This is a genomic window from Mycolicibacterium vinylchloridicum (assembly GCF_013404075.1).
GTDB classification, from domain to species: Bacteria; Actinomycetota; Actinomycetes; order Mycobacteriales; family Mycobacteriaceae; genus Mycobacterium; species Mycobacterium vinylchloridicum.
The window spans coordinates 57,073-111,737 of record NZ_JACBJQ010000021.1 but is presented as its reverse complement, the minus strand read 5'-3'; the positions used below and the strand labels follow the sequence as shown (position 1 = coordinate 111,737).

At 67.4% G+C, this 54,665-nt stretch carries 58 protein-coding genes and 1 tRNA gene (2 of these 59 only partly in view); 31 read left to right on the top strand and 28 right to left on the bottom strand.

The genetic code is table 11. The annotated features are described in order from the left end of the window. Positions 1 to 1,795 carry the 5' portion of a glycoside hydrolase family 15 protein gene (locus HPC46_RS18850; RefSeq protein WP_233716497.1) on the bottom strand. Its footprint begins 221 nt before the window's first position, so 1,795 of the gene's 2,016 nt are visible here — the first part of the coding sequence; it begins with the start codon at positions 1,793 to 1,795; its stop codon lies beyond the left edge, outside the window. Positions 1,796 to 1,905: 110 nt separating this feature from the next. On the opposite strand from HPC46_RS18850, the gene HPC46_RS18845 reads away from it, so the two are divergent. The 6 genes from HPC46_RS18845 to HPC46_RS18825 all read left to right on the top strand — a co-directional run bounded on the left by HPC46_RS18845 (position 1,906) and on the right by HPC46_RS18825 (position 6,227). After that, positions 1,906 to 2,100, top strand: a complete 195-nt coding sequence (locus tag HPC46_RS18845; protein WP_036423417.1) for a hypothetical protein — start codon at positions 1,906 to 1,908, stop codon at positions 2,098 to 2,100. A 127-nt stretch (positions 2,101 to 2,227) separates the two neighbouring features. Next, complete coding sequence (locus HPC46_RS35965) at positions 2,228 to 2,320, top strand: Ms4533A family Cys-rich leader peptide (RefSeq protein WP_353619869.1); 93 nt, start codon at positions 2,228 to 2,230, stop codon at positions 2,318 to 2,320. 122 nt (positions 2,321 to 2,442) lie between these two features. Further along, positions 2,443 to 3,480, top strand: a complete 1,038-nt coding sequence (locus HPC46_RS18840) for a sulfate ABC transporter substrate-binding protein (protein WP_179472623.1) — start codon at positions 2,443 to 2,445, stop codon at positions 3,478 to 3,480. Continuing rightward, on the top strand, positions 3,477 to 4,358 hold the full coding sequence (gene cysT / locus HPC46_RS18835) for a sulfate ABC transporter permease subunit CysT (protein WP_179472621.1): 882 nt from the start codon (positions 3,477 to 3,479) through the stop codon (positions 4,356 to 4,358). Before HPC46_RS18840 ends, cysT begins: the two co-directional genes overlap by 4 nt. Then, positions 4,355 to 5,167, top strand: coding sequence for a sulfate ABC transporter permease subunit CysW (cysW, locus tag HPC46_RS18830; RefSeq protein ID WP_179472619.1), 813 nt, complete (start codon positions 4,355 to 4,357; stop codon positions 5,165 to 5,167). The genes cysT and cysW overlap by 4 nt, the downstream gene beginning before the upstream one ends. Before the next feature lie 22 nt (positions 5,168 to 5,189). Continuing rightward, entirely contained in the window at positions 5,190 to 6,227 is a 1,038-nt protein-coding gene (locus HPC46_RS18825; RefSeq protein ID WP_179472617.1) for a sulfate/molybdate ABC transporter ATP-binding protein, read from the top strand. Here HPC46_RS18825 and HPC46_RS18820 read toward each other — a convergent pair. The 4 genes from HPC46_RS18820 to HPC46_RS35555 all read right to left on the bottom strand — a co-directional run bounded on the left by HPC46_RS18820 (position 6,224) and on the right by HPC46_RS35555 (position 11,046). After that, a complete protein-coding gene (locus HPC46_RS18820; RefSeq protein WP_179472615.1) occupies positions 6,224 to 6,931 on the bottom strand; it encodes a sirohydrochlorin chelatase in 708 nt (235 codons plus the stop codon). The genes HPC46_RS18825 and HPC46_RS18820 overlap by 4 nt on opposite strands. After that, entirely contained in the window at positions 6,928 to 7,641 is a 714-nt protein-coding gene (locus HPC46_RS18815; protein WP_179472613.1) for a phosphoadenylyl-sulfate reductase, read from the bottom strand. Before HPC46_RS18815 ends, HPC46_RS18820 begins: the two co-directional genes overlap by 4 nt. Then, positions 7,638 to 9,305 carry a nitrite/sulfite reductase gene (locus HPC46_RS18810; protein ID WP_179472611.1) on the bottom strand — a complete coding sequence of 556 codons (1,668 nt, stop codon included), beginning with the start codon at positions 9,303 to 9,305 and terminating at the stop codon, positions 7,638 to 7,640. The genes HPC46_RS18815 and HPC46_RS18810 overlap by 4 nt, the downstream gene beginning before the upstream one ends. A gap of 298 nt (positions 9,306 to 9,603) precedes the next feature. Then, the gene (locus HPC46_RS35555; protein ID WP_179472609.1) at positions 9,604 to 11,046 is read right to left on the bottom strand and encodes a PGRS repeat-containing protein; all 1,443 of its coding nucleotides are present in this window, start codon (positions 11,044 to 11,046) and stop codon (positions 9,604 to 9,606) included. A 143-nt stretch (positions 11,047 to 11,189) separates the two neighbouring features. Between HPC46_RS35555 and hemW the strand changes: the two genes are divergently transcribed. Then, on the top strand, positions 11,190 to 12,362 hold the full coding sequence (hemW, locus tag HPC46_RS18800; RefSeq protein ID WP_179472607.1) for a radical SAM family heme chaperone HemW: 1,173 nt from the start codon (positions 11,190 to 11,192) through the stop codon (positions 12,360 to 12,362). A 35-nt stretch (positions 12,363 to 12,397) separates the two neighbouring features. On the opposite strand, the gene HPC46_RS18795 is transcribed toward hemW, so the two are convergent. Further along, positions 12,398 to 12,718: a type II toxin-antitoxin system VapB family antitoxin gene (locus HPC46_RS18795; RefSeq protein ID WP_005144877.1), complete on the bottom strand. Its 321-nt coding sequence runs from the start codon at positions 12,716 to 12,718 to the stop codon at positions 12,398 to 12,400. A gap of 188 nt (positions 12,719 to 12,906) precedes the next feature. Between HPC46_RS18795 and hrcA the strand changes: the two genes are divergently transcribed. The 3 genes from hrcA to HPC46_RS18780 are packed head-to-tail and all read left to right on the top strand — an operon-like array spanning position 12,907 to position 15,865. Beyond that, positions 12,907 to 13,944, top strand: coding sequence for a heat-inducible transcriptional repressor HrcA (gene hrcA / locus HPC46_RS18790; RefSeq protein ID WP_005144875.1), 1,038 nt, complete (start codon positions 12,907 to 12,909; stop codon positions 13,942 to 13,944). Between the two features lie 25 nt (positions 13,945 to 13,969). Then, complete coding sequence (gene dnaJ, locus HPC46_RS18785) at positions 13,970 to 15,109, top strand: molecular chaperone DnaJ (RefSeq protein WP_005144874.1); 1,140 nt, start codon at positions 13,970 to 13,972, stop codon at positions 15,107 to 15,109. 3 nt (positions 15,110 to 15,112) lie between these two features. Further along, positions 15,113 to 15,865 carry a 16S rRNA (uracil(1498)-N(3))-methyltransferase gene (locus tag HPC46_RS18780; RefSeq protein ID WP_179472605.1) on the top strand — a complete coding sequence of 251 codons (753 nt, stop codon included), beginning with the start codon at positions 15,113 to 15,115 and terminating at the stop codon, positions 15,863 to 15,865. A gap of 3 nt (positions 15,866 to 15,868) precedes the next feature. Here HPC46_RS18780 and HPC46_RS18775 read toward each other — a convergent pair whose 3' ends face one another. Next, entirely contained in the window at positions 15,869 to 17,053 is a 1,185-nt protein-coding gene (locus HPC46_RS18775; protein ID WP_179472603.1) for a LuxR C-terminal-related transcriptional regulator, read from the bottom strand. 118 nt (positions 17,054 to 17,171) lie between these two features. Between HPC46_RS18775 and HPC46_RS18770 the strand changes: the two genes are divergently transcribed. Both HPC46_RS18770 and HPC46_RS18765 read left to right on the top strand, forming a co-directional pair. Then, complete coding sequence (locus tag HPC46_RS18770; protein WP_179472601.1) at positions 17,172 to 18,410, top strand: cytochrome P450; 1,239 nt, start codon at positions 17,172 to 17,174, stop codon at positions 18,408 to 18,410. After that, positions 18,407 to 18,817, top strand: coding sequence for a nuclear transport factor 2 family protein (locus HPC46_RS18765; protein ID WP_179472599.1), 411 nt, complete (start codon positions 18,407 to 18,409; stop codon positions 18,815 to 18,817). Before HPC46_RS18770 ends, HPC46_RS18765 begins: the two co-directional genes overlap by 4 nt. 3 nt (positions 18,818 to 18,820) lie before the next feature. Here HPC46_RS18765 and HPC46_RS18760 read toward each other — a convergent pair whose 3' ends face one another. Together HPC46_RS18760 and HPC46_RS18755 are read right to left on the bottom strand one after the other, a co-directional pair. After that, complete coding sequence (locus tag HPC46_RS18760; RefSeq protein ID WP_179472596.1) at positions 18,821 to 19,453, bottom strand: maleylpyruvate isomerase family mycothiol-dependent enzyme; 633 nt, start codon at positions 19,451 to 19,453, stop codon at positions 18,821 to 18,823. Then, positions 19,437 to 20,339 carry an alpha/beta hydrolase gene (locus HPC46_RS18755; RefSeq protein WP_179472594.1) on the bottom strand — a complete coding sequence of 301 codons (903 nt, stop codon included), beginning with the start codon at positions 20,337 to 20,339 and terminating at the stop codon, positions 19,437 to 19,439. Before HPC46_RS18755 ends, HPC46_RS18760 begins: the two co-directional genes overlap by 17 nt. 76 nt (positions 20,340 to 20,415) lie before the next feature. Here HPC46_RS18755 and HPC46_RS18750 point away from each other — a divergent pair, with 76 nt between their 5' ends. The 6 genes from HPC46_RS18750 to era are packed head-to-tail and all read left to right on the top strand — an operon-like array spanning position 20,416 to position 25,212. Then, positions 20,416 to 21,090 carry a TetR/AcrR family transcriptional regulator gene (locus tag HPC46_RS18750; RefSeq protein WP_179472592.1) on the top strand — a complete coding sequence of 225 codons (675 nt, stop codon included), beginning with the start codon at positions 20,416 to 20,418 and terminating at the stop codon, positions 21,088 to 21,090. Positions 21,091 to 21,140: 50 nt separating this feature from the next. Beyond that, the gene (locus tag HPC46_RS18745; RefSeq protein ID WP_407665523.1) at positions 21,141 to 22,157 is read left to right on the top strand and encodes a PhoH family protein; all 1,017 of its coding nucleotides are present in this window, start codon (positions 21,141 to 21,143) and stop codon (positions 22,155 to 22,157) included. Positions 22,158 to 22,168: 11 nt separating this feature from the next. Continuing rightward, positions 22,169 to 22,705 (top strand): rRNA maturation RNase YbeY, encoded by a 537-nt coding sequence (gene ybeY, locus HPC46_RS18740; protein ID WP_005144868.1) that lies wholly within the window; start codon positions 22,169 to 22,171, stop codon positions 22,703 to 22,705. Then, positions 22,702 to 23,994 (top strand): hemolysin family protein, encoded by a 1,293-nt coding sequence (locus HPC46_RS18735; RefSeq protein WP_179472588.1) that lies wholly within the window; start codon positions 22,702 to 22,704, stop codon positions 23,992 to 23,994. Before ybeY ends, HPC46_RS18735 begins: the two co-directional genes overlap by 4 nt. Continuing rightward, entirely contained in the window at positions 23,987 to 24,304 is a 318-nt protein-coding gene (locus HPC46_RS18730) for a cytidine deaminase-like protein (protein ID WP_179472586.1), read from the top strand. Before HPC46_RS18735 ends, HPC46_RS18730 begins: the two co-directional genes overlap by 8 nt. Next, on the top strand, positions 24,301 to 25,212 hold the full coding sequence (gene era / locus HPC46_RS18725) for a GTPase Era (protein ID WP_179472584.1): 912 nt from the start codon (positions 24,301 to 24,303) through the stop codon (positions 25,210 to 25,212). The genes HPC46_RS18730 and era overlap by 4 nt, the downstream gene beginning before the upstream one ends. A gap of 4 nt (positions 25,213 to 25,216) precedes the next feature. Here the strand turns inward: era and HPC46_RS18720 are convergent, their stop codons facing one another. Continuing rightward, positions 25,217 to 25,609, bottom strand: coding sequence for a nuclear transport factor 2 family protein (locus HPC46_RS18720; RefSeq protein WP_005144862.1), 393 nt, complete (start codon positions 25,607 to 25,609; stop codon positions 25,217 to 25,219). A gap of 64 nt (positions 25,610 to 25,673) precedes the next feature. After that, positions 25,674 to 26,816: an FAD-dependent oxidoreductase gene (locus HPC46_RS18715; RefSeq protein ID WP_179472582.1), complete on the bottom strand. Its 1,143-nt coding sequence runs from the start codon at positions 26,814 to 26,816 to the stop codon at positions 25,674 to 25,676. A 108-nt stretch (positions 26,817 to 26,924) separates the two neighbouring features. Between HPC46_RS18715 and HPC46_RS18710 the strand changes: the two genes are divergently transcribed. Next, positions 26,925 to 27,479 (top strand): TetR/AcrR family transcriptional regulator, encoded by a 555-nt coding sequence (locus tag HPC46_RS18710; RefSeq protein WP_179472580.1) that lies wholly within the window; start codon positions 26,925 to 26,927, stop codon positions 27,477 to 27,479. Here the strand turns inward: HPC46_RS18710 and HPC46_RS18705 are convergent. Further along, on the bottom strand, positions 27,465 to 28,919 hold the full coding sequence (locus HPC46_RS18705) for an amidase (RefSeq protein WP_179472578.1): 1,455 nt from the start codon (positions 28,917 to 28,919) through the stop codon (positions 27,465 to 27,467). The genes HPC46_RS18710 and HPC46_RS18705 overlap by 15 nt on opposite strands. A gap of 64 nt (positions 28,920 to 28,983) precedes the next feature. On the opposite strand from HPC46_RS18705, the gene recO reads away from it, so the two are divergent. From recO to HPC46_RS18690, 3 genes are read left to right on the top strand one after another with little or no spacing between them, the layout of a single operon-like run. Beyond that, positions 28,984 to 29,805: a DNA repair protein RecO gene (gene recO, locus HPC46_RS18700; protein ID WP_179472576.1), complete on the top strand. Its 822-nt coding sequence runs from the start codon at positions 28,984 to 28,986 to the stop codon at positions 29,803 to 29,805. Beyond that, on the top strand, positions 29,771 to 30,679 hold the full coding sequence (locus HPC46_RS18695) for a decaprenyl diphosphate synthase (RefSeq protein ID WP_179472643.1): 909 nt from the start codon (positions 29,771 to 29,773) through the stop codon (positions 30,677 to 30,679). The genes recO and HPC46_RS18695 overlap by 35 nt, the downstream gene beginning before the upstream one ends. A 1-nt stretch (position 30,680) precedes the next feature. Next, the gene (locus HPC46_RS18690; protein WP_179472641.1) at positions 30,681 to 31,064 is read left to right on the top strand and encodes a hypothetical protein; all 384 of its coding nucleotides are present in this window, start codon (positions 30,681 to 30,683) and stop codon (positions 31,062 to 31,064) included. Positions 31,065 to 31,068: 4 nt separating this feature from the next. On the opposite strand, the gene HPC46_RS18685 is transcribed toward HPC46_RS18690, so the two are convergent. Together HPC46_RS18685 and HPC46_RS18680 are read right to left on the bottom strand one after the other, a co-directional pair. Continuing rightward, the gene (locus HPC46_RS18685) at positions 31,069 to 31,491 is read right to left on the bottom strand and encodes a Fur family transcriptional regulator (protein WP_179472574.1); all 423 of its coding nucleotides are present in this window, start codon (positions 31,489 to 31,491) and stop codon (positions 31,069 to 31,071) included. Next, positions 31,488 to 31,820, bottom strand: a complete 333-nt coding sequence (locus HPC46_RS18680) for an ArsR/SmtB family transcription factor (protein WP_179472572.1) — start codon at positions 31,818 to 31,820, stop codon at positions 31,488 to 31,490. Before HPC46_RS18680 ends, HPC46_RS18685 begins: the two co-directional genes overlap by 4 nt. Positions 31,821 to 31,966: 146 nt before the next feature. Here HPC46_RS18680 and HPC46_RS18675 point away from each other — a divergent pair, with 146 nt between their 5' ends. Further along, positions 31,967 to 33,349 carry a glycine--tRNA ligase gene (locus HPC46_RS18675; RefSeq protein WP_456320165.1) on the top strand — a complete coding sequence of 461 codons (1,383 nt, stop codon included), beginning with the start codon at positions 31,967 to 31,969 and terminating at the stop codon, positions 33,347 to 33,349. Positions 33,350 to 33,352: 3 nt separating this feature from the next. On the opposite strand, the gene HPC46_RS18670 is transcribed toward HPC46_RS18675, so the two are convergent. Beyond that, positions 33,353 to 35,356, bottom strand: a complete 2,004-nt coding sequence (locus HPC46_RS18670) for a TPM domain-containing protein (RefSeq protein ID WP_179472568.1) — start codon at positions 35,354 to 35,356, stop codon at positions 33,353 to 33,355. Here HPC46_RS18670 and HPC46_RS18665 point away from each other — a divergent pair. Genes HPC46_RS18665 through HPC46_RS18655 form a run of 3 tightly spaced genes read left to right on the top strand, consistent with a single transcriptional unit; the run spans position 35,355 to position 38,985 of the window. Beyond that, entirely contained in the window at positions 35,355 to 36,674 is a 1,320-nt protein-coding gene (locus tag HPC46_RS18665; RefSeq protein WP_218894359.1) for a deoxyguanosinetriphosphate triphosphohydrolase, read from the top strand. The two genes, HPC46_RS18670 and HPC46_RS18665, sit on opposite strands and share 2 nt — an antisense overlap. A gap of 9 nt (positions 36,675 to 36,683) precedes the next feature. Continuing rightward, positions 36,684 to 38,618: a DNA primase gene (gene dnaG, locus HPC46_RS18660; protein ID WP_179472564.1), complete on the top strand. Its 1,935-nt coding sequence runs from the start codon at positions 36,684 to 36,686 to the stop codon at positions 38,616 to 38,618. Between the two features lie 55 nt (positions 38,619 to 38,673). Further along, positions 38,674 to 38,985, top strand: coding sequence for a DUF7155 family protein (locus tag HPC46_RS18655; RefSeq protein WP_179472561.1), 312 nt, complete (start codon positions 38,674 to 38,676; stop codon positions 38,983 to 38,985). A gap of 81 nt (positions 38,986 to 39,066) precedes the next feature. Here HPC46_RS18655 and HPC46_RS18650 read toward each other — a convergent pair whose 3' ends face one another. After that, positions 39,067 to 39,315 (bottom strand): hypothetical protein, encoded by a 249-nt coding sequence (locus HPC46_RS18650; RefSeq protein ID WP_142389965.1) that lies wholly within the window; start codon positions 39,313 to 39,315, stop codon positions 39,067 to 39,069. 153 nt (positions 39,316 to 39,468) lie between these two features. On the opposite strand from HPC46_RS18650, the gene HPC46_RS18645 reads away from it, so the two are divergent. Next, positions 39,469 to 39,541 (top strand) — tRNA-Asn (locus HPC46_RS18645). 10 nt (positions 39,542 to 39,551) lie between these two features. Here HPC46_RS18645 and HPC46_RS18640 read toward each other — a convergent pair. The 6 genes from HPC46_RS18640 to HPC46_RS18615 form a co-directional block, all read right to left on the bottom strand. Continuing rightward, entirely contained in the window at positions 39,552 to 39,845 is a 294-nt protein-coding gene (locus HPC46_RS18640) for a HigA family addiction module antitoxin (protein WP_179472559.1), read from the bottom strand. A 13-nt stretch (positions 39,846 to 39,858) separates the two neighbouring features. Continuing rightward, positions 39,859 to 40,140, bottom strand: coding sequence for a type II toxin-antitoxin system RelE/ParE family toxin (locus HPC46_RS18635; RefSeq protein ID WP_179472557.1), 282 nt, complete (start codon positions 40,138 to 40,140; stop codon positions 39,859 to 39,861). A 59-nt stretch (positions 40,141 to 40,199) separates the two neighbouring features. Further along, positions 40,200 to 40,463: a cytochrome C oxidase subunit IV family protein gene (locus tag HPC46_RS18630; protein WP_179472555.1), complete on the bottom strand. Its 264-nt coding sequence runs from the start codon at positions 40,461 to 40,463 to the stop codon at positions 40,200 to 40,202. After that, positions 40,463 to 41,044 carry a cytochrome c oxidase subunit 3 gene (locus tag HPC46_RS18625; RefSeq protein WP_179472553.1) on the bottom strand — a complete coding sequence of 194 codons (582 nt, stop codon included), beginning with the start codon at positions 41,042 to 41,044 and terminating at the stop codon, positions 40,463 to 40,465. Before HPC46_RS18625 ends, HPC46_RS18630 begins: the two co-directional genes overlap by 1 nt. Continuing rightward, positions 41,041 to 41,697: a hypothetical protein gene (locus HPC46_RS18620; protein ID WP_179472639.1), complete on the bottom strand. Its 657-nt coding sequence runs from the start codon at positions 41,695 to 41,697 to the stop codon at positions 41,041 to 41,043. Before HPC46_RS18620 ends, HPC46_RS18625 begins: the two co-directional genes overlap by 4 nt. 98 nt (positions 41,698 to 41,795) lie before the next feature. Then, positions 41,796 to 43,709, bottom strand: a complete 1,914-nt coding sequence (locus tag HPC46_RS18615; RefSeq protein WP_179472550.1) for an acyl-CoA dehydrogenase family protein — start codon at positions 43,707 to 43,709, stop codon at positions 41,796 to 41,798. Between the two features lie 142 nt (positions 43,710 to 43,851). Between HPC46_RS18615 and HPC46_RS18610 the strand changes: the two genes are divergently transcribed. Next, complete coding sequence (locus HPC46_RS18610; RefSeq protein ID WP_179472548.1) at positions 43,852 to 44,739, top strand: bestrophin family protein; 888 nt, start codon at positions 43,852 to 43,854, stop codon at positions 44,737 to 44,739. A gap of 4 nt (positions 44,740 to 44,743) precedes the next feature. Here HPC46_RS18610 and HPC46_RS18605 read toward each other — a convergent pair whose 3' ends face one another. From HPC46_RS18605 to HPC46_RS18595, 3 genes are read right to left on the bottom strand one after another with little or no spacing between them, the layout of a single operon-like run. Continuing rightward, positions 44,744 to 45,616, bottom strand: a complete 873-nt coding sequence (locus HPC46_RS18605) for a TIGR03619 family F420-dependent LLM class oxidoreductase (protein WP_179472546.1) — start codon at positions 45,614 to 45,616, stop codon at positions 44,744 to 44,746. 27 nt (positions 45,617 to 45,643) lie between these two features. Next, on the bottom strand, positions 45,644 to 46,843 hold the full coding sequence (locus HPC46_RS18600; protein ID WP_179472544.1) for an MFS transporter: 1,200 nt from the start codon (positions 46,841 to 46,843) through the stop codon (positions 45,644 to 45,646). 17 nt (positions 46,844 to 46,860) lie between these two features. Further along, positions 46,861 to 47,325, bottom strand: a complete 465-nt coding sequence (locus tag HPC46_RS18595; protein ID WP_407665521.1) for a MarR family winged helix-turn-helix transcriptional regulator — start codon at positions 47,323 to 47,325, stop codon at positions 46,861 to 46,863. A 127-nt stretch (positions 47,326 to 47,452) separates the two neighbouring features. Here HPC46_RS18595 and HPC46_RS18590 point away from each other — a divergent pair, with 127 nt between their 5' ends. Further along, positions 47,453 to 49,504, top strand: a complete 2,052-nt coding sequence (locus HPC46_RS18590) for an ABC transporter ATP-binding protein (protein ID WP_179472540.1) — start codon at positions 47,453 to 47,455, stop codon at positions 49,502 to 49,504. Further along, positions 49,501 to 50,322: an energy-coupling factor transporter transmembrane component T family protein gene (locus HPC46_RS18585; protein WP_179472538.1), complete on the top strand. Its 822-nt coding sequence runs from the start codon at positions 49,501 to 49,503 to the stop codon at positions 50,320 to 50,322. Before HPC46_RS18590 ends, HPC46_RS18585 begins: the two co-directional genes overlap by 4 nt. On the opposite strand, the gene HPC46_RS18580 is transcribed toward HPC46_RS18585, so the two are convergent. The 3 genes from HPC46_RS18580 to HPC46_RS18570 are packed head-to-tail and all read right to left on the bottom strand — an operon-like array spanning position 50,319 to position 53,270. Then, positions 50,319 to 51,593, bottom strand: coding sequence for an ABC transporter substrate-binding protein (locus tag HPC46_RS18580; protein WP_179472536.1), 1,275 nt, complete (start codon positions 51,591 to 51,593; stop codon positions 50,319 to 50,321). The genes HPC46_RS18585 and HPC46_RS18580 overlap by 4 nt on opposite strands. Then, complete coding sequence (locus tag HPC46_RS18575; protein WP_179472534.1) at positions 51,590 to 52,402, bottom strand: carbohydrate ABC transporter permease; 813 nt, start codon at positions 52,400 to 52,402, stop codon at positions 51,590 to 51,592. Before HPC46_RS18575 ends, HPC46_RS18580 begins: the two co-directional genes overlap by 4 nt. Then, positions 52,389 to 53,270, bottom strand: coding sequence for a carbohydrate ABC transporter permease (locus tag HPC46_RS18570; RefSeq protein ID WP_179472532.1), 882 nt, complete (start codon positions 53,268 to 53,270; stop codon positions 52,389 to 52,391). Before HPC46_RS18570 ends, HPC46_RS18575 begins: the two co-directional genes overlap by 14 nt. A gap of 39 nt (positions 53,271 to 53,309) precedes the next feature. On the opposite strand from HPC46_RS18570, the gene HPC46_RS18565 reads away from it, so the two are divergent. Then, on the top strand, positions 53,310 to 54,665 hold the 5' portion of the coding sequence (locus tag HPC46_RS18565) for a TldD/PmbA family protein (RefSeq protein WP_179472530.1). 159 nt of this gene lie beyond the right edge of the window; 1,356 of the gene's 1,515 nt are visible here — the first part of the coding sequence; it begins with the start codon at positions 53,310 to 53,312; the stop codon falls past the right edge of the window.

Genomic DNA, 54,665 nt, shown 5'->3' with positions numbered 1-54,665 from the left:
CGCCGATCTCGACCAATGCCGACACCAGCCAGAACGAGCAGATCGTGAAGCTGCCCTCCTCGCCGGACAGGCCGTCGTCGGTCTCGTCGACCCGGTAGCGCAGGACCAAGCCGTCCTCGGTGAGCTCGTCGGCGATCGCGATCACGGTGGCCCGCACCCGAGGGTCGTCCGACGGCAGGAACCGCACCAGGGGGACCAGCAGCAGCGATGCGTCCAGCGCGTCGTCGCCGTAGCGCTGGGTGAGCACCCCGCGCTCGTCCACCCCGTGCGTCAGGATGTCGGCCTTGATCTCCTCGGCGATCGCCCGCCACTGCTGGGCGTAACTCTTCTCGCCGACCAGCTCGGCCAGCTTGGAGCCGCGATCCAGGGCGACCCAGCACATCACCTTCGACGAGGTGAAATGCTGCGGCTCACCGCGCACCTCCCAGATGCCGCGGTCGGGTTCCCGCCAGTGCTTGATCGCCTCTTCGACCTGCTCCTTGAGCACCGGCCACAGCTGATCGGAAATCTGCTCGCGTGATTTGGCATGCAGATAGACCGAGTCGAGCATCGTGCCCCAGATGTCGTGCTGCATCTGGTTATAGGCGCCGTTGCCGATCCGCACCGGCCGCGCGTTGTCGTAGCCGGATAGGTGGTGCAGCTCCTCCTCGACCAGCTCACGTTCCCCGCCGACGGCGTACATCACCTGCAGCGGGTGCCGTTCACCGTTGTTGGCGCCGGACACGTCGGCGATGAAGGCGAAGAAGTCGTCGGCCTCGCGGTCCAGACCGAGGGTATAGAGGCCCCATAACGCGAACGTCGAGTCACGCACCCAGGCATAGCGGTAGTCCCAGTTGCGTTCGCCCTGCGGGGTCTCGGGCAGCGATGTGGTGGAGGCGGCCAGCAGTGCGCCGGTCGGCGAATATGTCAGCCCCTTGAGCGTGAGCGCGCTGCGCTGCAGGTAGGACCGCCACGGGTGGTCGGGGAAGTCGCCGATGTTGATCCACTGCCGCCACGCCTCGCTGGTTTGCCACATCTTGTCGGCGGCTTCTTCGTAGGTCTGCGGCGACGGATGCTTCGACCACGACAGGGCGACGAAGACGTTGTCACCCTCTTTGAGGCGGGTGCGCGCGCGGGCTTCGCGGCCCTCCAGACCGATGCGCAGGTTGGTGGTCAGTCGCAGCGTGGGGTTGGCGTCAGGATCCTTTCGGGCCCGCGCGATCGCCTCGCCGTAGGCATTTGCCGAGTACTCCCAGGTGGCGTTGACCCGGCCGTAGTCGAAGGACGGCTCGCAGTTCATCACCACCTCGACGGTGCCGCTCACACAGCGCACGGTGCGCAGCAGGATGTGCTCGGCATCCCAGTCCATCGGGGTGCGCCGATGTGTCCTCGATCGGGTGTCGATATCGTGCCACGGGCCCATGACCAGGGCTTCGCGCACGATCAGCCAGCCGGTGTGGGTCTGCCACGTCGTCTCCAGAATGAGGCTGCCGGGCAGGTATCGGCGGGCCGCCGGCACCGAGACGCCGTAGGGGCCCAGCCGGAAATGCCCGGCGCCGCGGTCCAGAATCGCGCCGAAAACGCTGGGCGAATCCGGTCGCGGCACGCACAGCCACTCCACGGCGCCCGCTGACGAGATCAGGCAGGTGTTCTCGCAATCGGACAAGAAGCCGTAGTCCGCGATCGGCGGGAAGGGGTTGCGCAGCGCAGCGGGCGAGGCGTAGGGCACCGGGGCGGTTGCGGACAGCGGCGGCGGGGCTGGGGTGAATGCCACGCTCTCAGTGTCCTCGCCGGCCGGCTGGGCTTGCAGAACCATGGGGACATCATCGACCGCCCAGCCGCATGTCGTCTACTTATGCGCCGATCCGTGGCTTTGCTGTTACCGCCGGTGACAAGCCGGTGACGACCGCGGCATACGCTGGTGACGTGCAGGGACTGCTGAGTTGGTGGGACGGCGTCGAACTCTGGCTGTCGGGACTCGGATTCGTCCTGCAGACGGTGATCGTGATTCCCGTGGTTTTATTGCTCGCCTATGCGATCGCTCTCGTCATCGACCTGATCCTGGGCAACGGAATCCGGGTGGTGCGTCGTCTTCGTGGCGCTGACCGGCGGCTGCGGTGAGCGGAATGCCGCGATCACGCGTGACTTTGGCCCTGGTGGCGCTGCTGATCCTCGTCATCGTGGTGTGGCTGATCAACCGCTGAGACCCCGGCTCGTCGGCTGATGGATCTCTGTTAAGCTTCGCGCCATGCATTCGGCGACCGGTTACGGCGAGGGCCACATCTTGGCCCTCATTGCCGTCGGTACCTTGGCCGTTGCTGATGTTGCTTGTTGTCGCTGACACCCCTACCCGTCCGCGGTCTGGTGTCGGTGATGGTCGTTGGCATTCGGTTGTCCAGCATCGCCATTCCGTTGCGACGGGGCTCGATTCGCCCGTAACCCCCGCAATGAGAAAGGCCAGCAATGCCCAAGATTCACATCTCCGCTCGCCGGTGGAGCGCTGCAGTCGCGCTCGCGACGACCGCAACGGTGCTCGCCGCCTGTGGTGGTGGATCGAGCGATGTCGTTGGTGGCGGGGATCAGCCGAAGGCTGACACCACGCTCACCCTGGTTGCCTACGCGGTGCCCGAACCCGGGTGGAGCAAGATCATCCCGGCCTTCGCCGCCACCCCGGAGGGCAAGGGTGTCGCGGTGACCACGTCCTACGGCGCCTCCGGCGATCAGTCTCGCGGTGTGGTCGACGGCAAGCCGGCCGACATCGTCAATTTCTCGGTGGAGCCCGACGTCACCCGCCTGGTGAAGGCCAACAAGGTATCCGCCGATTGGAACAAGTCCACCACCAAGGGCATCCCGTTCGGCTCGGTGGTCTCACTGGTTGTTCGGCAGGGCAATCCGAAGAACATCAAGGACTGGGACGACCTGCTCCAACCGGGTATCGAGGTCGTCACCCCGAGCCCGCTGAGCTCGGGATCGGCCAAGTGGAACCTGTTGGCGCCCTACGCCGCCAAGAGCGACGGCGGCAAGGATGCCCAGGCCGGTCTGGACTACGTGAGCAAGCTGGTCAGCGAGCACGTCAAGACCCGTCCGGGCTCCGGCCGGGAGGCCACCGATGTTTTCCTGCAGGGCACCGGCGACGTTCTGATCAGCTACGAGAACGAGGCCATCAACACCGAGCGCCAGGGCAAGCCGGTTGAGCACATCAACCCGCCGCAGACGTTCAAGATCGAGAACCCGGTGGCGGTGGTGACCACCAGCGCCCATGTGGACAAGGCGACCGCGCTGAACAACTACCTGTTCACCCCGGAAGGCCAGAAGATCTGGGCACAGGCCGGATTCCGTCCGGTCGATCCCGCGGTGGCCGCGGACTTCGCGACGGATTTCCCGACCCCGCAGAAGTTGTGGACCATCGCCGATCTCGGTGGCTGGAGCACAGTGGATCCGGCCCTGTTCGACAAGGACAATGGTTCAATCACGAAGATCTACAAGCAGGCGACTGGATGACAGCAGCTATCGAACCGAACCCGCAGGCGGTCCGGCCCGAGCTCACCGGCGGTGACTCGGGCGGGCCGTCCGGCTTCCTGGCTCGTCGTCATGGCACCACCTCCCTTCGGGTGGGTGCCGCGTCGATCTGGCTGAGTGTCATCGTCCTGCTGCCGCTGGCCGCGATCGTGTGGCAGTCGGCCAAGGGTGGATGGCAGGCCTTCTGGGTGACGGTCACCTCCAATGCCGCGCTGGAGTCGTTCAAGGTGACGCTGACGATCTCGATCGGTGTCACGCTGGTGAACGCGGTATTCGGGCTGCTGGTCGCCTGGGTGCTCACGCGCGACGACTTCCCCGGCAAGCGGTTGGTCGACGCCGTGATCGATCTGCCGTTCGCGTTGCCCACCATCGTGGCGAGCCTGGTCATGCTGGCGCTGTACGGGCCCAACAGTCCGGTCGATCTGCATCTGCAGCACACCAAATGGGGTGTGGGCGTTGCACTCCTGTTCGTCACGCTGCCGTTCGTGGTGCGTTCGGTTCAGCCGGTGCTGCTCGAACTCGACCGTGAGGTCGAGGAGGCCGCCGCATCGCTGGGCGCGACCAACTTCGTGATCTTCACCAAGGTGATCCTGCCGGCGTTGCTGCCGTCGCTGCTGTCCGGTGCGGGACTGGCGTTCTCGCGGGCGATCGGCGAGTTCGGCTCGGTGGTCCTGATCGGTGGCGCGGTACCCGGGGAGACGGAGGTCTCCTCGCAGTGGATCCGCACCTTGATCGAGAACGACGACCGCACCGGTGCGGCCGCCATTTCGATTGTGCTGCTGGCGCTCTCGTTCATCGTCTTGTTCATCCTGCGGGCCATCGGGTCACGTGCGGCCAAACGAGAGGAGCTCGAGGCGTGATCCTGTCGCCGCTGGTGCGCTACCTCACCCGCTATGCCGCGCTGGCCTACATCCTCGTACTGGTGCTCGTGCCCGTCGGTCTGATCCTGTGGCGTACCTTCGAACCCGGATTCGGTGCGTTCGTCGATTCCATCACGACGCCCGCCGCGATCTCGGCGTTGCAGTTGTCGCTTCTCGTGGTGGCGATTGTTGTGCCGCTCAACGTGATCTTCGGGGTCCCGACCGCACTGGTGCTGGCGCGCAACAAATTCCGCGGCAAGTCCGCGCTGCAGGCGGTCATCGACCTGCCCTTCGCCGTGTCGCCGGTGGTCGTCGGTGTGGCGCTGATCCTGTTGTGGGGCAGTGGGGGTTTGTTCGGGTTCGTCGAGAACAGCCTCGGTGCGAAGATCATCTTCGGCTTACCCGGCATCGTGCTGGCGAGCATCTTCGTCACTGTCCCGTTTGTGATCCGTGAAGTCGAGCCCGTGCTGCACGAACTCGGCACCGATCAGGAGCAGGCAGCAGCCACCCTGGGATCCAGTTGGTGGCAGACCTTCTGGCGGATCACGTTGCCGTCGATCCGCTGGGGCCTGACCTACGGCATCGTGCTCACCGTAGCCCGTACCCTCGGCGAGTACGGCGCCGTGATCATGGTGTCCTCCAACCTGCCCGGCACGTCGCAGACGCTGACCTTGCTGGTGTCCGACCGCTACAGCCGTGGCGAACAGTACGGTGCCTATGCCCTCTCGACCTTGTTGATGGCCGTCGCGGTGCTGGTCTTGGTCGTCCAGGTGATCCTGGACGCCCGGCAGGCCAAGGCGAGCGAGTAAGTCCACTAGGAGAACGACTCTCATGACCAATGCCATCACCGTCTCCGGGGCGAACAAGCGCTACGGCGAATTCGCCGCACTCGACAACGTCGATTTCGTCGTGCCTGCGGGGTCGCTGACCGCATTGCTGGGCCCCAGCGGGTCGGGCAAGTCGACTCTGTTGCGCGCCATCGCCGGACTGGACCAGCCCGACACCGGCACCATCACCATCAACGGACGTGACGTCACCAATGTGCCCCCGCAGCGACGCGGCATCGGCTTCGTGTTCCAGCACTACGCCGCATTCAAGCACCTGACCGTGCGGGACAACGTCGCGTTCGGGCTGAAGATCCGCAAGAAGCCGAAGGCCGAGGTCAAGGCGAAGGTCGACGACCTGCTCGAGGTCGTCGGACTGGCCGGGTTCCAAACCCGTTATCCCAACCAGCTTTCCGGCGGCCAGCGTCAGCGGATGGCGCTCGCGCGTGCGCTCGCCGTCGACCCCGAGGTGCTGTTGCTCGACGAACCGTTCGGCGCGCTGGACGCCAAGGTCCGCGACGATCTGCGGACCTGGCTGCGCCGCCTGCACGACGAGGTGCATGTCACGACCGTGCTCGTCACCCACGATCAGGCCGAGGCACTCGACGTCGCCGACCGGATCGCCGTGCTCAACAAGGGGCGTATCGAACAGGTCGGCTCACCGACCGACGTCTACGACAGCCCGGCCAACGCGTTCGTGATGTCCTTTCTCGGCACGGTCTCGTCGCTCAATGGAATCCTGGTGCGCCCGCACGATATTCGCGTCGGCCGCAATCCCGAGATGGCCATCGCCGCCGGCGACGGAACCGCCGAGTCCACGGGTGTCACGCGGGCCACCATCGACCGGGTCGTCTACCTCGGCTTCGAGGTGCGGGTCGAGTTGACCAGTGCTACCAACGGTGCGCCGTTCACCGCGCAGATCACTCGCGGCGACGCCGAGGCGCTGGGATTGAAAGAGGGCGACACCGTGTATGTGCGGGCCACCCGGGTGCCGCCGATCGCCGGTGAAGTGCAGGTCGCGGCCAGCGAGGCCGTGACGCGTTAGGCCGCCGCGGTTCTGGCGGCCACGGCCGCATCGAACCGGTCCAGCACCGTCTGGGCGACCAGAGGGTGCGCGCCCAGTGGCGCGACCATCGACATGCCCTCGGCGTCGGCGATTGCCGCCACCCGGTCGGTGATCCGTCCCGGCGCGATGAACCACGGCGCCACGACGATTCGCCGTGCGCCCTTGCGGCGCAGCGATTCGACTCCGTCCAAGACCGATGGCTGGGGCCCGGTGGCGTAGGCCACCTGCACCCCGGACCAGCGTGTCCCGCGCGCTAGCGTGTCGGCGAGCGCCGAGGTGCGGGCGTTGGCGTCGGGATGCGAAGACCCGACCGCCACCACCAGCACACCGAGCCCGCGCTCGAAGTTGTGAATCTGCTCCTGCGCCAGCCGTTCCCGCATCACGGTGAGCAGCCGCGGGTCCTCGCCCAACGTGCCGGCTTGGATCACGTCGGCCCCGGCGTCGGCAATCATCGCCGGGATGTCGGTGCGGGCGTGATAGGCGCTGGCGAGCAGTAGCGGCGTCACGACCGCAGGGCCGTCGAGGGTGCGCAGCGCGTCAGCCAGATTCGGAGAGTTCTGCTCGCAGAACGCAACCGGCACGTCGAGCTCGGGCCGCAGCGCGCGGACATGCTCGGCCACCCCATATGTGGTGTCGGCCGAGCGCGGATCTGCACTGCCGTGTGCGGTGAGGATAAGCCTCACGAAACGTGGAGCCCGCATTCGGTTTTCGCCAAGCCCTGCCAGCGCCCGCTGCGCGGGTCGGCGCCGTCGATCGGCTTGGCCGTGCACGGCGCGCAGCCGATCGACGGATAGCCTTCCTCGACAAGCGGATTCACCAGCACGCCGTTGGCCTGGATGTAGGCGTCCATCTCCTCGTCGCTCCACGCGGCGAGGGGATTGATCTTCACCAGCTTGAAGCCTTCGTCGAAGCTGATCAGCGGTGCGTTGGCGCGGGTGGGGGCCTCGACCCGGCGAATGCCGGTGACCCAGGCCGTATATCCAGCCAGTGCCTTGCTCAACGGAGTCACCTTGCGCAGCCGGCAGCATTCGGTTGGGTTGCTGGCGAACAGATCCTTGCCCAGCAGCTGGTCCTGCTCGGCCACGCTGTGTTCGGGTGTGACGTTCACGACATGGATGTCGTAGACCGCCTCGACCGCGTCACGGGTGCCGATCGTCTCGGCGAAGTGGTAGCCGGTATCCAGGAACAGGACATCGACGCCGGGGCGCACCTTGGCGGCCAGATCGACCAGAACTGCGTCCTGCATGTTGGAGGCGACCACATACTCGCCGCCGAAATGCTTGTCGGTCCATTCCAGCAACTCCACGGCACTGGCATTGGCCAGCTCGGCAGCGCCTTGTGCCGCCAGCTCGCGCAGCTCGGCCTCGGTCACTCGATCCACCCCAATGCTCATCGCAATTCCTCTTCCTCTGCCCGGACAACCCACTGGGCGAAACGCTCGCCGTCGTTTCTTTGTTTCACGAAGTTGCGCACGACCCGCTCGATGTAGTCGCCGAGCTCGCTCGAGAGCACCTTGTGCTGGCGCAGTTTGCGGCCGAAGCCGCTGTCCAGCCCGAGGCTGCCGCCCAGATGAACCTGGAACCCTTCCTCCGGGCCGTTACCGTCGTCGATCATCTGACCCTTGAAGCCGATGTCGGCGATCTGGATACGGGCGCACGAGTTGGGGCAGCCGTTGATGTTGACCGTGACCGGGACGTCGAGCTGGGAGTTGATGTCCTCGAGCCGCTTCTCCAGATCGGGCACCAGGCTCTGCGCGCGCACCCGGGTTTCGGCGAAGCTCAGCTTGCAGAACTCGATTCCTGTGCAGGCCATCAGGTTTCGTCGCCAGTGCGACGGCGTTGACGGCAAGCCGAGCGCGTCGAGCCCGCTGCGCAGCTCGTCGAGCCTGTCATCGGGAACGTCGAGCACGATCAGCTTCTGGTACGGCGTGAACCGGACCCGGTTGGAGCCGACGGACTCGGCCAGGTCGGCGACCTTCGTGAGGATCGTGCCCGAGACGCGTCCGGCGATCGGTGCCACCCCGACAGCGTTGAGCCCGTTCTTGAGCCGTTGCACGCCGACGTGGTCGATCGGGCGGACGACGGGCTCGGGTGCGGGCCCGTCGATCAGGGGCCGCTTCAGGTACTCCGTTTCGAGAACTTCGCGGAACCTGTCAACGCCCCAGTCCTTGATCAGGAACTTCAGCCGGGCTTTGGCACGCAACCGCCGGTAGCCGTAGTCGCGGAACACGCTGACCACGGCCTCCCAGACGTCGGGCACCTCGTCCAGCGGCACCCACGCGCCGACGCGTTGTCCGAGCATCGGATTGGTGGACAGACCGCCGCCGACCCACAGGTCGAAACCGGGACCGTGTTCGGGGTGGTTGACCCCGATGAAGGCGACGTCGTTGACCTCGTGCACCACGTCCTGCAGGCCGCTGATGGCGGTCTTGAACTTGCGGGGGAGGTTCGAGTACTCCGGCTTGCCGATGTAGCGCTTCACGATCTCGTTGATCGCGGGCGTACCGTCGATGACCTCGTCGAGCGATTCTCCCGCCAGTGGCGAGCCCAGCACCACGCGTGGGCAGTCGCCGCACGCCTCGGTGGTCTGCAGACCCACCTCATCGAGGCGGCGCCAGATCTCCGGCATGTCCTCGACCTGGATCCAGTGGTACTGCACGTTCTCGCGGTCGCTGATATCGGCGGTATCGCGGGCGAACTCGGTCGAAATGCCGCCGAGGGTGCGCAGCGCGGCGGTGGTCAGCGCGCCACCGTCGCTGCGCACCCGCAGCATGAAGAACTCGTCTTCGAGCATGTCGGTGTTCTCGTCACCGGTCCAGGTGCCGTCATAGCCCGGCTTGCGCTGGGTGTACAGACCCCACCAGCGCATGCGGCCGCGCAGGTCGGTCTTGTCGATGCTCTCGAAGCCCTGCTTGGCGTAGATGTTCTCGATGCGGGCCCGGACGTTGAGCGCGTCGTCTTCCTTCTTGAACTGCTCATTGGGATTGAGCGGCTCGCGCTCGCCGAGGGCCCACTGGCCCTCGCTGCGCGACTTGGGCGCCTTGGTCGGCTGACTCATGAAATGTGCTCCTCGATGTCAAGGAGCTGGCGTTCGAATCGCGCGAATCCACCGGTGAGCTGTTTCCGGCGGCGCAGATCCGGTCGGCCAGCTGAAGTACAGGTGGGCGGGTCTACGGCGTCAAGCCAGACAACAACAGGTACAGACGCGCTTGAAATCCACATGCCGCCGAGCCACCAGTGCCACACGGCGCAGGTTCTGGGGGGCGAGCATGCGCGCCATTCTGCCACGAACCGCGTCGATAGCTCTAACCGGGCCAAATTTTGGCTCGCGCTGATCCGAACTCGAGTTGGGGCACCTAGCCCGCCGGGGTGCCGTTACTACGGCCGTCGTTGCCAGGCTTGCCGTTCTTGGTGCCGCCGACCCCGCCGGCCCCGCCGGCTCCACCCCGGCCGCCGATGCCGGCGCTACCGCCGTTGCCGCCGTCGCCGCCGTAGGCGTTGTTCGACCCCGAGGATGCTTTGCCGCCGTTGCCGCCGTTGCCGCCATTGCCGAGGGCCCCGCTGGTCCCGCCGCGGCCTCCGGAGCCTCCGGCGGCCAACGCCTTGGCCGCGGCGTCTCCGCCGCCGCCCCCGGCGCCGGCCGCACCGACCGCACTGCGCCCGCCGGCACCGCCGCCACCGCCATGGGCTATCGACGCCGTACTGGAGCCGTTGCCGCCGTTGCCGCCGTTGCCGCCGTTACCGCCGAGCATGGCCTGGCCACCCTGCCCACCGAGACCGCCGAATGCGGGACCGGCACCACTGGCGTCACCACCCTTTCCGCCAGCCCCGGCGGCGCCGAAACCCGAACTGGTTCCGCCGGTCCCACCGGCGCCGGCGTTTGCGTAGTCGGTCTGGCTGCTTGCGCTGCCGCCGGCACCGCCGTTGCCTGCAGCGCCGAACAGTCCTGCGCTGCCACCGGTTCCGCCGGCGCCTCCGGTGGCGGGATTCAACTTGGTGGGGTCGTTGTTGATCTGGGTGGCGATGCCGCCGCGTCCGCCTGAACCGCCGTTGCCGACGAGCAGGCCACCGCGGCCGCCGGTACCGCCTGCTCCGCCGACGGCGGGAATGCCGCCCATACTCGTCAGGTGATCGGTGCCGTTTCCGCCGGCACCGCCGTTGCCGAAGAGCCCGGCGTCTCCTCCGTTACCGCCCTGCTGGCCGGTCAGAACGCCGTCTCCGCCGCGGCCGCCATTGCCGAACAGAAGTCCACCACGGCCGCCGTCCTGGCCGGGCCCACCGTCGGCGCCATTACCGATCAGCAGCCCGCCGTTTTCCCCCGGCTCGTCGCCGTTTCCGATCAAGAAGCCAATCGGGTTGCCGATGTTGACCGCAATGAGATCGGCGGGGTTCGAAGCTGCCGGCGCGACGTGCCGTGCCGCGTTGCCCCCCGTCCGCGCCGACACGCGCGCGTGCACCGCCGGGGCGAAGGACCTCACGAGTCCGTCCACGGACTCGACGCTGGGGTCGAGAGACGGAGCGTTGCCAAGGCCGGCGACGGTCTGCCGGGCGGTAGCTGACGTGCCACCGTGGCCGGGGCTGCCACGGCGGACCGCGATCACGCTCGCCGGGGCGTCCGTTTCCGCGAACACATGGTGCCGGTCGCCGATCGGCGACCGCGCGGGCGCGGGTGCGACACGAGGCGCGCTTGCGCGAACCGACATGGTTTCACCAACGGCGTCAGGGGCTGCCGCTGCAAGGACACCGGCGGTCAGCGCAGTGGCGGTGAGTATCGACTTTCCGATCACGAATCGCTCCATGAGCGTCAACGGTCATCGAGCGCGCCATCCGACACATCGGTGGGCACTGCCCATATTCGCGTCGACGCGGCACATGCCTATCTACGGCCCGCGGCTCTGCTCAGCGCGTCCGGCCACGGAGACGGCTCTGCGACACTGGACGCATGTCGGTCCGTCCCGCACCGGCCGCCCTCCCGGAACTCGCCCTGACGCCCGGCACGGCGTTCGGCGTCTATGTCCATGTTCCGTTCTGCGCTACCCGCTGCGGGTACTGCGACTTCAACACCTACACCGCCGCCGAGCTCGGCGGAGCGTCCCCACAGGGCTGGCTGACTGCGCTGCGCGCCGAGCTCGAATTGGCCGCAGGCTCGCTGGGCGCGGTGCCGGTCGACACGGTGTTCGTCGGCGGCGGCACCCCGTCGCTGCTCGGCGGAGCCGGGCTGGCCGAGGTGCTCGACGCGGTGCGGGACAACTTCGCCCTGGCTGCCAGGGCGGAGGTGACCACCGAGGCCAACCCGGAGTCGACGTCACCTGAGTTCTTCTCCCGGATCCGCGCGGCCGGCTACACCCGGGTGTCGCTGGGCATGCAGTCGACCGCGCCCCGGGTGCTGGCGGTGCTGGACCGGACGCATTCGCCCGGCAGGGCGCTGACCGCCGCCGCCGAGGCGACGGCGGCCGGCTTCGAGCACCTCAACATCGACCTCATCTACGGCACACCGGGGGAGTCCGACGACGACCTGGTGCGCTCGGTCGACGCCGCCCTGGCCGCCGGTGTCGACCATGTGTCGGCCTACGCGCTGATCGTCGAGGAGGGCACGGCGCTGGCCCGCCGAGTGCGGCGCGGGGAGATCGACGCACCCGACGACGACGTCCTCGCCCACCGCTACGAGCTGCTCGACCAGCGGCTCTCCGCGGCCGGGCTGAGCTGGTATGAGGTGTCGAACTGGAGCCGCCCCGGCGGCGAATGCCGGCATAACGTCGGCTACTGGGACGGCGGGCAGTGGTGGGGTGCGGGCCCCGGCGCCCACGCGTTCGTCGGCGACACCCGCTGGTGGAACCTCAAGCATCCGAGCGCCTACGCCGAAGCGCTCACCCGCGGCCAAGCGCCGGTCGCCGAGTTCGAGCGCCTCGACGCCCACGCCCGGCACATCGAGAACGTGCTGCTGGGCATCCGGTTACGCACGGGGCTGCCGTGGGCGGCGCTCACAGAATCCGAACAGCGGCGCGCGGACGATGCCGTGGCAGGGGGTCTGCTGATCCGGGCCGGCGACCGGCTGGTGCTCACCGACCGCGGACGGTTGTTGGCTGATGCCGTGGTGCGGGACGTGCTGGACTGATTCGGCGGGCAAGAGCGAAGCGACCGGGGGTTGACTCAGCTCGGGTATTGCCCGTTGACTCCGCCGTCCATGTCGAAGACCCGGGCATGCAGCACGGTGCGATTACGTAGTGCGGCGCGTACCGCGCGGTGCAGGCCGTCCTCGAGGTAGATCACGCCGTGCCAACGGACGGCATGCGGGAACAGGTCGCCGTAGAACGTGGAGTCCTCCGAGAGCAGACGATCCAGTGCGAGCACCGTTGTGGTGGTGACCAATTCGTCGAGGCGGATCTGTCGCGGGGGGATCTGCGACCAGTCGCGATAGGTCAGGCCATGCTCGGGATACGGCTTGCCCTCCCGAACGCCCTTGAAGATCATCGGGCCGTAGCCCCGAGCGCAGCCCCCCGACTCCGCATCACCATTCGAGCAAGGCTAGTCGCTGTCGCGCCGCACGTCAGCGCCGGGCGAACTTCTGTTCGCGCGGCGCGCGGTGGCACTCGGCGCGCACGGGTGCTAACTACGAGTGAAGCTGACCGTAAAATGAAGGCAACTTGGAGGTGGATCAGATGGGAAGTGCCGACGACCGTCGCTTTGAGGTACTTCGCGCCATCGTCGCCGACTTCGTCGCGACCAAGGAACCGATCGGATCCAAGGCCCTCGTCGACCGCCACAACCTCGGGGTGTCCAGCGCCACCGTGCGCAACGACATGGCCGTGCTGGAGGCCGAGGGCTACATCACCCAGCCCCACACCAGCTCCGGGCGGGTGCCCACCGAGAAGGGCTATCGCGAGTTCGTCGACCGCATCGACGACGTCAAACCGCTGTCCGGCTCCGAGCGCCGCGCGATCATGCAATTCCTGGAATCCGGGGTCGACCTCGACGATGTGCTGCGCCGTGCGGTGAAGCTGCTGGCCCAGCTGACTCGCCAGGTCGCGATCGTCCAGTACCCGACGCTGTCCACGTCGACGGTCCGCCACCTCGAGATCGTGGCGATCACGCCCGCGCGGCTGCTGATGGTTGTCATCACCGACTCTGGCCGGGTCGACCAGCGCATGGTGGAGCTGGGCGACACCATCGATGATCACCAGCTGTCCCAATTGCGCGAACTGCTCGGTCAAGCGCTCGAGGGCAAGCGCCTCGCCGCGGCCTCGGCCGCGGTGGCCGACCTCGCCGCGCAACTCGACGGATCCGGCGGGCTGGGCGATGCCGTCGGGCGTTCGGCGACCGTGCTGCTGGAATCCCTGGTCGAACACAACGAGGAACGCCTGTTGATGGGCGGCACCGCCAACCTGACGCGCAACACCGCCGACTTCGGCGGCTCGCTGCGCTCGATTCTGGAAGCCCTCGAGGAGCAGGTGGTGGTGCTTCGGCTGCTGGCCGCCCAGCAGGAAGCGGGTAAGGTCACGGTGCGCATCGGCCATGAGACCGAGGCCGAACAGATGGCCGGCACATCGGTGGTGACCACGACCTACGGCAGTTCGGGCACCGTCTTCGGCGGCATGGGCGTCTTGGGGCCGACCAGAATGGACTATCCGGGGACTATTGCCAATGTCGCGGCGGTTGCGATGTACATCGGCGATGTCCTAGGACACCGGGCCGGATAGCCGGCCGGATTTCGAAAGGTCAAGTGTGGCACGGGATTACTACGGCTTACTCGGGGTGAGCCAGGGCGCCAGCGATCAGGAGATCAAGCGCGCCTATCGAAAGCTGGCCCGCGAGCTGCACCCCGACGTCAACCCCGACGAGGCCGCCCAGCATCGGTTCAAGGAGATCAGCGCCGCCTACGAGGTGCTGTCCGATCCGGAGAAGCGCCGCATCGTCGACCTCGGTGGAGATCCGCTCGAGGGCGCCGGCGCGGCCAACGGCTTCAGTGGCTTCGGTGGTTTGGGTGACGTGTTCGAAGCGTTTTTCGGCGGTGGCGGCGCATCGCGCGGTCCGATCGGGCGGGTGCGTCCCGGCTCGGACTCGCTGCTGCGGATGCGGCTGGACCTGTCCGAGTGCGCGACCGGCGTGACCAAGCAGGTCACCGTCGACACCGCCGTGCTGTGTGACATCTGCCAGGGCAAGGGGACTCACGGCAATTCCACCCCGGTCGCGTGCGACACCTGTGGCGGCCGCGGCGAGGTGCAGACCGTGCAGCGCTCCCTGCTCGGCCAGGTGATGACCTCCCGTCCCTGCCCGACCTGCCGCGGTGTCGGCGAGGTCATCCCCGACCCGTGTCACCGATGCGGCGGCGACGGCCGGGTGCGCGCCCGCCGGGATATCAGCGTGAAGATCCCGGCCGGTGTCGGCGACGGCATGCGCGTCCGGCTGGCCGCCCAGGGCGAGGTCGGCCCGGGCGGCGGGCCGGCGGGCGACCTCTACGTCGAAGTCCACGAGCAGCAGCACGACATCTTCATCCGCGACGGCGACGACTTGCACTGCACGATCTCCGTGCCGATGGTCGACGCCGCGCTCGGCACCACCGTGACCGTCGACGCCATCCTCGACGGGCCGACCGAGATCACCATCGAGCCCGGCACTCAGCCGGGCTCGGTGACCACGTTGCGCGGGCACGGCATGCCGCACTTGCGTTCCGGCGTGCGGGGGAACCTACACGCGCACATCGAGGTAACGGTGCCCGGCAAGCTCGACGCGCGGGCCAGGGAACTGCTCTCCGAGTTCAAGACCCGCAGCCACGCCGAGCCCGAGGTCAGGTCCGCGCACGCCGCGGCAGGCAACTCTGGTGGCCTGTTCAGCCGGCTGCGCGAAACCTTCAGCGGCCGCTAGGCATTGGCCGACACACTGTTCTACGCCGACGCCGTCCCGGCGGTCGGGGAGCGTGCCGTCGTCGACGGCGACGAAGGCTTCCACGCCGCCACGGTACGGCGCATCCGCCCGGGTGAAGCGCTCGTGCTGTCCGACGGCGACGGGGCTTTGGCTCGCTGCGAGGTCGAGGAGACCAGCAAGCGCGGGTTCTCAGCTCGGGTGCTCGAACGCTGGACGGCGCCCCGTCCCGCCCCGACGGTGACTGTTGCCCAGGGCATTCCGAAGTCGGAACGGTCGGAGTTGGCGATCGAGCTGGCCACCGAGGCCGGCGCCGACGACTTCATCGCCTGGCAGGCGGACCGGTGCGTCGCGCGCTGGGACGGTGAGCGGGCCGAGAAGGGGTTGCGCCGCTGGCGTGCGGTGGCGCGGTCGGCGGCTCGCCAGTCGCGGCGCGCCTACATTCCCGGCATCAGCGGGCCGCTGGTCACCAAGGCGCTGGTGGCTGAGGTCGGGGATCGGGTGAGGGCCGGCGGGCTGGTGCTGGCGCTGCATGAATCCGCCGCTCATCCGATGGTTGAACTTCCTGTGGCGCAAGCGAATTCGATCATGTTGCTGGTAGGTCCCGAGGGTGGGATCAGCGACGGCGAGCTCGACGCATTGGTGGCAGCCGGGGCAACCGCGGTCCGGCTGGGCCCGACCGTGCTGCGCACGACGACCGCCGCGGCGGTGGCCCTCGGCGCACTCGGGGTGCTGACGTCGCGCTGGTCGATCGGCTGAGGGTCAGGACGGCTCGGGCCGGGCCAGTCGCGCGTAGATCGACGCCGCCTCGGCGCGGTTGCTGGCGTGCAGCTTCCGAAGTACGCGCTTCACATGGGATTTCACCGTTCCGGGAGTGATCACCAGCTCGTCGGCGATCTGCTGGTTGGTCCGCCCGTCGGCCATCAGCCGCAGCACCTCGGCTTCGCGGCGGGTCAGCATGTCGTGTACCCGCGACTCGACCTCGGCCAGCCGCCGGCTGGCCGGGCTGCGCTCGGCCGGTTCGACCTTCCTCAGCTCCAAGTCCGCGTCCTGCAGAGCCTGCGCGGCCTGCTCCGCGGTGGCCAGCGCGCTGCGCACCTCGGCATGCTGGCGGCGCATCCGTTCCATCAGCACGGTGCGCTCGAAGGCATAGCCGAACCCTTCGGCGAACGCCCACACCGTATCTCGGTCGATCTCGTCGACGGTGCGCCCGGAGTACAGCCGGTCGGCGTGCAGGAATCCGATCACCCGCCCGGTCGGCATGACCGGGGCCGCGACGTAGGAGTGGGTCAGTGAGAAGTCGATGATCGGGCGGTTGACCCGCGGGTCGTTGCGGGCGTCACGGACGATTTCCGGTGCGTGCCTTCGGATCATCTGCGTTTCCAGGAGCATGTGGTCCAGCTGCGGGGCGACGGACTGGGCGAAGGCCACCATCTTCTCGGCGCCCTCGACGTCGTCGCCGAAGTACGCCGATTCCATCACCATCTTGCCCTCGTGCACCCGGAAGAGGACGGCTCGGTCGAATCCGCACGACTCGACGAGTTCCCGTGGAGCACGGTCGACGATCTTGGCGACCTCGTCGATGCCGCGCAGTTTGGACAGCCCTTCCTGTACGCGCAGCAGCGCCAGCGTTCTGCGCCGGGCGGCGTCCTCGATCAGCTGGCGTTCCAGCAAGGACAGGTCGAGCACTGCTTCCAGCGCGGTCAGTGCCTTCTCGTCGCCGAGGGCTTCCAACGCCTCGCGCACGACGGTGGCGTGGGCGTCGACGGTGTCGGCGACGGCCCGGATCGGGTCGTCGGCGCGTTCGACGATGCCCAGCCGGCAGGCCTCGTCGTAGCGGCGGGTCACCGCGCTGGTCGGCGGTTGTTTGGACGCCCAGCCAGGGTGATTGCCGTCGAGCAACGCGGTCACCGGGAGGGCGTCAAGGGAGTCAGTGGTGGTGGTCACAGTGAGCCGATCGTCTCACCGCGACGGGGGCTGTAGTGGCAAAACCGCCCGGTCGGGAGCGCAACTGACCTCCATCGGGAGATCGACCGGTGCCCGCAGGAGCAATGAGGCTGTTGGCATGACCTCGACGACCTCTTCTGCGCTCCACATGCTGACCACTCCGGAGGGGATCGCAAACCCCTATCCACTCTTCGAGCAACTGCGGGATTCTTCGCCGGTACCGGGCTACCAGGACTGGCCCCCGGGGACGGTGCCCGGCGCCGACGATCCGGTCAGCGCCTGGGCGCTGTTCCGCTACGACCAGGTTTTCGCGGCGGCCCGCGACAGCGAGACGTTCTCGTCGCGCGACCCCATCCAGGAGGCGTCGTCGGCCCCGAGCCTGATGTTGGTCAACACCGACCCGCCCGCGCACACCGGCGAACGCAAGCTGGTCAGCCAGGCGTTCTCGCCGCGGCGCATCCGCCGGCTGGAGAACTGGCTCGCCGACCTGGTGCCGGTGCTGCTCGCCGATTTCGATGCCCGCGTGCACGACGGCGATCCCGATGTCATGGAGTTCGCCGACGAGGTGCCCACTCGCGCCATGGTGCGGCTGCTCGGCCTTCCCGAAGGCGACCACGTCCGATTCAAGAACTGGGCCAACGCCTTCATGCTCTCCTCGACGATGACGCCGCAGGAGCGGATGGCCAGCAACATGGAGATGGTGCAGGCATTCACCGAACGGGTCATTGAACACAGTGCACGCCTTGATGATTCGCAGGACGTCGAGGAAGCCGAAGATCTGATCTCCGCGTTGTTGCGGGCCCAGCTCGACGGGCAGCGGCTGACCCCGGAGCAGGTGGTCCGGTTCTGCGTGACGCTGGTGGTCGCGGGCAGCGAGACGACGACCTACCTGATCGGCAGTGTCCTGCACGCCATGGCGCGCGAACCTGCCGTCACCGCCAGGCTGCGGGCGGACCGGTCGCTGGTGAACACCTTCATCGAGGAAGTCGCGAGACTCACCGGGCCACAACGGCTGTTCCGCATCGCGACCCGCGATGTCGAGATCGACGGCGCCCAGATCAAGAAGGGGGACTGGGTGGCGTTGTTCTTCGGATCGGCCAACCACGATCCTGCTGTGTTCGAAGATCCCCAGCGCCTGGACCTCGACCGGCCCAACATCCGTCAGCATCTGGCGTTCGGCCACGGCCTGCACTTCTGCCTGGGCGCGCCGCTGGCACGGCTGGAGGTGTCCGCCGTCGTCAACGCCGTGCTCGACCGGTATTCGGTGATCGGGCTGTCCGAGGAGCCGGGCGTCCGGCAGACCGCGAGCCTGCTCACCCACGGATTCGTCCGCCTGCCGCTGCAGCTGGCCCGATGACCACCGTCGAGAGCGGCAACATCGCCGCCACCAAAGCGATCTACGCGGCGGTTCCCGCCGGTGATCTGGAAACCGCACTGAGCCATATGGATCCGGAAGTCCGGATCACCTACTACGGCAGCGACGCCATCCCCTATGCCGGTGACTACCACGGCATCGAGGCGGCCATCGAGTTCTTCAGCATCGTGGGCAGCCACATCCAGATCACGGCGATGGAACCGTGGCTGTTCATCGAAGACGGTGACAATCTGGCGGTCTGGGGCCACCAGACGTTCCTGCGGACGGCCACCGGGCACACCTGGGAGTCGGAATTCGCCCACATCATCGCGCTGCGAGACGGCAAGTGGCTGCACTTCCGGGACTTCATGAACTCGGCGCTCACCCACGACGCGTTCACCCGGGGGTAGCGGTCAGAGCCGGGTGGTGAGTATCGCCACTCCGTCACCGTGCAGGTGCTCGAGTGCCCGAGGCCGGCCGGCCAACACCGACGCCAGGTGCGCGGCCGCCCCGGTGACGCGGGGACCAGCACCGTGCCGCCAGCCCGTGTCGTCGGCATGCAAGGCCAGGCCACGTGCTCGCGATCTGGCCGGAATGAACGGATTGGGCACGCGTACTTGAGTTTCCAGAACAGCGGTCAGCGCCTCGTCCGGCACTTCCGGTGCACGACCGACCGCCAGCGCGATATCGAGTTCGTGGATCACGTGGTCGCCGAGTAGCAACTGCGGCGGAAACACCCGGCCGATTCCCCGGGGTGCGTCGATCAACGCGATGAGGTCGTCGCCCAGCTCGCCGGGCGTCCGCCGTGCAGCGAGTTGACGGGCCAGCGCGCAGTTCGCACGATCGAATGACCCTCCGTTCCTGACGATTTCGGCCGACATGGCGATCGGCGGGGCCTGATAGCCGTAGGCGAGGTGGGCGAGTACCTCGTGGTTGGTCCACCCTGTGCACAGGCTCGCCTGTTGCCATTGCGCGGCGGACAACGACCTCGTGAACTCGACGAATCTGAGGTCGTTGCGCCGCAACAGGTTACGCCGGTCCGACATTGAGGTGCTTTCGCAGGAAGTCGGTCTGGTCGGCGAGGAGCTGCGCCAGCAGGGGTGGGTGATAGACGTCGAAGTGGTCGGCGTCGTAGTGGCGGGCTTCACCGCGCGGCGCACGGCGCGCGATGTCCGCGGCGCGCCGGGGGTCCATCAGTGTCTCGCGGTCGCTCACGCAGATCAGCGCGGGTGCGGTGATGCGGCTCGCCGTGCGGGTCGCACTGGTGAGGGCGATCTCCGCGATGTCGGAGGCGCCCACCCGGTTGTCGAACGAGCCGCCGGGGGAGACCGTGGAATTCCAGCCTTCCAGCGCGCCCGGCGCGGTCACCGCAGCTGGGGCACCCGGTGGGCCGACGATCGGAACGTAGTGCGGTGTCCGTCCCAGGAGTCGCCGGCCCACGTCATCGACGATCGGTGCGGTGAGCCGCAGAACGGCGCCGAGCCCCAGTTGTCGCGCGACCGCCGGCCCGTCGACGATCGGGCATTGCACCACGACCGCCGCGACGTCGGGACGGGCGGCCGCGACTTTCAACGCGTGCATCGCGCCGAGACTGGTACCCCACAGGCCGACGCGCCCGGCATCGATATCGGGCAGGCCGGTCAGGAACTCGAATGCCGCCGCGACATCCTGCCGGTGCCGCCGCAGGCTCAGCCGCTGGCGCGGGTATCCGCCTGAGGCGCCCAGCCCTCGATAGTCGCAGGCCAGCGTGGCGATACCGGCCTGGCAGAAGTGCTGTTCGTACTGCTCGAGCGACATCGTGTGGTTGGCGCCGAACCCGTGGACGAGCACCACAGCAGGGTGTGGCCCGGCACCGGCCGGGCGGGTGAGCCAGGCGGCGCAGGTGTCGCCGCCGGAATCGAAAGTCAGCGTGGTGTGAGTGCCTGGTGGCATCGTCCCTCCTAATACGTACGGTGTACGTGTTCTATAACGCGTACGATGTACGTGTCAAGAGGAAGGGAGAGTGCCGATGCGGCCACGCTTCACGATCGGCGAGATCCAGACCGCCGCGCTGCAGATCGTGGACCGAGACGGGCTGTCCGGGCTGAGCATGCGGACGCTGGCCGCCGCACTGGGCACCGGTGCCATGACCCTCTACAACTACGTGCGCGACCGAGATCAGTTGGAGGAGTTGGTCGCCGAGGCGGTGATCGCCGGCGTGGAGCTGCCCGAAACCGGCGGCGATTGGCTGAGTGACGTGCGGGCCGTCGCCACGGCGATGTGGCACAGCGTGCGCGCCCACCCGAATGCCATTCCGCTGGTGCTGACCCGGCGCACGGTGTCACCGACCAGTTATGCGGCGGCCGAGGGGCTCGTCGGGGCGCTGAGCCGCGGCGGTCTGGAGGGCGCCGCTCTGCTGGGTGCCTTCCGGGCAGTGCTCAGCCTGGTGATGGGCAGTGCGCAGGTCGAGTTGGCGGGCCCGCTGGCCGGCGCCGGGCGTGACGAACATCAGCGCCAGGTGGCCGCACAGATCGGCGCGCTGGCAGCCGACCGGCACCACCGGTTGGCTGCGCTGGCCGAGGTGAGCCAGCGATCGTCGGCGGCGGCGGACTTCGAGCATGGGCTGGACCTGCTGTTGGTGGGCATACGGGCCAGCGCCCAGGCGTTATCGACTTCACCGGGTCACGGCCCGGCGGTAGGATGAACGAACCGGCAAACTCGCCCGACCACCAGGAAGCAGGCTTCGAAAACCACGTGACGCCCCGCGAGACGACCGCTGCCTCGCAAGTGCGCAGCAGCATGACTGTTCCGCCCGACCTCGTCGTGGGCCTGCTGGGTTCCGCCGACGAAAACCTGCGGGCACTCGAACGCAGCCTGGCAGCCGACCTGCATGTCCGAGGAAACGCCGTCACCCTGTCCGGTGAGGCGGCCGATGTCGCGATGGCCGAACAGGTGATATCCGAACTCATCGCCATTGTGGCCGGCGGTCAGACGCTGTCTCCCGATGCGGTGCGCCGCAGCATCGCGATGATCGCCGGCGCGGACAACGAGTCCCCGGCCGAGGTGCTGACGCTGGACATCCTGTCCCGGCGCGGCAAGACAATTCGGCCCAAGACCCTCAACCAGAAGCGCTACGTCGACGCCATCGACGCCCACACCATCGTGTTCGGCATCGGCCCGGCGGGCACCGGCAAGACCTATCTGGCCATGGCCAAGGCGGTCAACGCACTGCAGACCAAGCAGGTCACCCGGATCATCCTGACCCGGCCCGCGGTGGAAGCCGGTGAGCGCCTTGGGTTTCTGCCCGGCACGCTGACCGAGAAGATCGACCCGTATCTGCGGCCGCTCTATGACGCGTTGCACGACATGATGGATCCCGCCGCCATCCCGAACCTGTTGAACACCGGGGTGATCGAGGTGGCGCCGCTGGCCTTCATGCGCGGCCGCTCGCTCAACGACGCGTTCATCATCCTCGACGAGGCCCAGAACACCACCGCCGAGCAGATGAAGATGTTCCTCACCCGGCTGGGGTTCGGCTCTAAGATCGTGGTCACCGGTGACATCACCCAGGTCGACCTGCCCGGCGGCGCCAAGTCCGGTCTGCGGGCGGCGATGGATGTCCTCGACGGCATCGACGACATCCATTTCGCCGAACTGACCAGCGCCGACGTGGTGCGCCACCGGCTGGTGTCGGAGATCGTCGACGCCTACGCCAAGGCCGAGCAGCCGGCGCTGATGAACCGCTCCCAACGTCGCTCGACGCGGCGCTAGGGGCATCTCACATGACCATCGAGGTATCCAACGAATCCGGCCTCGACGTTTCCGAAGAGGAACTGATCAGCGTCGCGCGCTTCGTGATTCGTCGCATGGACGTCAATCCGGCCGCTGAGCTGTCGATGGTGTTGCTGGACACCAACGCGATGGCCGACCTGCACATGCGCTGGATGGACCTGCCCGGCCCCACCGACGTGATGAGCTTCCCGATGGACGAGCTCGAGCCCGGCGGTCGCCCCGATGCGCCCGAGCCCGGCCCCTCGATGCTCGGTGACATCGTGTTGTGCCCCCAGTTCGCCGCCGACCAGGCCGCCGCCGCGGGGCACAGCCTCGGTCAGGAGCTGGCTCTGCTGACCGTGCACGGTGTGCTGCACCTGCTCGGCTACGACCACGCCGAACCTGACGAGGAAAAAGAGATGTTCGACTTGCAGCGCAAGCTGCTCGAGGAGTGGGTGGGCGAACAGGTCCAGGCCTACCACCAGGATCGGCAGACCGAGAAGGATCGCCGACTGCTCGACAAGTCACAGTTCTTCGACGAACCGTGACCGGCTGGAGTGCGCTTCTCGGCGCGATCGCGCTGATTGCGCTCGGTGGTTTGTTCGCGGCGATCGACGCCGCCATCAGTACTGTGTCGATCGCACGGGTCGAAGAGCTGGTGCGCGACGAGCGGCCGGGCGCCTTGCGGTTGGCCCGGATCATGGCCGAGCGGCCACGCTTCATCAATCTCGTTGTGCTGCTGCGTATTGCATGCGAGGCGGCAGCGACGGTGCTGTTGGTCGCATTCCTGTGGGATGACCTCGGCTTGACCTGGGGGCTGGTGGCGGCCGCCGCGATCATGACGGTCGCCAGCTTCGTGGCCATGGGCGTCGGGCCGCGCACCATCGGCAGGCAGAACGCCTACACCATCGCGCTCGCGTCGGCGGTTCCCCTGCAGGCGATCTCGGTGCTGCTCACCCCGATCAGCCGGCTGTTGGTGTTGATCGGCAACGCGCTGACTCCTGGCCGCGGCTTCCGCAACGGACCGTTCGCCTCCGAAATCGAACTGCGCGAGGTCGTCGACCTGGCCCAGCAGCGCGGTGTGGTGGCCGACGACGAGCGCCGGATGATCCAGTCGGTGTTCGAGCTCGGTGACACCGCTGCGCGTGAGGTGATGGTGCCGCGCACCGAGATGGTGTGGATCGAAAGCGACAAGAGCGCAAACCAAGCCACGTCGTTGGCGGTGCGCAGTGGCCATTCCCGCATTCCGGTGATCGGGGAGAACGTCGACGACGTCGTCGGCGTCGTCTACCTCAAAGACCTCGTACAACGCACCTATTACTCGTCCGACAGCGGACACGGCACCAAGGTGGCCGACATCATGCGTCCGGCGGTATTCGTTCCCGACTCCAAACCACTCGACGAGCTGCTGCGGGAAATGCAGCGCGACCGTAACCACATGGCCCTGCTGGTGGACGAATACGGCGCCATCGCCGGCCTGGTCAGCATCGAGGACGTGCTGGAGGAAATCGTGGGCGAGATCGCCGACGAGTACGACACCGACGAGGTCGCGCCGGTGGAGAAGCTGGGCGACAACAAGTTCCGGGTGTCGTCGCGGCTGCCGATCGAGGACGTCGGTGAACTCTACGATGTCGAGTTCGAAGAGGACCTCGACGTCGACACCGTCGGCGGCCTGCTGGCACTCGAGCTGGGCCGGGTGCCGTTGCCCGGTGCCGAAGTGGTGTCTCACGGGTTGCGGCTGCGCGCCGAAGGCGGACCGGACCATCGTGGTCGGCTGCGCATCGGCACCGTGCTGGTCAGCCGGGCCGAACCTGAGGAAGGCGATGACGATGAATGAGCTTGACGCCGAAGACGCGAAGCTGGTGGTCCTCGCACGCGGTGCGATGGCGCGCGCCGAGACAGGACAAGGCGCGGCCGTGCGTGACCTCGACGGGCGCACCTACGCCGGTGCGCCGGTCACCCTGTCAGCTCTGCCGCTGACCGGTCTGCAGGCGGCTGTCGCCGCAGCGGTATCCAGTGGCGCAACGGGTTTGGAGGCGGCGGTACTGGTCGGCGGTTCGGCCGACGACGTGGGTGTCGCCGCCGTCCGGGAACTCTCGCCGGATGCTTCGATCATCGTGACCGACCGCACCGGGACACCGCAGTGAGTGAATTCCGTTCCGGTTTCGTGTGTTTGGTGGGCCGCCCCAACACCGGCAAGTCGACACTGACCAACGCGCTGGTCGGCGCCAAGGTGGCGATCACCGCCAACCAGCCCCAGACCACCCGGCACACGATCCGCGGCATCGTGCATCGCCCCGATTTCCAGATCGTGCTCGTCGACACCCCGGGACTGCACCGCCCGCGCACCCTGCTGGGCAAGCGGCTCAACGACCTGGTGCGCGACACCTACTCGCAGGTCGACGTCGTCGGCCTCTGCATCCCCGCCGACGAGGCCATCGGACCGGGTGACCGCTGGATCTACGAACAGATTCGCGAGGTGGCGCCCCGGACCACGCTGGTCGTGATCGTCACCAAGATCGACAAGGTGACCAGGGAAAAGGTCGCCGAACAGCTGATCGCGGTGCACGAGTTGGTCGGCGACACCGCCGCCGAGATCGTGCCGGTCTCAGCGACACGGGGAGACCAGGTCGACGTCCTGATCGACGTGTTGGCCGGACAGCTGCCGCCCGGGCCGGCGTTTTATCCCGACGGGGAGCTCACCGACGAGCCCGAAGAGGTGCTCATGGCCGAACTCATCCGGGAGGCCGCGCTGGAAGGGGTGCGCGATGAACTGCCGCACTCGCTGGCCGTGGTGATCGAAGAGATCGAAGAACGGTCGGGGCGTCCGGCGGATGATCCCCTGATCGACGTGCACGCTGTGCTCTACGTCGAGCGGGACAGCCAGAAGGGCATCGTGATCGGCAAGGGCGGCGCCCGGTTGAAAGAGGTGGGGACGGTGGCCCGTACGCAGATCGAGAAGCTGCTGGGCACCAAGGTGTACCTCGACCTGCGGGTCAAGATAGCCAAGAACTGGCAGCGTGATCCCAAACAGCTTGGCCGCCTTGGCTTTTAGAGTCCTACAGCTTGAACCCGCTCTGCCGCTCGAAATCGGCGAGATCGAAGTAGTCGCTGAACCGGACGATCTTGCCGTCGCGCACCTCGAACACGCCGTTGACCGGCAACACGACCTTGCGGCCGTCGGTCATCGTGAAGTAGTCGATGCGTTCGACGAGCACCAGGCCGGGCTCCGCGGCCAGCGTGACGATGTCGAGCCTGGACTCGTCGAAGGCGTCCAGGAATGCCTGAAAGATCGCACGAATGCCCGCGATGCCCGTGATCGGGGCGACGGGCACGTTGTGATAGACCGCGTCGTCCGCGAAACAGCTGCAGATGACCTCGAGGTCCTGGTCCTCCCAGGAGCCGAGGAAGTCGCGGACGAGCTTCTCGCTGTCGTGCTTGGTATCGGTCATCTGTCAGTCCTACCAACGCGCTCATAGGCGAACAATTACCCGTAAGGGCTATTCGGCATCCTCATCACCGGTCCAGCCCCGAGAGGCGCATCGCCAGTTGATGGCGAACCGCGGGGATCTTCCCGGCCAGTCGCATCGCGACGTTGCGCACCGGCCGTCGCCGTCGCGAAACGGTGGCCAGTTGGGTGAGCCGGTCGGTCAGCGCGACCACATGTTCTGCGGTGTGATGCCTGCCTGCGGCCCATTCGTCGAGTGCTCGATCCGGTTGACCGGCAAGCACTGTGGTCAGGCTCTGGCCGAGTAGGACGGCGTCCTCGATGCCCAAATTCATGCCCTGTCCGCCGGCGGGCGAGTGAACGTGGCCCGCATCGCCGACGAGCAGGACGCGGCGGTCGCGGAAGGTTTCCGCGACTCGGTGATGGACCCGGAACCGGGAGCCCCAGACCACGTCTTCGACAACGACGGGATGCGCTCGCGGGCCGCGCTCGTCCAATAGCCGTTGGACGAACGCGACATCCGGATGTCGCGGCGCCTCGGTCACCGTCGCGACGATGCGGTATCTCCCATCCGGCAGCGGGGCGACGACGAGGAGGCCGGCGGGGGAGAAGTACAGGATCACTTCGTCTTCGGGAACCCCGCCGGACATCCGCACATCGGCCAGCGTGAAGGCTTCGGCGTAGGTGCCGCCGGTGAATGCGATTCCGGCCTGCTCCCGCACGGTGCTGTGCATGCCGTCTGCGCCGACGACGTAGCGCGCGCGAATCCGGTGCTCGTCGGCGAAGGTGACGTCGACGCCATCCCGGTCCTGGCGGACGGCGGTGACGGCTGCCGGGCGGATGACCTTGCCGCCGAGTTGCTCGAGGCGGTCCAGCAAGTAGGCCTCGGTGTCGGCCTGCGAGATCATCAGGGTGTACGGATAACGGGTGGCCAGTTGGTCGAAGGGCACCGCGATCAGCAGGGCGTCGCGGTCCCGGATGGTGAACGTCGGAGTGTGTACGCCGCGCTGAACCAGTTTCTCGGTGACACCGTACGGCTCGAGTAGCTCGAGAGTATGCGGGTGTACCACCGCTGCGCGCGAGGTGTTGACGCCTTCGGCCTGGGCGTCCACCACCGTCACCTGGTAGCCGTGCTGGGTCAGTACGACGGCTGCGGTCAAGCCCGCCGGCCCGGCTCCGACGATGAGTACGTCGGTGGTTGAAATCTGCATGTCAACTCCTTGGTCTGCCCCTTGCCAACGTGTGTTGGCCAACGATTGTTGGCAACAATATTCCTGCCCTGCGGTAAAGTCAACAAGTGTTGGCCTACAATCGTTGGCATGAGACGTACGGCAAGCGAGACCAAGGCGGTGATCCTTGCCGCGGCCCGCGATCGGTTCGCTGCCGAGGGATACGAGAAGGCCACGATCCGGGCGATCGCGGCCGATGCCGACATCGACCCGTCGATGGTGATGCGCTACTTCGGCAACAAGGAGGCACTCTTCGGGGCGGCCGCCGAGTTCGATCTCGAGCTACCAGATCTGACCGGCGTGCCGGTGGACCAGCTCGGCACTGCGCTGGCCGCTCATTTCGTCAAGCGTTGGGAACGCGATGGGGCGCTGCTCATCCTGCTACGTGTCGGGGTCACCAATGAGGCTGTGGCAGAACGGATGCGGACGATCTTCGCCCAACAGTTGGGGCCGGTTGCAGCGCAGGCGACGGGCAACTCACCCGATACTGCTCAGCGAGCAGGGCTGGTTTCGTCGCAAGTGCTCGGGATGGCGTTGTGCCGCTACGTCTTGGCGTTCCCGCCGCTCGCCAACATGACCGCCGACGAGGTCGTCGACTGGATCGGTCCGACGCTGCAGCGCTACCTGACCTCACCGCGCGTCTGACGGCAGTGGGGTGTTCCACCAGATCTCGGGCTGCTTGTTGGCCCAGCCGTTGATGGCCTCCAACTCGGCGGCCAACGAGATCAGAAGGGGTTCGCTGTTGGCCGGGCCCATCAGCTGGACCCCGATGGGCAGGCCGTCAGCGGTGAAGCCGGCCGGGATGTTGATCGACGGCCAGCCCAGCACGTTCCACGGGAAGGTCACCGGGCAGTCCGCGATCATCGCGCGGTCGGTGGCGGTAGGACCGAGGTCGTCGAACTTGCGGGCAGGCGGGGGTGGCTGGGCGGTGGTCGGCGCCAGCACGACGTCGACGGACCGGAAGATCGCCCCGACCCGGCGGTGCAGCTGCGGTTCGGCGGCTTTGGCCCGGCGCAACATGGTCCCCGACAGCAACCGGCCCATCCGCATGTTGGCCTCGGTCCTCGGGTCGAACATGACGTCGTCGCCGAGTCGGTCGGCCCACTCCAGCAGCCCGGCCAGCGAGCGCGGCAGAAATGACAGCGGCAGTCGCAGCCCGTAATTGGGGTTGCCCTCCATCACGGTGTGGCCCAGCATGCCGAGCTGTTCGGCGATCTCCGTCAGCGCCCTGCGGATCTCCGGATGCAGTTTGGCGCCGAAGAGCGTGAACGGAAACCGCGTCGACAGTGCGATCTTCAACTGCCCGGGTGCGGAGCCGACGGAATCGGACATCCGGACCGGCGGCGGCTTGTGCGGGTCTTCGTCGACATTGCCCGATGTTGCGTCAAGCACCAACGCTGCGTCGGCGACCGTGCGCGCGAGCACCCCGTTGACCGTGATGCCGTTGAACGGGTCCCGGATCGGCCACGTCGAGATGCGTCCGCGCTGCGGTTTGATTCCGACGAGGTGCGTCCATGCCGCGGGTACCCGGACACTGCCCGCGCCGTCGGAGCCGATCGCGGCCGCGACCAGGCCCGCGGCCACCGCCGCGGCGCTGCCGCCCGATGATCCACCCGGAGTGTGCTTGCGCGACCACGGATTTCGCGTGTGGCCGAAACCCGGTCCACTGGTGAACGGCCACTGACCGAGCTCGCAGCAGTTCGTCTTGCCGACGATCACCGCGCCGGCTGCACGAAGCCGGCGCACCACCTCGGAGTCCTCGGTGGCCGGCCGGATGGGACCGGCGGTGCCGAATGCCGTCGGCACCCCCGCCACGTCGACGTCATCCTTGACCGCGATGGGGATGCCGAGCAGCAGCGCCTGTTCACCGGCGGCGCGGCGGCGATCGGCCTCGGCTGCCTCGGCCAGCGCCGATTCGGTGAGCACCACCCGGAAGGCGTTGAGGGTGGACTGACTGGCCGTGATCGCGCGCAGCGACCGGCGGACCAGTTCGGTGGAGGTCACCGTCCCGCTGGCCAGCTGGTAGAGCTGCTCGCCGATGGTGGGAAACCGCGGCGGCCTGCCCAAACTCGCACGAGCTGTCATGGCGACGTCGAGACTATCGGCGCGCGTCCGCGGTTATGTCGCATTGCAGTGGGAAACTTCTCCGATGCGGTTGTATCGGGATCGGGCTGTTGTGCTGCGTCAGCACAAACTCGGCGAAGCGGACCGCATCGTCACCCTGCTGACCCGCGACCATGGTCTGGTCCGCGCGGTCGCCAAGGGGGTGCGCCGTACCCGCAGCAAGTTCGGCTCCCGGCTGGAGCCGTTTGCGCATATCGACGTCCAGCTGCATCCCGGCCGCAACTTGGACATCGTCACCCAGGTGGTCTCCATCGACGCCTTCGCCAGTGACATCGTCAGCGACTACGGCCGCTACACCAGCGCCTGCGCGGTGCTGGAGACCGCCGAGCGGCTCGCCGGCGAGGAGCGTGCCCCGGCGCCGGCATTGCACCGGCTCACGGTCGGTGCGCTGCGCGCGGTGGCCGACGGGACGCGGCCCCGTGAGCTGGTCTTGGACGCCTATCTGTTGCGGGCCATGGGCATCGCGGGCTGGGCGCCCTCGCTGATCGAGTGTGCTCGCTGCGCGGCGCCGGGACCGCACCGCGCGTTCCATATCGCTGCTGGTGGCAGCGTGTGCATGCACTGCCGTCCGTCCGGCTCGACCACCCCGCCGCAGGCGGTGCTGGATCTGATGGCGGCGCTGCACGACGGCGACTGGGCGACCGCCGAAGCGTCGTCGGCGGCCCACCGCAGCCACGCCAGCGGTCTGGTGGCCGCGCACCTGCAGTGGCACCTGGAACGCCAGCTGCGTACCTTGCCGCTGGTGGAGCGTGTCTACCGGCAGCCCACTGACCACGTCAAGGAGATGTTCAGGCAGGATGAGGCCCATGGCAATGAACCGGGTAACCAGCTCGTGGCGGGGGGCTGACCGCAGGCGGAAAGGTCAATTTCCGCAGCTGCCCCCGGCGCCCGACGACTACCCGGTGTTCCCCGACACCTCGGTCTGGCCGGTGGTGTTCCCCGAGCTGCCGCCGGCACCGGACGGGGGACCGCGCCGCCCACCGCAACACACCTCGAAGGCCGTGCCGCCGGCCATCCCCGCCGACCAGATGCCCAAGCACGTCGCCGTCGTGATGGACGGCAACGGGCGCTGGGCCACCCAGCGGGGATTGGGCCGCACCGAGGGGCACAAGATGGGCGAGGCGGTGCTGATCGACATCACGTGCGGAGCCATCGAGATCGGCATCCAGCACCTGTCGGTGTACGCGTTCTCCACCGAGAACTGGCGGCGCAGTACCGAAGAGGTCCGGTTCTTGATGGGCTTCAACCGTGAGGTGGTGCGGCGACGCCGCGAGAACCTCGATGCCATGGGCGTCAACATGCGCTGGGTGGGGTCGCGGGCCCGGATGTGGCGCAGCGTCATCAAGGAATTCGACATCGCCGAGAACATGACCGTCGGCAATGACGTCATTACGGTGAACTACTGCGTGAACTACGGCGGGCGGGCCGAAATCGCTGAGGCGGCAAAGCAAATCGCGCGCGATGCGGCGGCTGGGCGCATCGACCCGGAACGGGTGAACGAGGAAACACTGGCCGGGCATCTGCACCGGCCCGACATCCCCGACGTCGACTTGTTTATTCGGACGTCGGGGGAGCAGCGGGCGAGCAACTTCATGCTGTGGCAGGCCGCGTACGCCGAATACGTGTTCCAGGACAAGCTCTGGCCTGACTACGACCGGCGCGACCTGTGGGCGGCGTGCGAGGAGTATGCCGAGCGCAACCGGCGCTTCGGCCGGGCCTGACATGGAATTGGCGGCGCGGCTGGTCGAGGCGCTGACCGCGGTCGTGCCGGTCGAGGTGGAACCCGATGGCGCACTGACTGTTCGCTATGAGGGCACGTTCGCCTCGCTGCGGACTGTGACGATCGCCGAGAACATCGAGATGGTGTCAGTGACCCAAGTCCTGGCGTGGGACCTGCCGGTGAATGCCGATCTTCGCAAACGGGTTGCAGCACAAGCGCAGTCGACGATGCTGGGCACCGTGACGCTCGTCGAGTCCGGCAAGAAGGGCGACGCCATGCTGCGCTACAACTTTCCCGGCCAGGGGCTGGCCGATGGTGCGCTGCAGACGCTGGTGCTGATGGTGCTGGCCGGCGGGGCCGATGCCCGCCGCGCAATCGTCGACTAGTCACTCAGCCCCGGCACTGGGCGCAGGTGCCGAACAGCTCGATCGTGTGGTCCACGTCTGAAAACCCGTGTTCGGTAGCCACTTCCGCGGCCCAGGCTTCGACTTCGCGTCCGCTGACCTCGACGGTCGCCCCGCAGCTGCGGCACACCAGATGGTGGTGATGATCGTCGCCGGCACACCGCCGGTACATCGACTCGCCGGTGTCGGTACGCACCACGTCCACCAGGTCGGCCGCCGCCAGCGACTGCAACGTTCGGTACACCGTGGTGAGCCCGATGTTCTCGCCGCGGTGGCGCAACTCGTCGTGCAACTCCTGGGCCGAGCGGAACTCCTCGACGGTGTCGAGCAGCGCGATGATCGCGCCGCGTTGGCGGGTGGCGCGGACACCGGTCGCGGCGGCGCGCGGACGGACGTCGGCCCCGGTCACGGATGCTCCTCGCCGGCGTGACTCACCGCGGCGACGACGATCTCGGCCAGGTGATCGTCCACCAACCGGTACATCACCTCGCGCCCCGAGCGTTCGCCGGCCACCACGCCGGCGGCCTTCAGGATCCGCAGGTGCTGGCTCACCAGCGGCTGCGGGACGTCGAGCGCGTCGACGAGTTCGTGCACACAGCGCTGGGATTCCCTCAGCTGCAGCACGATCGCGATGCGCACCGGCGCCGCCAGCGCCCGCAACAGCTCACCGGCATGTTCCAGGAGGTCGGCTCTCGGCGACGACAAATCGTCGACTCGCCCGTGGGTGGGTGCGGTCACGCCATCACCTCCGCGTTATTGGAAACGATTTCCACTTGCCGACCACTTTTCCATGCACGATCACGCATGTCAAAAGCAGGTTGGGCGGGTCGTTAGGCTGTATGGGCTGTTGCCCATCCCCAGACAACCAAGGAGTGGCACCCATCGTGGCGTCCGTCATCGATTCCGTCGTCAATCTGGCCAAGCGGCGTGGTTTGGTCTACCCAGCCGGCGAGATCTACGGCGGGACAAAGTCCGCCTGGGATTACGGCCCATTGGGCGTCGAGCTCAAGGAGAACATCAAGCGGCAGTGGTGGCGGTCGGTGGTGACCGGCCGCGACGACGTCGTCGGCCTGGACAGCTCGATCATCCTGCCGCGCGAGGTGTGGGTGGCCTCCGGTCACGTCGAGGTGTTCAACGATCCGCTCATCGAGTGCCTGAACTGCCACAAGCGTCACCGCCAGGACCACCTGCAAGAGGCCTACGCGGAGAAGAGGGGCATCGCGGACCCCGAGTCGGTCGCGATGACCGAAATCGTCTGCCCGGACTGCGGTACCAAGGGCCAGTGGACCGAGCCGCGCGAATTCAACATGATGCTCAAGACCTACCTCGGGCCGATCGAGTCCGAGGAGGGCATGCACTACCTGCGCCCGGAGACCGCGCAGGGCATCTTCGTGAACTTCGCCAACGTGGTGACCACCTCGCGCAAGAAGCCGCCGTTCGGCATCGGCCAGATCGGCAAGAGCTTCCGCAACGAGATCACCCCGGGCAACTTCATCTTCCGCACCCGGGAGTTCGAGCAGATGGAGATGGAGTTCTTCGTCGAGCCCGACACCGCACCGGAGTGGCACCAGTACTGGATCGAGACCCGGCTGAAGTGGTACACCGACCTCGGTATCAATCCCGAGAATCTGCGGCTCTTCGAGCATCCCAAGGAGAAGCTGTCGCACTACTCGGCCGGCACCACCGACATCGAGTACAAGTTCGGTTTCGGCGGCAACCCCTGGGGTGAGCTCGAGGGCATCGCCAACCGCACCGACTTCGACCTCAAGACCCACTCGGAGCATTCGGGCACCGACCTGTCGTTCTACGACCAGGCTGCCGACACCCGCTACATCCCCTATGTCATCGAACCCGCAGCGGGACTTACCCGTTCGTTCATGGCGTTCCTCGTCGACGCCTATGCCGAGGACGAGGCGCCGAACGCCAAGGGCGGGGTGGACAAGCGCACGGTTTTGCGGCTGGACCCCCGGCTTGCGCCGGTCAAGGCCGCGGTGCTGCCGCTGTCCCGGCACGCCGACCTCACCCCGAAGGCCAAGGACCTGGCCGCGGAGTTGCGCAAATACTGGAACATCGAGTTCGACGACGCCGGTGCGATCGGCCGGCGCTACCGTCGCCAGGACGAGATCGGCACGCCGTATTGTGTGACAGTCGATTTCGACTCGCTCGAAGACCATGCGGTCACCGTGCGTGAGCGCGACGAGATGACCCAGGAGCGCATCGGTATCGACTCGGTCGTCGACTACCTGGCCACCCGGCTCAAGGGCTGACCGCTAGAAGCGGCCGCCGCCGCCCAGCATTCCGCCGCCGCCTCCGGAGGATCCTCCGTAGGTGCTCGACGTCCAGCCGCCGCCACCGCCAAAGCCGCCGCGCATCCCGCCGGACAGGATGTTGCCGAGAATGATCCCGCCGATCACCGCGCCCATGTTCGATGAACCGCCCACGCCGCCATAGTGATTCATGTATGTGCGCTGGGCGGCTTGGACGTCGTTGTTGGCCAGTTGCTGGGCTTGGGCGGCCAGCATGGATGCACCGTTGGCGTGGGCGATCGCCTCGGTGATGTTGGTCTTCTGTTTGGCCTGCGCCGCCTGCAGTTGGCGCACAGCCTCATTGAGCCGGGTCCGCGCCTCGGGCCCGACGCTGCCGCGGCGGGTGTCGATGTAGTCCGACACCGAACGCACCCGGGACTGCGCGGTGAACAGCGCCTGGTCGAACGAGCGGCCAAGCCGCTCAGCGGTTTCGCGCTCCTGCGCCACGCCGGCCAGCAGCCGGTCGAGGTCGGCGTCGGCCTGGGTCAACTGGGTGAACGCGCCCAACGGGTCGGCGGTGCCGTCGGTCTGCGCGGCCGCCACCGCGTTGACCGCGGCGTCGCGCGCCTTGGTGAGTTCGGCGGCGTTGGACAACCCGCCCTGGGACAGCTGGGCCACGGCCTGGTTGATGCCCTGCTGGGTGTCGGCGATCGCCGCCGGCAGGGTAGCGACGGCGCGCCTGATATCGCTGGCCGCGCTGTCTATCGCGTCGAGCATCGAACTGGCCTGCTGCAGAGCCGATTCCGCGGCGCGCACGCAGTCGACCAGTTCGGTTTGCTCGCCGGCGACCGGCTTGGCCACCAGCTCCCGGGCCCGGCTGATCGACTGGTCGGCGAACTCCAGCCGCTCTTTGGCGGCATTCACGTTGCGGGACACCGACACCAGCGCGCTCTCGGCGAACTCGCTGTGCAGCTGCGTCAACGCGGTCTGGGCCGGCTCGATACGGGCGCTGACGTCCACCATCTTCTGGGTCAGTGCGTCGAGCCGGTCGGGGGCGTTGATCACCAGGTCCCGCAGCTGGTGAAAGGACTGCGTCTGGGCGTCCAGTTCGCGGTTGGCCCGCGCAGCGGCGACCACCACCCGAGTGAGTAGATCGCGGCGTTGCGCCGGTGTTTCGGGAACCGCGTCGTCGAGCTGCTGGCGCACGTTGAACGCCTGTTGCAGGGTGGCCTTCGCATTCTCGACCGCGCGTGCGAATGGCTGCGCCTGCTGGTCGCCGAATTCTTCTTCGGCCAAGGCCAATTCGTTGGAACTGGTTCGCACGGCGTTGTCGACGTCGACCACGATCGACCGGGACACCTCGTCGAGAGCGTCGAGGGGAACCGAAGCCAGCGCGTTGGGGTCGGTCGGATCCAGCCGCTTGGCCGCTGCCACCTCGGCCTCGTGCCGCTTGTGCTTGCGTCGGCGGCTCCACAACAACAGCAGCACGACGACTGCCGCGATGACCGCCACGATGATCAACAGCGGAATCAACGAGAATCCACCGGAACCGCTGCTGGCGCCCAATGCGGCAAGCCCGTTGGCGGCCGCGATCGCCGCCCCCGTCCAGTCATTGTTGTGCAGTGCGGGCTCGATCTTGTCGCGGCGCAGGTTGTCGACCCCGGCCGAGTCGCCGTCGGCCGCCGCCGACGGGACGAGAAATGCGTAGGACCGCTGTGTGGTCGCGACGGCCAGGATCGCGTCCTGGTTGCCCAGATCGCTGGTCAGCCGGGTCGCCTCGGTCCAGCTCATGGCGGTCTTGGGCGCGAACGAATCGACGTAGACCACCCAGAGCCGGATATGGCGGTCGCGGTAGAGGGTGTCGACCGCCTGCTGCACGCTGGCGAGCTGACTGTCGCCAAGGGCACCGGCGTTGTCGGTGACATAGTCGGGGAGCCGGAATGGCGGCTCGGCCGCCGCGGCGGGCGCCACCAGGGTGGCGGCGGTCAGGATGGCCGCGAGCAGGCTGAGCACACGAACGAGGCGCATGAGCGTCAAATGTAGTAGGACGAGGCTGGCAGACTATGCCTCGGTGACGACGAATCAGCACGGCCACTACGACGAGGCCGACCGTGAGCGGGTGGTGCACGAAGCGCCGAAGACTGCCGGGCTACCCGGTACGTCGACGGAGCATCGCACCGATTTCGCCCGCGACCGCGCGCGCGTGCTGCACTGCGCTGCCCTGCGCCGGCTGGCCGACAAGACCCAGGTCGTCGGGCCGCGGGAGAGCGAGAACCCCCGCACCCGGCTGACGCACTCGCTGGAGGTCGCGCAGATCGGGCGGGGGATGGCGGTACCGCTGGGCTGCGACCCCGACCTGGTGGACATGGCCGGGCTGGCCCACGACATCGGGCACCCGCCGTACGGCCACAACGGGGAGCGCGCGCTCGACGAGTTCGCGGCGTCTTGCGGCGGCTTCGAGGGCAACGCCCAGAACTTCCGGATCCTGACCAAGATCGAGCCGAAAGTGCTTGACGGACAAGGCCGTAGCGTCGGGCTGAACCTGACCCGGGCCGGGCTGGACGCGGTGACGAAGTACCCGTGGTTCCGCGGCGAGCGGGGCCGCAAGTTCGGGTTCTACGACGACGACCGGGCGCTGGCCGAGTGGGTACGGGGCGCGGCGCCGTCGCAGCGGCCGTGCCTGGAGTCGCAGGTGATGGACTGGGCCGACGACGTCGCGTACTCGGTGCACGACGTCGAGGACGGAGTGGTGTCGGGCCGCATCGATCTTCGGGTGCTGGCCGACGACGACGCCGCGGCGGCTCTGGGGCGGTTGGGGGAGTCGGAATCCAGCAGCCTGCGCGCAGATGATCTGGTGGCCGCGGCGCGACGGCTGTCGGAGCTACCGATCGTTGCCGGTGTCGGCAAGTACGACGGGACTCTCGCGGCGTCGGTGGCGCTCAAGCGGCTGACCAGTGAACTGGTCGGCCGGTTCGCCTCGGCAGCGGTCAGCCTGACCCACGAGATCGCCGGGCCACAACCGCTGGTCCGCTATGAGGCGGAGCTGGCTGTGCCGGCAACGGTCCGGGCCGAGGTCGCGGTGCTCAAGACCCTGGCGCTGCAGTTCATCATGTCCGATCCGGCCCACCTCGAACTGCAGGCCCGGCAGCGCGAACGCGTCCACGAGGTCGCGGACTGGCTGCTGCATGGCGCGCCTGCGACGCTCGACCCCGTGTTCGCCCCGGAGTTCAACGCGGCGACCGACGATGCGGCCCGGATGCGGGTGATCGTCGATCAGATCGCATCCTTCACCGAGGGCCGGCTGGAACGCATCGACGCGCACAACGCCGGTGTCCGTGAGTTCTAGACTGTGCCGATGACCGGTGCGGTGAGCGGGGGTGGCGACCGAAAAGGTCGCATCTCCGAACGCGATATCGCCGCCATCCGTGAACAGGTGCGCATCGAGGATGTGGTCGGCGACTACGTCCAGCTGCGCCGGGCCGGGGCGGACTCGATGAAGGGTCTGTGCCCGTTCCACGACGAGAAGTCACCGTCGTTCCACGTGCGGCCCAACCACGGCCATTTCCACTGCTTCGGCTGCGGTGAGGGCGGTGACGTCTACGCCTTCATCCAGAAGATCGAGCACGTCAGCTTCGTCGAGGCCGTCGAGGTACTGGCCGACCGGATCAACTACACCGTGACCTACAGCGGCGGCGGCGCCGGCGTGCAGCGTGATCGCGGCAGCCGCAGCCGACTGATCGCCGCCACCGCCGCCGCGGCGGAGTTCTACGCTGCCGCACTGGAATCCGAGGAGGCCGCACCGGCCAGGCAGTACCTCACCGAGCGCAACTTCGACGCCGCTGCGGCCCGCCGGTTCGGCTGCGGCTTCGCGCCTGCGGGCTGGGATTCGCTGACCAAGCATCTGATCCGAAAAGGCTTCGAGTTCAAGGAACTCGAGGCGGCCGGGCTGTCCAGGGAGGGCAGGCGCGGGCCGATGGACCGGTTCCATCGCAGGCTGCTGTGGCCGATCCGCAGTGCCAGCGGTGAGACCGTCGGTTTCGGCGCCCGCCGGATCTTTGCCGACGACCAGATCGAGGCCAAGTACGTCAACACCCCGGAAACCGTGCTGTACAAGAAGTCCAATGTGTTGTTCGGCCTCGACCTGGCCAAGCGGGATATCGCCAAGGGACACCAGGCCGTCGTCGTCGAGGGCTACACCGACGTGATGGCCATGCACCTGGCCGGGGTGACCACTGCCGTCGCGTCCTGCGGTACCGCGTTCGGTGACGAACATCTGTCGATGCTGCGGCGACTGATGATGGACGACAAGTTCTTTCGCGGCGAACTGATCTATGTGTTCGACGGCGACGCGGCCGGCCGCGCCGCCGCGCTGAAGGCCTTCGCCGGCGAGCAGAACCTCGCGGGCCAGAGTTTCGTGGCCGTCGCGGCCGACGGGATGGACCCCTGCGATCTGCGGCTGGCACAGGGCGACGCGGCGCTGCGCGATCTGGTGGCCCGGCGCACCCCGCTGTTCGAGTTCGCCATCCGCACCGCGCTGGCCGAGCACGATCTGGAGCAGGCCGAGGGCCGGGTGACGGCACTGCGGCGGTGCGTGCCGATGGTCGCCCAGATCAAGGACCCGACGTTGCGTGACGAGTACGCCCGTCAGCTTGCGGGCTGGGTCGGCTGGGACGACGTCGCCCAGGTCATCGCCCGAGTCCGCGAGGAAGCCGGCCACAAGCCCGGGGGCCGCGGCGACAACCGGCGCGCGACGCCCGCGCGGCCCAAGGCCGCGTCCGCGGACGGTGCGCGTCGGCCCGATCCGCGTGATCCGACGTTGTGGCCGCAGCGGGAAGCGCTCAAGGCCGCGCTGCAGTACCCGGCACTGGCCGGACCGGTCTTCGACTCGCTGACCGTCGAGAGCTTCACCCATCCCGGCTATGCCGCGGTGCGCACGGCGATCGAAACGGCAGGCGGGACGTCGTCGGGGGTCACCGGCGGCGAGTGGATCGACAAGGTGCGTGAACAGACCGGCGCAACGGCCACAGCAGGGCTGATCACCGAGCTCGGTGTCGAGAGCATCCGGGTCGAGGACGAGGAGAGAATGCCCCGCTACATCGGCGGTGTGCTGGCCCGGCTGCAGGAAGTCTGGGTCGGCAGGCAGGTCGCCGAGGTCAAGTCCAAGCTGCAGCGGATGTCGCCGGTGGAGCAGGGAGACGAATATCACGCCCTGTTCGGCGACCTGGTGGCGCTGGAGGCCTATCGGCGCAGTCTGCTGGAACAGGCCAGCGGCGACGACCTCACTGCGTGATAACTGCCAGCACGCTATGGTTAACGCACTGCCCGTCTGGAGCGAAAGGTCAGATATGACTACCGCGAACACCCGTGTCCGGCGTATCGCCACTGCTGGCGCTCTTGCTGTGGCCGCGGCTGCGGTGCCGGCTCTGGCTGCACTGACTGCCCCGATGGCTTCTGCGTCTCCCGGTGGCACCTGCCTGGCGTGGTTCGGTTCGCGTGGCGACGGGCAGTGCCTGAGCTACTCGAACAACAACGTCAGCGTGGGCACCCCGCAGCTCGGCGTGTACGGACCCGACGCGGGATCGATGCCCGGCGGCGGCATCGGTGTCAGCACCGGCCCGCTGCTGCCGGGCCAGACCATCAGCATTCCGATCGGCTGATTGCCCTCGGTCGATGCCCGAGATCGACCTGACGGCTGTGATTTTTTCCGATTGACAACCGTAGGGTCGATTTCGTTGTGCTTAGTTCTCCGACCGCTGTGGTTCGACCACGGTGGTGTTGGCGTCGATCTCGGTCAGTGTGACCATCTTCGGATCGGGGTCCGGTGATACCCGGTCGGCGATCTTGCGGCGCCCGGCGTCGATCACGGTCTTCGTGGCGGGATTACCGGTCAGCGCCTTATAGGTGCCGACGATCTGCTCGTAGCGCTTACGGCCCGCCTTGGTGCCCAACACATAGCCCACGCCAAGTGCGGCGAGAAACCGGATCACTGCGCTCCCTCCATCGAAAACCCCGCCCCACCATCCTGCCTGACGCGACCGGGTTGGCGCCCGCCCACCGGTTTGGCGTCGAGGGCACCCAGTAAGCTAGAGTCACTCTCCGGCCCGCATCGGCGCAAGCGCGCTTCCGCGGGAAGCAGATAGTCCCCTGTAGCTCAACTGGCAGAGCTTCCGACTGTTAATCGGACGGTTGATGGTTCGAGTCCATCCGGGGGAGCAAGGACTCCTCAGCCGGCGGCGAGCGCCTGAATGCGATCTAGCTCCGCACCCTTCTCGGCACGCACCACGTCAGCGTCGTAGCGCGCCTGCAAGTTGATCCAGAACATGTCGGACAGGCCCAATGCTCGGGACAGTCGTAGGCCGGTGTCGGCGGTGATGGCCCGTCGCCCGCGGATGATCTCGCTCAGTCGGGTCTGCGGTACGCCGATCTCCTGAGCGAGCCGGTAAGGGGTGATCCCCATCGGCGTGAGGAACTCCTCGGCGAGAATCTCGCCGGGATGGGTGGGTGCGAAGTCAGCCATTGGTGTTCTCCTCTCAGTGGTAATCGGTCAGCTCGACGTCATCGGCGCCTCCGTCGCGCCATGTGAAGCAGATGCGGTACTGATCGTTGACGCGGATGCTGTGCTGCCCTTCGCGGGGCGGTTGTAGTTTCTCCAGCCGGTTGCCCGGTGGAACCCGTAGATCGTTGATGTTCTCCGCAGCGTCGAGAATCTGCATCTTGCGGCGTGCCACCTTGGCGAGCGCAGTGCTGATCCCTTTAGGGCGTCGCAGCTCCCAAACTTTCTGGGTGTCACCGTCCCTGAACGAGCGGATCACACCGCAATGCTAACGTCGGACGTTACTAACGTCAATCGTTACTATGCCGGTCGAACGTCTCACAGCCACAAATACAACCCCGACAGCAGCGCCCACAGCGCCACGCAGTACACCTCGAAGATCGCCCGCAGCGGGATCGGGGCGTGCCGCAATTCCATGAAATCCAGGCCGACCAGCCGCACCTTGACCGCCGCGATCGCCAGGACGCCGACGGCGATCAGGGAGCCGGTGCTGTGGTCGGCGCCCACCGCGAACGACGCCAGCGTCAACGTCACCAGGATCAGCCAGCTCACGCCGGCGCGGTTGCGCATCAGTTGCAGCATCAGCTCACCAGGTACAGGAGGGGGAACAGGACGATCCACAACAGGTCGACCAGGTGCCAGAAGCACCCGCCGCCCTCGATCACCGCGAGCCGGGTGGCCGACAGCTCCGTCCGCCGGGTCTGGGTGAACATCAACACCAGCACTCCGATCCCGATGAGGACGTGCAGCAGGTGCAGGCCGGTCAGGACGAAGTAGTACAGGTAGAAGTGATTGGCGCCCGGACCGTGGCCCGCAGTGCCGAGCAGGACGTACTCGGTCACCTTCAGCGCGACGAACACCGCGCCGCAGCCGATCGCCACCAGCAGTGCGCGGGCGGCGATGGAACCCAGGCCGGTCCGGATGGCGCCCATCGCGGCCACCACGAACAGCGAGCTGGTCAGCAGCACCAGGGTGTTCACCAGGCCGATGTTGACGTGCAGCGTCTTGCGTGCCGCGTCGAAAACCTCTGGCGCCTTGGACCTTTCGACCATGAACGTGGCGAAGAACACCGCGAACACCAGCATGTCGCCGAACAGGAATACCCAGGTGCCCTGTTCGCCGGGGACGCGGCGGCTGACGGTGGGAGGTGAACCCGCCGTCATGCTGCTTCGGCGCGCTGCTGAGCCTTGATGCCCCGGTTCAGCACGTACGTGGTCGAGAACAGCCAGATCGTCAGCGCCGCACCGGGAATGTAGAACGCGAACACCCCGTGCCAGGCCAGCGGTCCGTCGTTGAACACCACGACCACGCAGCCCGGCAGTGACAGCAGCGCCACCCACAGGTTGAGGTAGCCGTACCAGCGCGGGAAGGTTTGCGGCTCGGTCTTGTCGATGAACGACGCGATGGCCAGGGTGATGTTCTGCACGATGATGGTCCCGACGATGCCGATGAACATCAGCCAGAACACGTCGTTGAGTGCCTGGGTGATGTCCGGCGGCCGGCTCTCGGGACGGAACGCTGCCGCGGCCATGATCAGGAATGGAAACAGCAGGGCGGGAACGAAAATCGTCGCGGCGAACAGCTGCGTCATCGACAACATGCCCCACTGGCCTTCGATGCGGCGGATGCGCAGCACGATGGTGGCCAGGAACGGCAGGGCGATCACCGACGTCAGCAGGCACCCCGCGATGCCGATCCGGATCCAGATCTTGTGGTCGACGTAGAAGTCGGCGATCTCCTCGGGCGATGCGACCGGTGAGAGTGGCGGAAACATCCGCGCGATCCCCGACAGGCTCGTTCCGTACAGAATGATCATGATCGTCCCGCACCACGCCCCGATGCGTTGCAGCGTCAATTCCACGGCCGCGACGTTACTGGGTCAGCACCGGTGTTTCGTCAAAATTGTCAAAACGGCTAGTCGAGATTCTCCGGGTGCAGCATCTCCGCGTAGCGCAGCTGCTCGGGCACCCCGAAGCCGTCGACCAGCGCTTCGGCGTACGGCCGCAGCGCCCGGCAACGTTCGTTGATGCCGGCCGTGACGGCCTTGGCCCGCTCGGTGGACAGGAAGCGGTGCTCGATGAACCAGGCCTTGTCGTCCTCGATCACCGACAGTGCGTACAGGTCGCACACCAGGTCGAGGATGTTGCGGGCCTCTTCGTCCTCGCATGCGTCGATACCGGCGACGAACGCCTCGAGCACGATCCGGTCGATGTGCGCCTTGGCGGTGTGCAGCACGTGATCCTGCACGGCGTTGAACGCGTCGAACGCCGACATCTCCTTGGACTTGCGCTGTAGCCGGCGCGCCACCGAGGACAGCAGATACTCTTCACGGTCCTCGAACATCTTCACCTGGGTGCCGCGGTTGAAGAGGCTGCCTTCCTCCTCGTTGTCCTGGCGTGCGTCGAGGATCCTCTGCATGATCGTCTCGGCCGCAGTCCTTTTCAGCACCCGATCACCGGCGAAGTTCGCGGCGAAGCGCACCCACTCCACCGGGCTCATGCCCTTGATGTCGTCGGCGTAGGCGGTCAGCAGTTCCTTGGCCACCAGCTGGGTCAGCACGTGGTTGTCACCTTCGAAGGTGGTGAACACGTCGGTGTCGGCGCGCAGCGCGATCAGCCGGTTCTCGGCGAGATAGCCTGCGCCACCGCAGGCTTCGCGCGCCTCCTGGATCGCGGTACTGGTGTGCCAGGTGTTGGCCGCCTTGAGGCCTGCGGCGCGGGATTCCAGCTCGCGCTGCTCTTCGGCATCGGGATCGTCCGCGGTCTGTAGGTCGTGCAGCCGAGCGACCAACTCGTTCTGGGCGAACTGCAAAGCGTAGGAGCGGGCGATCAGCGGGAACAGCCGGCGCTGGTGCACCAGGTAGTCCATGATGAGGACTTCACCATCATCGCCGGGAGCGCTGAACTGCTTGCGCTGCAAGGCATACCGCACTGCGATGTCCAGGGCCACCCGCGCTGCGGCGGCCGCACTACCGCCGACGGTGACCCGGCCGCGAATCAGCGTGCCCAGCATGGTGAAGAAGCGCCGGTTGACGTTCTCGATCGGTGAGGAGTACGTGCCGTCGGGCGCGACGTCGCCGTACTTGTTCAGCAGGTTCTCCCGCGGGATGCGGACGTTGTCGAACACGATCCGGCCGTTGTCGACCCCGGGCAGCCCGCCCTTGTAGAGGCAGTCCGAGGTGGTGACGCCGGGCAGGTCATTGCCGTCCTCGTCGCGCAGTGGCACGACGAAGCAGTGCACCCCGTGCGATTCGCCCTCGGTGATCAGTTGCGCGAAAACCGCTGACACCCGGGCTGTTTCGGCCGCGCCGCCGATGTAGTCCTTACGCGACGTGGGCGTCGGGGAATTGATCACGAACTCTTGCGTCGCCGGATCGTAGGTGGCCGTGGTCTCCAGCGACTGCACGTCGCTGCCGTGGCCGGTCTCGGTCATCCCGAAGCAGCCCAGCAGGTCCAGGTCGATGATGCGCTGCACGTAGGCCTTGTGATGGCGCTCGGTGCCCAGGTTCTCGATGGCGCCGCCGAACAAGCCCCACTGCACGCCTGCCTTCACCATCAGCGACAGGTCGGACATCGCGAGCATCTCGATGCGGGTGACCGCGGCGCCGACGTCGCCGTTGCCGCCGTGCTCCTTCCGAAAACCGTCTTCGGCGGCCCCGGCGTTGGCCATGATCTTGAGCTGCTCGGCCACCTTCGCGCGGGCGATCGCGGTGTTGGGCGTGTAGTGCGGCCGGAAAACCTCGGTGGAGAGTTCGGCGCGGACGGCGTTCTTGACGTCACGCCAGCGTCCGTCGAGTGCGTTACGCAGATGCTCCGCGGTGGTGGTCATCACCCGAAAGTATCCCCGCCGCCCCTTCCATAAACGCGGTTGTGGCAAACACGGGCAAACCGGATTGGATGTGAGCCGACCCGTGGAGCGAATATTCGTCCGCCTCTGCCGACTGGCCCCGGCCAGGTAATACGCTGACGCGGTGATTCGTAGCGTCGGGAAGCTGGGCCCGCTCAAGGTGTCGGGTCTGGTGTGCTGGCAGATGCGCTGGGATCTGCTGGCGATCATCGTGGTGGCAGCCGTGCTGATCCCGATTCCCGATCCCACCCAGATCGACTACGCCTCGGCTGTGCTGTCGGTGCTCGGTATCGGCGCGTCGGTGTTCATCGGCTTCCGCAACACCACCGCCTACAACCGCTGGTGGGAGGCCCGCACGCTGTGGGGCAACGTCATCATCAACTCCCGCGCCACCCACAACGCCCTGTGTTCGGTCGACTCCGGAACTCCCGAGATGACGGCCATTCTGGACCGCATGCGCCGCCGCCAGGTGCGCTACGCCTGGCAGCTCGCCGCGGACCTGCGTGGAGTCCCGGCGCTTCCGGGGGTTCGCGACCTGACGCCGGAGGATCCCGACGACGCCAACGCCGTCGAGTTGATGACCGATCAGGCCGTCGACATTCAGAAGTTGTCTGCCGATGGCCTCATCGACAATCAGGCACGGGTGATGCTGGTGAGCGTCAACACCGCTCTGGTGACCGCTCAGAGCGGTCTGGAACGCATCCGCAACGAGCCGATCCCGCTGCACTACGAGATCTTCATCCGTTCGCTGGCCTGGTTCTTCGCGGTCATGGCTTTCAGCAGGCTGGATGGCTCCACGCATCCATTCGCCGGTGTGATCATCGGTCTGCTGCTGATGACGGTGTTCATCGGCGCCGAACGGCTCGGTCATTTCATCGAGCAGCCGATGAGCAACGGCATCTTCGATATTGCGATGTACCGGTTCTGCTCCGTCATCACCGGCAACCTGCTGGGTGCCGGGCACCCGCTCGCTCAGCCCAGGGAAGGGCCGAAGGCAACCGTCTGGATGTGAGTGCTCAACGGCATTCGGCGACAACGGTTTCGGCGAACTTTTCGATCGGCGCGCGGTAGCGCTCCACGTCGACGCCTGCGGCGACGTCGGGGTCTGTCATCCACGGCGCGCACATCACCGCCGTGATGCCGATGTCTTGCGCGCGCTTGTACAGCTCCGGTGTCGGGGGATCGATGAGTGCCAGCATGATCTCGAAAGGTTGATCCGCGCGGCCGAATTCGCGGCGCAACGCATCCAGCTTGGCAACGTAGGCCGCCGCGCCGTCGAGGGTGTAGGCCGTCCCGATCCACCCGTCGCACAGCGCTGCCGCGCGCCGCAGTGCGGCGTCGGATTCGCCGCCGCACAGAATCGGCACCGGCCGGGGTGGATGCGGCTCGATCATCATCTCCGGCACCTGGTAGTGCCGGCCGCTCCACGACACCCAGCCGCCCTGCCACAGCGCCCGTAGCGCGGGGATCATCTCGTCGAGGCGCTTGCCGCGGTTGCCGAACTCCTGGCCGAGCAGCTCGTATTCCTCACGCATCCAACCGATTCCGACGCCGAGCGACACCCGGCCCTCGGATATCGATGCTGCTGTCGCCACCTGCTTGGCGACTTCGATCAGCGGGCGGGCCGGCGCGACGTAGACGGCGTTGGAGAATCGCAGCTGTGTGGTCACCGCGGCCATCGCGCCGATCAGCACCCAGGTGTCCGGCCACGCGGTGTCCGGCTCCCAGCCCGGCTTGCCGGTCGGCGACGGATACGGCGAGCGCAGTTCGCGCGGGTAGATCAGGTGATCGGCGCAGATCATGCCGTCGTAGCCGGCTTCGTCGACCATGCGCGCGACCGCCAGCGACTCCGTGGTCTTCATGAACGGCGTGCCGCACCAGAACTGCATCGTTCTCCTCGGGTCGGCCCCCGGGTGTCAGCTGTCGCTGCCGACGGTCACCGCAGTGGCCTGCTCGACCTCATCATGCTCTGTGTCAATACCGCTCAAGTGGCGGCCAGTGGCCATGAGTACCAAGGCGCCGGCCAGCACCGCACCCGCGCCCACCCAGAACGGCAGGTGCACACTGACCCGCTCGCCCAGCACCCCGGCCAGCCACGGCGCGACGGCGGCCCCGCCGAATCGCATGAAGCTGTAGGCCGCCGACGCGACCCCGCGCTCGAGGGGCGCCGCCTTCATCACCGTCTCGGTGATCAGCGTGTTGTTGATGCCGATGAACAACCCGGCGATCACAACGCAGGCCGCGAGGATCCCCTTGTTCTCGGTGGCCACCCCCATCACCACCAGCAGCGCCGAGAAGCACAGCAGGTTGATCACCAGCACCCGCACCGTGCCGAAGCGGTGCTGCAGACGCGGGGCGACGAGCACCGACGTGAACGCCAGACACAGGCCCCAGCCGAAGAAGATCAGACCTATCTCGTGTGCGCCCATGTCGAGCGGGAACGGCGTGAACGCGAGCAGTGTGAAGAAGCCGAAGTTGTACAGCAGAGCGGTGATTGCCACACCGAGCAGTCCGCGGTGCCGCAGCGCCAGGAACGGATCGGCCAAGGTGGTGGACCGTTGTGGGCATGGAGTGTCCGGCAGCAGCACCGTCGTCACCACCAGCGCGACGGCCATCAATGCCGACACCCCGAAGAACGGCCCGCGCCATGAGATTTCGCCGAGCACGCCGCCGACCAGCGGACCGACCGCGATACCGAGTCCCAGCGCCGCCTCGTAGAGGATGATCGCCTGGGCCACCGAACCGCGCGCGGAGCTGACGATGGTGGCCAGCGCGGTCGCGATGAACAGGGCGTTACCCAGGCCCCACAGCGCGCGCCAGCCGACGATGCCCATGACGGTGTCGCTCATCCCCGCGAGTCCCGCCCCGGCGATGATGATCACCAGGCCAAGCAGCAGTGTGCGTTTCGGGCCGATGCGGCTGGACACCACGCCAGTGATCAGCATCGCCACCCCCATCACCGCCATGTAGCTGGTGAACAGCAGCGACACCTGTGACGGCGTGGCGTCGAGATTGTCGGCGATGGGTTTCAGGATCGGGTCGACGAGTCCGATGCCCATGAAGGCGACGACGGATGCGAACGCGACGGCCCAGACGGCCTTGGGTTGGCGCCACATGAGTGGCTCACTCCTCACTACTTCGGTGACGTGTCGAGGTCGTCGAGCAGGCGATGCAAGGCTCCGACGGCGGTCGACAGAATTTCGCGGTCCTCGTCGGACAACTGCGCGATGCGCGGGTCTATCACCGCGGCGCGGTCGGCGCGGACCTGGGCCAGGATCGTCTGGCCCTTGGGCGTGATGCGGATGCGGACGGCACGCGCATCGTCGGGATCGGGAGTGCGGGCCACCAGGCCGGCGTCCTCCAGGCGACGGACCTGGGTGGTCATCGTCGGCTGGGAGCAATGGTCGAGTTCGGCCAAGTCGGAGATCCGGGCTTCGCCCTGGTCATCGATGGTGCCGAGCAGCCGGGCCTGCGCCCAGGGAAGCGGCAGCCGGATGCGCTGGGTGGCCAGCCGGTTGAGCCGTGCGATGACGCCGAGCAGCTCGGATCCCAAGGCGGGTGAGGCGCCGGGGCGTTCTTGGGTGGGCGTCGGACTCATGCGTTCCATATTTACATAGAAATACTATGTTGCCGACCAGGGTGCAGGTGGCCTACCTCACAGGATGTCCACAGGCGGCGGCAGGTCGAACAACCTGCCCGGTCGCAACGGCTGGCAGAATCAGGTGATGACCGCGACCAGACCGGAGGCGCCTGCGCCGCCGTCGCCCGGGTCGTCGATCGATCGCCGTCAAGGCCGCTCGCTGTCACCAGTGGAGATGGCCCAGGCCTCCGTGATGGCCGCGCTCGCCGCCGCGCTGTCCATCATCTCCGTCGTCGTCCCGTTCGCCGGGGGACTGTCACTGCTGACCACGGTTCCGATGGGCCTGCTCGGCTACCGCTACCGCCTCCGGGTGCTGCTGGCCGCCACGTTCGCCGCGGGCGTCGTCGCGTTCCTGATCGCCGGCGTGAGCGGATTGATGGTGGTGGTCAACTGCGCCTACGTGGGCGGGCTGGCCGGCATCATGAAACGCCGCGAGCGGGGCACCCCGACCGTCATCGCCGTGGGACTGGTGGCAGGAGTGGTTTTCGGGCTGTTCATCATTGCCGCCCTCACGGTGCTCGTGCGGCTGCGCACGCTGACCTTCTCGGCGATGACCGCCAACTTCGACGGTGTCATCTCGGTGGTGTCGCACTTCGAGCCGTTCCGTCCGGCGGCCCAGGACGCCAGGCATATCTTCGGGCTCGGCCTGCAGTACTGGCCGGTGCTGCTGATGTTCTACGCGATCGTCTCGATCATGATCGTGACCCTGGTCGGTTGGTGGGCGCTGTCGCGGGTGCTGGATCGGCTCAGCGGCATCCCCGATGTGCACAAGCTCGAAACACCGGACGAATCCGAGCCTGTCGCACCGGTTCCGGTGCGGCTGGTCGACGCAAGGTTCCGGTACCCCAACGCCACCCACGACGCGCTTCGGCCGCTGAGCCTGACCGTGGACGCCGGCGAGGCCGTCGCGATCACCGGCGCCAACGGTTCCGGCAAGACCACGCTGATGCTGCTGCTGTCCGGGCGGGAGCCGACCTCCGGCACGATCGAACGCCCCGGCGCGGTCGGCCTGGGGCGGTTGGGCGGGACGGCGGTCATCATGCAGCATCCCGAAAGTCAGGTGCTGGGAACACGAGTCGCCGACGACGTGGTGTGGGGCCTGCCGCCGGGAACGGACACCGACGTTGCCGAGCTGCTCACCGAGGTCGGGCTGGGCGGCATGGAGGAGCGCGACACCGGCGGCCTGTCCGGGGGTGAGCTTCAGCGCCTGGCCGTCGCGGCGGCGCTGGCGCGTCAGCCGTCGCTGCTGATCGCCGACGAAGTCACCAGCATGGTCGACCAGCGCGGGCGCGAGGCGCTGCTGAACGTGTTGTCCGGTTTGACCGAACGGCACCGGATGGCGCTGGTGCAGATCACCCACTACAACAACGAGGCGGACACCGCCGACCGCATCGTCAAACTCAGCGAGTCGCAGGACAATGCGCATCTGGTCGAGAGCACGGCTGCGCCGACGGCGACGGTCAGTGCAACCCCGCGCGCGGCGGAGCCGGTGCTGCAGTTGTCGAATGTCGGACACGAATATGCCAGCGGCACACCGTGGGCCAAGCCTGCGCTGAACGACGTCAGCTTCACGGTGCACGACGGCGAGGGCGTGCTGATCCACGGCGGCAACGGTTCTGGAAAGTCCACCCTGGCCTGGATCATGGCGGGACTGACCACGCCGACCACCGGCTCCTGCCTGGTGCGGGGACGGCCCGCGCCGGAATGCGTGGGCGAGGTGGCGATCGCGTTCCAGGCCGCCCGGCTACAGCTGATGCGCAGCCGCGTCGACCTGGAAGTCGCTTCCGCGGCCGGGTTTTCGCCCCACGATCACGCGCGGGTGACTGCGGCGCTGGCGAAGGTCGGATTGGACGCGTCGCTGGCCGGGCGCCGCATCGACCAACTCTCGGGTGGGCAGATGCGTCGCGTGGTGATCGCCGGCCTGCTGGCCCGCTCACCGCAGGCACTGATCCTCGACGAACCGCTGGCCGGCCTGGACGCCGCCAGTCAGCAGGGGCTGCTGCGATTGCTCAGCGATCTGCGCCGCAACAGCGGCCTGACCGTCGTGGTGATCTCGCACGACTTCGTCGGTCTGGAAGAGCTGTGCCCGCGCACCCTGCATCTGAACGGCGGCGTGCTGACCGAGGGGCCGTCATGAGCACCCGGCAGGCCCGCCCGGTGGTGCTGCTGCGTCCGGTGCCCGGAACCTCAACCATCCACGAGCTGTGGGCGGGCACCAAAATCCTTGTCGTCCTCGGGTTCTCGGCCCTGCTGGCGTTCTACCCGGATTGGGTGCCGTTGGCGCTGGTCACGATCCTCATCGTCATCGCGATCCGGATGGCACGCATCCCGCGCGGTGTCGTGCCGTCGGTGCCGATATGGCTGTGGATTCTGCTGCTGCTGGGGTGTGTCACCGCGACCCTGGGCGAGGGCGCGCCCGAAGTGCATCTGGGCTCTTACACCATTGCTCTCGGCGGTCTGCTGAAGTTCGTGCGCGTGACGGTAGTCGCGATCGTGCTGCTGGCGCTGGGCATGTTGGTGTCGTGGACGACGAATGTCGCCGACGTCGCGCCCGCGGTGGCGAAGCTGGGCCGGCCGTTCAAGGTCTTCCGCATCCCGGTCGACGACTGGGCAGTGTCACTTGCGTTGGCGCTGCGGGCCTTTCCGATGCTGCTCGACGAATTCCGGTTGCTCTACGCTGCGCGGCGGTTGCGGCCGCGGCCGGTGCTGACCAGCCGCCGGGCTCGCCGCCGGCGCTGGGCGATCGAGATCGTCGACCTGATGGCCGCCGGCATCACGGTGGCACTGCGGCGTGCCGATGAGATGGGCGACGCGATCACCGCACGCGGTGGCACCGGCCTGATCTCGGCGGCACCGTCGGGCCCGCGGCGTGCGGACTGGGTGGTGCTGACGATCTGTGGCCTGGTGATTGTGGTGTCGGCGGTCTTGCAGGCGACGGTGCTGGCGGGCATCTAGCGCGCCGCCGCGGTGTTGGCGGCCTCTTGCGCGGCGGCCAGTGCTTCGGCGACAGGCGTTCTGCCGAGGAACATCTCATCGAAGTACGGCTTGATGGCCTGATAGCCCGCCGCGAAACCGGCGCCGCCTGGCGCGGCGATCCGCGGGCCGTCGAGCACCGTGAAGAACGGCCGCACGTCCACGCCTTTGGCCGACCAGTAGTCGAAGTACACCTGCTGAGCGGGTAACACCGCGGGGATCGCCGCACCGTTGCGGCCGATGTACTCATTTCCGCGGGTGCTGCCCAGCCAGGCCAGCACCTCACGCACCGCCTGGGGATGGCGGCTGGCCGGATTGCCGGCGGCGACAATGCCGTTGGTGACGCTGACCCGGCCGGCCGGTCCGGTCGGCAACATCGCCACACCCCAGCGGAACGTCGCATGGTCTGCCACCTGAGCCAGGTTGTAGGTGCCGGATTGGAACAGCGCCATGCGCCCCGACAAGAACTGGTTGCGGGAGAAGTCGCCGTTGTCGTTGGTGTCCGACGCCGGGGGCGCGACCTGGTCGGTGTTGATCAGGCCGATGACGTAGCTGAACGCGGTGACGGCTTGTGGGTTGTCGAAGGCGAACCGGTCGCCGTCGTTGAACACCCCGCCCGCCGAGCCGATGTAGTTGAGATAGATCGCCTGTAAGTCGTTGGCGGCGTTGTAGCCCCACTGCCTACCGTGGGTGAGCCGCTTGAGCATCGGCCGTAGGGTGTCGACGTTCGGGTCAGGATCCCAGCGCAGGCTGTCGAGTTCGGCGGGGTCGACGCCGCCTGCCGCCAGCAGGTCGGCGTTGTAGTACACGGCGATTCCGGCGTCGGTCAGCTGCGGCACACCCCACAGCGTGCCGCCCCTGGTGAACTGCGAGATCACTGACGGGTCCCAGTCGGCGCTGGGTTCGATGGCCATCAGTCGGCCGTTGTCGGCGTATTCGGCGAAGTTGGCGTTGTTGATCCAGAAGATGTCGTCGGCGCCGCCGCCGGCGACATCGGTGCGCAGGGTGTCGAAGTAGCCCGCGTACGCGACGACGTCGGTGCGTACCTCGATGCCGGGGTGGTTGCGGCTGAACTCCGCGAACGACTCGGCGTAGGCGGCGGCCACGGCCGGATCCCAGAGCCGCACGGTGACAACGGTTCTACCGGACGGGTCGCCACTGCGCCCCAGCACCAGTGCGCCGGCCACCAGCAGCAGCGCGACGGTGATCAATCCGGCCAGCATCCGGGTGGACAACCGCGGCGGCCAGCTCATTTCAGGCCCGTGACGACGATCGAGCGCACGATCTGGCGCTGGAACGCCAGGAACAGCGCAATCAACGGGACGATCGCCACCGTCGTCGCCGCCATCACCAGCGTCCACTGCGCGTTGTACTGCGTCTGCAGCCCGGCCGTCGCGACCGTCAGTACCCGCCAGCTGCTACCGCTGGTGATCACCAACGGCCACATGAACGAATTCCATTGACTGACAACCGTGATCAACGTCAGCGTTACCAGGATCGGCTTGCTGGCCGGCAACACCACGTGCACGATCACGTCCAGAGTGTTGGCCCCGTCCAGGCGGGCGGCGTTGACCAGGTCGGCGGGGATGCCGCGAAAGTATTCGCGCAGCAGGAAGATCGCGTAGGGCGAGCCGAACAGGAACGGCAACACCAACGCCCAGAACGTGTTTCGCGATCCCAGCTCGGCCATCATCAGATACAGCGGCACGACGGTGACGGTGCCCGGCACCATGAGTGTGGCGATGTACAGCCAGAAGAGCGTGTCGCGGCCGCGGAATTCCAGCCGCGCGAACGCGTAACCCGCCAGTACGGAGAACGTGAGCTGCGCCAGCGTGATCATCGCCGTCATCAGTGCGGTGACTGCCAGTGCCCGGCCGAATCCGGCATCGCCGAGGCCGGCGTAGTTGGCCAGCGTCGGGGGACTGGGCAACGACAGCGGTGTGCCGGTGGCGAACTGCTGCGCGGAGGTGAACGAGGTGAGCAGCCCCAAGCCGAACGGGGCCAGGGTGATCAGCGCACCGGCCAGCAGCGCAAGATAGGTCAGCCCGTTACGTGAGGTCATAGCTGATCCGTCGGCGGAAGTAGAGATGCTGGGCGATCGTCGCGCCGACCAGGATGACGAACAGCACCAGCGCCATCACTGCCGCACGCCCGATCGCCGCGGCGCCGAACGCCTCGGCGTAGATGCGATGCGCCACCAGATCGGTCCGCCCGGCCGGGCCGCCGCCGGTCAGGGCGTACACGGTGTCGAACACCTGCGCTGCGCTGACGATGCCGGTGACGGAGACGAAGAACAGCGTCGGGCGCAGCATCGGCAGCGTGATGTGCCAGAACCGCTGCCAGTTGGTCGCGCCATCGAGGCGGGCCGCGGCGTGGATCTGCGGCGGGATCGCCAGGATGCCGGCCAGGAAGAACAGCGTCACATAGCCGACGTTGGTCCACACCGTCACCGCCGACACCACCGGCAGCGCCAGCCCCGGATCGGTGAGCCATTCGATGCGGCGATCCAGCAGCGTGCTCACCGCGCCGTCGGTGGGTGCCAGGATCCAGTGCCACAACACCGCGACCGCCAGCGGTGAGCACACCCACGGCAGCACGTACAGGGTGCGGAAAATACCGCTACCCGGCAGTTCCCGGGCCAGCAGCGCGGCGGCGGCCAATCCGAGGACGATCTGGGCGGGAACCACGATCGCGATGAACACCAGCGTCACCAACAGTGAGTTGCCGAAGCTGGCGTCGGTGAGCACCGAGCGCCAATTGTCCAGCCCCACATAGCGGATGGGCCCCAGCAGATCCCAGCGGTGCAGGCTCAGCCACACCACCACCAGCATGGGCAACAGCAGGAAGCACACCACTCCGAACAGACTCGGCGCGAGCAGCGCGTACCCCAGCAGGGGAGAGCGCACACGCCGAGTGGTCACCTTGGCCATTAAAGCGGGTGTGCCGACGTGGGCGTTACGGTGTAGCACGTGAGTCCCCACGACGTCGATCCCGACTTCTTGGCCCTGCCGCGCCACGCGCTCGCCGATGCCGCGCTGTCGGCCGCCGTGGCCGCCGGCGCCAGCTATGCCGACCTGCGTATCCACGCCGTCACCAGTGAGGTGGTGCAGCTGCGCGACGGTGAGCTGCAAAGCGCGGTCACCGACCGCGAGATCGGGATGGCGGTCCGGGTGATCGTCGATGGCACCTGGGGCTTCGCCTCGCACGCCGAACTGGCCCCCGAGGTTGCCGCTGACACCGCCCGCCGCGCAGTGGAGGTGGCCACCTCACTGGCCGTGCTGAACGCCGAGCGCATCGAGCTGGCGCCCGAGCCCGTCTACGCCGACGTGACGTGGGTGTCGAACTACGCCATCGACCCGTTCACCGTGTCGACCGCCGACAAGATCGCGGTGCTGGGCGAGTACGCCGGGCGGCTGCTGGCCTCCGACGGGGTCGACCACGTCTCGGCGATGGTCAATGCCGTCAAGGAGCAGGTGTTCTATGCCGACACCTTCGGCTCGTCGATCACGCAGCAGCGGGTCCGGATGATGCCGGCGCTGGACGCGGTGGCCGTCGATGCCGCCGCGGGCAGCTTCGAGTCGATGCGCACGTTGGCCCCGCCGACCGCGCGCGGCTGGGAGGTGCTCGCCGGCGACGACGTGTGGAACTGGAGCGCTGAGCTGGCCGAGCTGCCGATCCTGCTGGCGGACAAGACCAAGGCGCCGACGGTGGTCGCCGGCCCCACCGACTTGGTGATCGACCCGACCAACCTGTGGCTCACCATCCACGAATCCATCGGGCACGCCACCGAATACGACCGCGCGATCGGCTACGAGGCGGCCTACGCGGGCACCTCGTTTGCCACCCCGGACAAGCTGAACACGATGCGTTACGGCTCACCGGTGATGAATGTGACCGCTGATCGCACCGTCGAATACGGCTTGGCGACAATCGGTTACGACGACGAAGGGGTGGCCGCCCAAAGCTGGGACCTGGTCCGCGACGGCATCTTCGTCGGCTACCAGCTGGACCGGGTGTTCGCACCGCGACTCGGTCAGGCCCGCTCCAACGGCTGCTCGTATGCCGATTCCGCACACCACGTCCCGATCCAGCGGATGGCCAATGTCTCGCTGCAACCGGGCACCGAGGATCTGAGCACCGATGATCTGATCGCCGGGGTCGACGACGGCATCTACATCGTCGGGGACAAGTCCTGGTCGATTGACATGCAGCGCTACAACTTCCAGTTCACCGGCCAGCGGTTCTACCGGATCAAACACGGCCGCCTGGAAGGTCAGGTACGTGACGTCGCCTACCAGGCCACCACCACCGACTTCTGGAATTCG

Excerpts from the sequence above, each read along its gene's own strand:
- HPC46_RS35965 (WP_353619869.1), top strand. The coding sequence starts at position 2,228 with ATGCATTCGGCGACCGGTTACGGCGAGGGCCACATCTTGGCCCTCATT.
- HPC46_RS18840 (WP_179472623.1), top strand. The coding sequence starts at position 2,443 with ATGCCCAAGATTCACATCTCCGCTCGCCGGTGGAGCGCTGCAGTCGCG.
- cysT (WP_179472621.1), top strand. The coding sequence starts at position 3,477 with ATGACAGCAGCTATCGAACCGAACCCGCAGGCGGTCCGGCCCGAGCTC.
- HPC46_RS18825 (WP_179472617.1), top strand. The coding sequence starts at position 5,190 with ATGACCAATGCCATCACCGTCTCCGGGGCGAACAAGCGCTACGGCGAA.
- HPC46_RS18815 (WP_179472613.1), bottom strand. The coding sequence starts at position 7,641 with ATGAGCATTGGGGTGGATCGAGTGACCGAGGCCGAGCTGCGCGAGCTG.
- HPC46_RS18810 (WP_179472611.1), bottom strand. The coding sequence starts at position 9,305 with ATGAGTCAGCCGACCAAGGCGCCCAAGTCGCGCAGCGAGGGCCAGTGG.
- HPC46_RS35555 (WP_179472609.1), bottom strand. The coding sequence starts at position 11,046 with ATGGAGCGATTCGTGATCGGAAAGTCGATACTCACCGCCACTGCGCTG.
- hemW (WP_179472607.1), top strand. The coding sequence starts at position 11,190 with ATGTCGGTCCGTCCCGCACCGGCCGCCCTCCCGGAACTCGCCCTGACG.
- HPC46_RS18795 (WP_005144877.1), bottom strand. The coding sequence starts at position 12,718 with ATGATCTTCAAGGGCGTTCGGGAGGGCAAGCCGTATCCCGAGCATGGC.
- hrcA (WP_005144875.1), top strand. The coding sequence starts at position 12,907 with ATGGGAAGTGCCGACGACCGTCGCTTTGAGGTACTTCGCGCCATCGTC.
- HPC46_RS18770 (WP_179472601.1), top strand. The coding sequence starts at position 17,172 with ATGACCTCGACGACCTCTTCTGCGCTCCACATGCTGACCACTCCGGAG.
- HPC46_RS18765 (WP_179472599.1), top strand. The coding sequence starts at position 18,407 with ATGACCACCGTCGAGAGCGGCAACATCGCCGCCACCAAAGCGATCTAC.
- HPC46_RS18760 (WP_179472596.1), bottom strand. The coding sequence starts at position 19,453 with ATGTCGGACCGGCGTAACCTGTTGCGGCGCAACGACCTCAGATTCGTC.
- HPC46_RS18755 (WP_179472594.1), bottom strand. The coding sequence starts at position 20,339 with ATGCCACCAGGCACTCACACCACGCTGACTTTCGATTCCGGCGGCGAC.
- HPC46_RS18750 (WP_179472592.1), top strand. The coding sequence starts at position 20,416 with ATGCGGCCACGCTTCACGATCGGCGAGATCCAGACCGCCGCGCTGCAG.
- ybeY (WP_005144868.1), top strand. The coding sequence starts at position 22,169 with ATGACCATCGAGGTATCCAACGAATCCGGCCTCGACGTTTCCGAAGAG.
- HPC46_RS18730 (WP_179472586.1), top strand. The coding sequence starts at position 23,987 with ATGAATGAGCTTGACGCCGAAGACGCGAAGCTGGTGGTCCTCGCACGC.
- HPC46_RS18720 (WP_005144862.1), bottom strand. The coding sequence starts at position 25,609 with ATGACCGATACCAAGCACGACAGCGAGAAGCTCGTCCGCGACTTCCTC.
- HPC46_RS18715 (WP_179472582.1), bottom strand. The coding sequence starts at position 26,816 with ATGCAGATTTCAACCACCGACGTACTCATCGTCGGAGCCGGGCCGGCG.
- HPC46_RS18710 (WP_179472580.1), top strand. The coding sequence starts at position 26,925 with ATGAGACGTACGGCAAGCGAGACCAAGGCGGTGATCCTTGCCGCGGCC.
- HPC46_RS18705 (WP_179472578.1), bottom strand. The coding sequence starts at position 28,919 with ATGACAGCTCGTGCGAGTTTGGGCAGGCCGCCGCGGTTTCCCACCATC.
- recO (WP_179472576.1), top strand. The coding sequence starts at position 28,984 with ATGCGGTTGTATCGGGATCGGGCTGTTGTGCTGCGTCAGCACAAACTC.
- HPC46_RS18695 (WP_179472643.1), top strand. The coding sequence starts at position 29,771 with ATGAACCGGGTAACCAGCTCGTGGCGGGGGGCTGACCGCAGGCGGAAA.
- HPC46_RS18690 (WP_179472641.1), top strand. The coding sequence starts at position 30,681 with ATGGAATTGGCGGCGCGGCTGGTCGAGGCGCTGACCGCGGTCGTGCCG.
- HPC46_RS18665 (WP_218894359.1), top strand. The coding sequence starts at position 35,355 with ATGAGCGTCAAATGTAGTAGGACGAGGCTGGCAGACTATGCCTCGGTG.
- HPC46_RS18670 (WP_179472568.1), bottom strand. The coding sequence starts at position 35,356 with ATGCGCCTCGTTCGTGTGCTCAGCCTGCTCGCGGCCATCCTGACCGCC.
- dnaG (WP_179472564.1), top strand. The coding sequence starts at position 36,684 with ATGACCGGTGCGGTGAGCGGGGGTGGCGACCGAAAAGGTCGCATCTCC.
- HPC46_RS18655 (WP_179472561.1), top strand. The coding sequence starts at position 38,674 with ATGACTACCGCGAACACCCGTGTCCGGCGTATCGCCACTGCTGGCGCT.
- HPC46_RS18640 (WP_179472559.1), bottom strand. The coding sequence starts at position 39,845 with ATGGCTGACTTCGCACCCACCCATCCCGGCGAGATTCTCGCCGAGGAG.
- HPC46_RS18630 (WP_179472555.1), bottom strand. The coding sequence starts at position 40,463 with ATGCTGCAACTGATGCGCAACCGCGCCGGCGTGAGCTGGCTGATCCTG.
- HPC46_RS18625 (WP_179472553.1), bottom strand. The coding sequence starts at position 41,044 with ATGACGGCGGGTTCACCTCCCACCGTCAGCCGCCGCGTCCCCGGCGAA.
- HPC46_RS18620 (WP_179472639.1), bottom strand. The coding sequence starts at position 41,697 with ATGATCATTCTGTACGGAACGAGCCTGTCGGGGATCGCGCGGATGTTT.
- HPC46_RS18615 (WP_179472550.1), bottom strand. The coding sequence starts at position 43,709 with ATGACCACCACCGCGGAGCATCTGCGTAACGCACTCGACGGACGCTGG.
- HPC46_RS18605 (WP_179472546.1), bottom strand. The coding sequence starts at position 45,616 with ATGCAGTTCTGGTGCGGCACGCCGTTCATGAAGACCACGGAGTCGCTG.
- HPC46_RS18600 (WP_179472544.1), bottom strand. The coding sequence starts at position 46,843 with ATGTGGCGCCAACCCAAGGCCGTCTGGGCCGTCGCGTTCGCATCCGTC.
- HPC46_RS18595 (WP_407665521.1), bottom strand. The coding sequence starts at position 47,325 with ATGAGTCCGACGCCCACCCAAGAACGCCCCGGCGCCTCACCCGCCTTG.
- HPC46_RS18590 (WP_179472540.1), top strand. The coding sequence starts at position 47,453 with ATGACCGCGACCAGACCGGAGGCGCCTGCGCCGCCGTCGCCCGGGTCG.
- HPC46_RS18585 (WP_179472538.1), top strand. The coding sequence starts at position 49,501 with ATGAGCACCCGGCAGGCCCGCCCGGTGGTGCTGCTGCGTCCGGTGCCC.
- HPC46_RS18580 (WP_179472536.1), bottom strand. The coding sequence starts at position 51,593 with ATGAGCTGGCCGCCGCGGTTGTCCACCCGGATGCTGGCCGGATTGATC.
- HPC46_RS18575 (WP_179472534.1), bottom strand. The coding sequence starts at position 52,402 with ATGACCTCACGTAACGGGCTGACCTATCTTGCGCTGCTGGCCGGTGCG.
- HPC46_RS18570 (WP_179472532.1), bottom strand. The coding sequence starts at position 53,270 with ATGGCCAAGGTGACCACTCGGCGTGTGCGCTCTCCCCTGCTGGGGTAC.